The sequence below is a fragment of the Sphaerisporangium rufum genome (genome assembly GCF_016863395.1).
In the GTDB taxonomy this organism is placed as follows: Bacteria; Actinomycetota; Actinomycetes; order Streptosporangiales; family Streptosporangiaceae; genus Sphaerisporangium; species Sphaerisporangium rufum.
Window position 1 is genome coordinate 1 of the sequence record NZ_BOOU01000017.1, and the last position, 57671, is coordinate 57671.

Genomic DNA, 57671 nt, shown 5'->3' on the forward strand with positions numbered 1-57671 from the left:
CTCCTGCAGGTCGAGAAGCGCCATGGGTGTCACCTCCTTCCTTGGCTCGACGGGTCCGCCGGCCCGGCGGGAATGCCGGGCGGGGAGATCATGGGGAGCCGTACCGGCTCGTCGTGCAGCACGGTGCCGAGCGCGAGGAGCACGCCGGCGGTGCCGGTCGCCAGGTCCATCGAGAGCCGGAGCAGCTGGTTGCCGGGGAAGGCCAGCCCGCCGCCGTACGGCATGGCGTGCCAGGCCAGCCGGGACACCTGGGCGGTCACCTCGGGGGAGGAGCGGCCGATCCCGGGGCGCAGCCCGGCGGCCAGGGCGGCGATCATGCCGCTCCGCCCGGCGAACAGTCCCGACTGCACGTAGTAGTCCAGGGTGGCCACCGGGCCGATGCCGGCCAGCGCCTCGGCGAAGCCCTCGTCGTCGCGGTGCTCGATGTGCCGGCGCAGCGCCAGCCCGATGCCCGCCGAGCCCTCGTCCAAGTAGGGGTTGGTCCGCCAGCCCTGCTGAACCTGGAGCTGGCCGTCGCCGCGACGGGTGCAGCGGCGCAGGTCCTGCCGCAGCGCCACGCCCGCGTGGTCCAGCAGCGAGCGGTCGCCGGTGGCCTCGTAGGCCGACAGGAACAGCAGGGCGGGTCCGGACGACCCGCGCATCAGCCCGGCGTGCGGGTTCCGCCCGCCGCTGATCTCCGGGACGCTGTCGACGCTGCCGAGCCGGTCGGCGACGATGCCGCTCACCTCCAGCGCGGCGTCGCGCAGCGAGCCGTCGCCGGTCAGCCGCCAGAAGTGCAGCAGGTTCAGCCCGATGCCGGCCAGCCCGCCGTGCAGGCTCTGCCCGAGGTCCTGCCACTTCTCCCGCAGGCACAACGCGAGCAGGTCCAGGGCGTCCTCGTCGCGCCCGAGCGCCGCGAGGGCGTAGGCGACGCCGTGCAGGCCGTCGTACAGGCCGAGCCCGGTTCCGGGCTTGGGGGCGAAGGCCCGCTCGCGCAGCCATTCCTCGTGCTCGGGGAACCGCCCGGCACCGGTGGCGGCCAGCGTGTACAGCACCCCGGCGGCGCCGTTGGCCAGGTTGAGCCCGCCGCCCGGCTGGAACTGCTGGACGTCACCGGGGAAGAGCCGGTCGTCGCGTTCGAGGGTGGCCGAGGCCAGGATCGCCCGCCGTGCGGCGTCCCGGACCTCGGGCCACGATGCCCGGCCGGGCACCGGCAGCTCCCGCATCAGCCGCAGCCCGTCCGGCCCGTCGGTGCGCGGCCGGGCCGCTGCCGGGCCGCGCACCGACGGCCCGGTGCCGGCCGCGGGCGCCGCGGAACCGCCGTCCCCGGTCGCGGCGCCCGGACCGGTGCCCTCGCCAGTGCCGAGGATCGTGCGCACCGCGGCGTCGACGACCTCGCGCGGCACCGGGAAGGTCTCCCGGACCAGCTCGGCCAGGTGCGTCACCTTGGCCCGGTGCAGCGGGATCAGCACCGTCGACATGGGTGCGAACAGCGCCAGGTGCAGGCAGGCCAGGGCGTACCGGTCGGCCGCCACGCCGGTGCGGTCCGGCGGCGGGCCGAACCCCGGATGGGCCAGCGCCGGCCGGGCGTTGGCGTCGGCCAGGGTGGCCACCTCGAAGTCGATCAGCACCACCCGGTCCCCGTCCACCAGCACGTTGAACGGGTGCAGGTCGCCGAAGACCACCCCCCGCTCGTGCAGCGAGGTGACGGCCCGATCGACGCGCTCCAGCATGTCGAGCGCCCACTCGGTGTACTCGGCGGCGTCCTCGGGGGTGATGACCGCCCGGGTGAGCGGGTGGCGGTGGATGGACTCCGCGCTGAGCGTCCGCCCGTCGATGAACTCCTGCACCATGAAGTGGTGGTCGCCGAGCGTGAAGTAGTCGTGCAGCGCCGGCACCGCGGGCAGGCCGGACAGCCGGCGCAGGATGTCGGCCTCGTGCGCCAGCCGGGACACCGCGTCGCGGCCCACCGCGTCCAGCCCGGCGTGCGGGCGGGCTTCCTTCAGCACCACCGAGCGCCCGGTCCGGGTGTCGCGCGCCTGGTAGACGCCGCCGCCGTTGGAGAAGTGCAGCACCCGCTCGATCTCGTACGGCAGGCCGGCCATCGTCACCGCGTTGCGGGCCGCCAGGTGCGGCTCCAGGAACGCGGGCAGGGTGACCCACGGCGGAGGCGAGAAGGACGGGCCGCGCCGGTCGGGCACCAGGGTGCCGGCGGGGTCCTCGATGGCGAGCACCCGCTCGCGGCCGGTGGTCAGGCAGTAGCGCTCGGCGAACCCGCCGTACCGCACGAAGAGCGGGCCCTCGCCGATCCGCAGATCGCTGAGGATGTACGGACCGCGCACGCCGTGCAGCAGCGCGTCGAGCTCCTTGACCACCAGCTCGAACTGGTCCTCGTCGGCGGGGTAGACGGTGACGAGCTTGCCGCTGCTGCCCCGGTCGGCGTACTTGGAGTTGAGCATGGTGACCACGCGCGGCCCGCGCAGGAACTTGAAGCTGATCCGGTTGGCGGTGCAGTAGTCCCACACGATGCGCAGGGTGCGCTCGGCGTCGTCCAGGCAGGCCGAGATGTGGATCTTCCAGCCCTGGGTGGGCAGCGAGCGGTCCGCCGGCCCGTAGTGCAGCCAGGTGTCGGTGGCACGATGTTCCCACCCGGGGGGAACTTTCTGCTCCGCAGTAGCAAAATCCGGATGCTTGGCGCGCTGGTTGTCAAGGGAGTCGTAAAACGCCGGATCGGCTAGGCAGTAGATCTCGTACCTGTCGATCACTTGCGCTCCCCTCTCGGCCGCCGTCGCTATGAGGAGAATTGCGGATAACCCCCGGCATGCCTAGTGACCCCCTCCATTGGTGCGATATGCCGATGTCATTAATGCTTTCGTGATGACTGTCACAGTCGCCCTGCTTGACCAGTGATGTTGTTTTCATCGGACTATGTCGGACGCCATTAGGAATCTCCGACTTCGTCGGCATCTCCGAGGATCGCCCTGGTGGACGGGTCCAGATGGCTCCCACCTGCGCGGCCGTGGCCGGCCGGCCGGGCCCGGCCGGCGCGTGCCGTACAGGTGGCGACGGAGCGCGCGGCGCCGCAGCGCCGAATTTTATTCCAACGCCCCTGGTGTAGCCGGGATCATCAAGATCGTCACAAAAGGGCGTGCATGATCTCCGGGCGGCGGGGAATGGCTGGCTTTCATGCGCCGGCTCGCGGCATGCCGTCATTCTCCCTATAAGGCGCAACGAAGGTTCGGCATGCCTTCGGCAATGTCCGGCGCTATTTGTCAGGAATCGACTATCCTGTCGGAACGGACGTCCTGGAACCGCCCGCCGAGGAATCCGGCGCGAACGAGCCGGCGACGCCGGGTCCCGTGGGCTCTCCTGGGCACGACGGCCCACCGGGCGGAACGGGACGTCGCCGGGACCTGACGGCCGCGGCGTGGCCGGGCCCCATCGCCGGGCCGGGAAGGGCGCGGGGCGCCCGACATTCGGTAAAGATTCGGTCAACGGTGACGTAGATCACTCGCTGCGGGCATAGGTCCTCGATCGGCAGCACCTTCCCGGGCCCGCACCGCGGGTACGCGCCCGGGGCGGACCTGGAGGAACGAGTGACCATGCCCCCCAACCCGCCATCGTCCCCGTCCGATCCACCGGCACCGGACCGCGCGCCGGAGGCGTCCCCGGCCCCCCGGCATCGCGATCCCACCCGGTACCTCTACCTCGCGGTGATCGCCGCCGTGCTGGCCGGCATCGCGGTCGGGCTGATCGCGCCGGACGTGGGCGTGGCGCTCAAACCGCTCGGCACCGCGTTCATCGACCTGATCAAGATGATGATCAGCCCGATCATCTTCTGCACCATCGTGCTCGGCGTCGGCTCGGTCGCCCAGGCCGCCAAGGTCGGCAAGGTGGGCGGGCTGGCGATCGGCTACTTCCTGGCCATGTCGACCGTGGCGCTGGTCATCGGTCTGGTCGTCGGCAACGCCGTGCACCCGGGCGAAGGGCTGCAGCTCACCGAGGAACTGCGCAAGGCGGCCCAGGACGAGGCGGCCAAGGGCGGCGAGGGCGACACCACCTCGTTCCTGCTCGGCATCATCCCCACCACGTTCGTCTCGGCGTTCACCGAAGGGCAGGTGCTGCAGACGCTGCTGGTGGCGCTGCTCACCGGCTTCGCCCTCCAGGGGATGGGCGAGCGGGCCCGGCCGATCCTGAACGGCATCGGGCACATCCAGCGGCTCGTCTTCCGGGTACTCGCGATGATCATGTGGGCCGCGCCGGTGGGCGCCTTCGGCGCGATGGCCGCGGTGGTCGGTGCCGGCGGCTTCGAGGCCCTGCGCAGCCTGGCCGTCCTGATGATCGCCTTCTACCTCACCTGCGCGCTCTTCGTCGGCGTCGTGCTGGGGGCGCTGCTGTGGCTGATCGCCCGGATCAACCTGTGGTCGCTGCTGCGGTACCTCGGGCGGGAGTTCCTGCTCATCCTGTCCACCTCCTCCTCGGAGTCGGCGCTGCCGCGGCTGATCGCCAAGATGGAGCATCTCGGGGTGAGCCGCACGGTGACCGGCATCACCGTGCCGACCGGATACTCCTTCAACCTGGACGGCACGGCCATCTACCTCACGATGGGCACCCTGTTCGTGGCGACCGCGACCGGTGCCCCGCTGTCGATCGGCGAGCAGATCTCGCTGCTGGTCTTCATGATCATCGCATCCAAGGGGGCCGCCGGGGTGACCGGCGCCGGGCTCGCCACGCTGGCCGCCGGCCTGCAGTCCCACCGGCCCGCCCTGGTGGACGGGGTCGGCTTGATCGTCGGCATCGACCGGTTCATGTCCGAGGCCCGCGCGCTCACCAACTTCGCCGGCAACGCGGTGGCCACCGTGCTGATCGGCACCTGGGTGCGCGACTTCGACCGCGGGCGCGCCACGGAGGTCCTGGCCGGCCGGCTGCCGTTCGACGAGGCCACGTTCGTGGCCGACGCCCACGGCGGCACCCCGCCGGCCGACCGGCCCGACCGGCCCGATCGCGCCGAAGCCGCGGTGTCCTCCTGACGCCGCCCGCCTGGCCGGCCCCATCGGGTCGGCCCGGCGGCGGCCTCCCGTGACGAGCCCGCGCGCGACGCCATGATCACAAATCCGCCGTGGCGGTGAACCCGGCCCGCCCGCCGTACGTACCTCCGGGCGTCATCGCTCGACCACGCGGACGTCACCGTCATGGAGGAGGGCCCACCGTTGGCCGGTTCCGCCGATCTCAGCCTGCTTCGCGCAGAGGCGCACAGCCCGTCGTACTTCTCGCTGCTGCGGGGGGCGTCGGGCCTCCAGGGCGCTCCGGTGGACTTCTGCATCCCCTGCAACCCGTACTTCCCCACGCCGGAGATGTTCGACGTGCTGCAGCGGAACATCACCACGATCCTCAAGTACTACCCCAGCGACACCGGGCCGATCACCTCCCAGCTCTGCTCGATCCTCGGGCTGAAATCGCAGACCGTCGTCATGGGCAACGGATCCACCGAGCTGATCACCTGGATCGACCACCTGCTGGTCAAGGAGAGCCTCGCCATCCCCATCCCGACCTTCGGCCGCTGGACCGACCAGCCGCTGGAGACCGGCAAGCGGGTGGACATGTTCCGGTTGCCCGAGGCACAGGGCTTCGCGCTGGACGTGGAGTCGTACGTGCGGTTCGTCCGGGCCCGCGGCAGCCGGGTCGCGGTCATCTGCAACCCCAACAACCCCGACGGGGGCTACCTGCCCCGCCGGCAGGTGATCCAGCTGCTGGACGAGCTGGCCGGCCTGGACCTGGTGATCGTGGACGAGTCGTTCATCGACTTCGTGGACTGCGAGCCGGAGCCGAGCGTCGCCGACGAGGCCGCCATCCGGCACAACGTGATCGTGCTCAAGAGCCTCGGCAAGAACTTCGGCCTGCACGGCATCCGCTTCGGCTACCTGGTCGCCAATCCCGCACTGGCCGGCACCGTCCGCCGCATGTTGCCCAAGTGGAACCTCAACTCCTTCGCCGAGTCGGTGATCTTCATGCTGGGCGAGCACATGCACGACTACCAGCGCAGCCTGCGGCTGCTGGCCGCCGACCGCCGGTCGATGTTCCAGCAGCTGTCCGCGCTGCCGGGGCTCACCGTCTTCCCCTCCCAGGGCAACTTCATCATGGTCCGGCTGCCGGACGGCAAGGACGGCCGGGCGCTGCGCGACTACCTGTTCAGCGAGCACAACGTCTTCGTGCGCGAGTGCGGCAACAAGCTGGGGTCCACCAGCGCGTTCCTGCGGCTGGTGGTCCGCCCGCAGCAGGACGTGCAGCGGCTGGTCGACGGCATGCAGGCCTTCCTGCTCGCCGGCGGTCCGGACGCCGGCGTGCCCGCGCGCCGCGCGGTGAGCGCCTACCAGGCGCCCGCCGGCCCGGCCCCGGCCGCCTACTCGCCGCCGGCCGCCCCCTACCAGCCTGCCGCTCCGGCCGCGTATTCTCCGCCGCCTGCCGCTCCGGCCGCCTATCCGCCGCCCGCGGCGCCGGCCGCCTACTCGCCGCCGGCCGCCCCCGCCGCCTACCAGCCTGCCGCTCCGGCCGCCTACTCCCCGCCGCCGGCCGCGCCGGCCGGCTACGAGATGCCGGCGACCGTGGCGGCGCCGTCCTACCGGACATCCCCCTACCAGGAGGAGTCGTACATCATGCCGGCCACCCGCGACCGGGAGCCGGTCGACCACCTGGACGCCCCGCAAGCCCATCCCGCCGGGCAGCGGGTCGGCGCCTCGCCTCCGGCCCGCCGCGGCGAGCCCGCCGCGCACCGGACGGGGAGCGCCGGCTCCGCCGGTCACCGTGCCGCATCCGCAGCATCCGCAGCACCCGCGGCGTCCACGGCGTCCACGGCGAGCGCCCGCCCGGCGGAGAACCGGTCCGGCGCCGGCGGCCGGTCGGCGGGCCGGGCCCAGATCCGGTCCGATGGCCGGCGGGCGGAGGGCTCCGCGACGGTCGCCTCGGCGGCGTATCTCGGCGAGGCCTCCGGCCGGTCGAGCGGCCGGCGGCCGTCGTACGAGCGGGCCGAGGCGCCGCCGGCGGCCGACCGGCACGAGGACCCGTTCGTGGTCGGCGGCGACGACCCGCGGCACGGCCGGCTGGACCCGCTGGACACCTCGACGATCATCTTCGACAACAACACCGGCCCGTTCAGCGCGGTCTCCGACGCCATCCGCGGCTACCGCGCCGGCAGTTCCTGAACCGCCTTGCCAGGGCTGAATCCGGCGATCCGGGGAACGGGTAGTTCCTGGCGAGCGAAGGAGCACGAGGAGCGGCATGAACGTACTGGGCATCGACATCGGCGGATCCGGCATCAAGGGCGCTCCGGTGGACACCACCGCCGGGAAGCTGCTCGACGAGCGGCTGCGGGTGCCGACCCCCGACCCCTCCGCCCCCGAGGCGGTGGCCGGGGTGGTGGGCGAGATAGCGGCGCACTTCTCCTGGTCCGGGCCGGTCGGGGTCACCTTCCCCGGCGTGGTGGTGGACGGGGTGACGCGCACCGCGGCCAACGTCGACCGGCACTGGATCGGCACCGACGCCCGGGCGCTGTTCGCCGAGGCGACCGGCGGGCCGGTGACCGTGCTGAACGACGCCGACGCAGCCGGCCTGGCCGAGGCCGCCTTCGGCGCCGGGCGCGGCCACCGCGGGCTGGTGCTGATGCTCACCTTCGGCACCGGCATCGGCAGCGCGCTGATCATGGACGGCCTGCTCGTGCCGAACACCGAGTTCGGTCACCTGGAGATCGACGGCCACGAGGCCGAGCGGCGCGCCTCCGACCGCGCCCGGGAGAAGCACGACCTGGACTGGGAGAAGTGGGCCGGCCGCGTCCAGGAGTACCTGGAGCACGTCCAGATGCTGCTGTCCCCGTCGCTGATCATCATCGGCGGCGGCGTCAGCAAGAAGGCCGACAAGTTCCTGCACCACATCGAGCTGCCCGGCACCACCGTCGTCCCGGCGGCGCTGCGCAACGAGGCGGGCATCATCGGCGCCGCGCTGGCCGCCGCCCAGGCCGCCGGCGCGCCGGCCGGCTGAACCACCTCAGGGAGCCGCCTGGAGCGCCAGATGGCGATCACCGGACGTTGCGGGGTTTGTGAGCGCCACCGGGGGCAATTTGCAGGGACGGGCGGAAGGAGAACGACGTGAAGGTGACCATCGCACTGCGCCTGCCGCGCGATGCCGCGAGCGTGGCGATCACCCGGCAGATCCTCGGTGCCGAGCTGGAGGTGCTCGGCGTCGAGAAGTCGATCACCGAGGACATCCAGCTCATGCTCAGCGAGGCGTGTTCCAACGTCATCCGGCACGCGCAGGACGTGGATGAGTACACCGTGAGCGCGGAACTGGTGCGGGACAAGTTCGTGATCACCGTGGTCGACACCGGCAACGGGTTCGACCCGGAGACCGCCGGCGCCGGCGCCGACTCCCCGATGGCCGAGTCCGGCCGGGGGCTGCAGATCATGCGCGCGCTCGCCGACGACGTGCGGTTCATCAACCGCAAGCGCAAGGGCGCGATCGTCTGCCTGGAGAAGGCGCTCAAGTTCCAGCACGACTCCCCGGGAGAGCTGCTCATCGCGCCGTGACGCGCGTCCCGCGCTGCGCCGGCGTTAAACCGCTGGCGTAGGGCGGGGCCGGGTTGCTTATCCTTGCCGGTGGCGGCCGCCGGACGGGGCGGCCGGGAAAGCGACCATGGGAACCTCTTTCGTGAAATCGCCGCTGGCCGAGCTCCGCGACCGCCTGCCCGAGCTGATGCTCCGCGACCAGGTCCGGCTGCGCCGCCGCATCGACGGCGCCCGCCGGATCCGGGACGGGAAGGCGCTGCGGGGCATCGCCGAGCAGGTGGCCGCCGACATCGAGGCGGCCCGGGCCCGGGTCGAGGCCCGGCGCGCGATCGTCCCGCCCATCACCTACCCGGAGAACCTGCCGGTCAGCGGGCGCAAGGACGACATCCTCGCGGCGCTGCGCGACCACCAGGTCGTCATCGTCGCCGGGGAGACCGGTTCCGGCAAGACCACCCAGATCCCCAAGATCTGCCTGGAGCTCGGCCGGGGCGTCCTCGGGCAGATCGGGCACACCCAGCCGCGCCGGATCGCCGCCCGCACGGTGGCCGAGCGGGTCGCCGAGGAGCTCGGCACCCCGCTCGGCGCGGCCGTCGGCTACAAGGTGCGCTTCACCGACCACTCGGGCGACGACACGCTGGTCAAGCTGATGACCGACGGCATCCTGCTCGCCGAGATGCAGCGCGACCGGCTGCTCTCCCGGTACGACACCCTGATCATCGACGAGGCGCACGAACGCAGCCTCAACATCGACTTCATCCTCGGCTACCTCAAGCAGCTGCTGCCCAGGCGGCCCGACCTGAAGGTGATCATCACCTCGGCGACCATCGACCCCGAGCGGTTCTCCCGCCACTTCGGTGATGCGCCGATCGTCGAGGTGTCCGGCCGCACCTACCCGGTCGAGGTCCGCTACCGGCCGATCACCGACGAGCAGGAGGACCAGGCCCAGGCCATCGTGGAGGCGGTGGACGAGCTGTGCGCCGAAGGGCCGGGGGACATCCTGGTCTTCCTCAGCGGCGAGCGGGAGATCAGGGACACCGCCGAGGCGCTCAAGGGACGCGACGAGGAGGTGCTGCCGCTCTACGCGCGGCTGTCGTCGGGGGAGCAGCACCGGGTCTTCCAGGCCCACCGCGGGCGCCGCATCGTGCTCGCCACCAACGTCGCCGAGACCTCGCTCACCGTCCCGGGCATCAAGTACGTCGTCGACCCGGGCTTCGCCCGGATCTCCCGCTACAGCCATCGGCTGAAGGTGCAGCGCCTGCCCATCGAGCCGGTGTCCCGCGCCTCGGCCGACCAGCGGAAGGGCCGCTGCGGGCGCACCTCCGACGGCGTGTGCGTCCGGCTGTACTCCGAGGACGACTTCCTCACCCGGCCGGAGTTCACCGACCCGGAGATCCTGCGCACCAACCTGGCCTCGGTCATCCTGCAGATGACCACCCTCGGGCTCGGCGACATCGCCGCCTTCCCGTTCGTCGAGCCGCCCGACCAGCGGCAGGTGAAGGACGGCGTCAACCTGCTGCACGAGCTCGGCGCCTTCGACGAGGCCCGCAAGCTCACCCCGATCGGCACCCGGCTCGCCCAGCTGCCCGTCGACCCGCGGCTGGCCCGCATGGTGTTGGCCGCCGACGAGGGCGGCTGCGCCACCGAGGTCATGGTGATCGCCGCGGCGCTGTCCATCCAGGACCCGCGGGAGCGGCCGGCCGACAAGCAGGCGCAGGCCGACCAGAAGCACGCCCGGTTCACCGACAAGGAGTCGGACTTCCTGGCCTACCTCAACCTGTGGGACCACCTGCGCGAGCAGCAGCGGGAGCTGTCCTCCGGCCAGTTCCGCCGCATGTGCAAGGCCGACTTCCTCAACTACCTGCGGGTCCGCGAGTGGCAGGACGTGCACGGCCAGCTCCGCCAGGTGGCCAAGGGGATGGGCGTCACCTTCAACACCGTCCGCGCCGACCCGCAGAAGATCCATCTGGCGCTGCTGGCCGGCATGCTGTCGCACGTCGGCGTGCTGGACGTCGAGAAGGCGGACGCCGCCGCCGGCGGCGGCGGCGGGACGCAGCCCCGCCGGCGCGGCATGCGCGAGTACATCGGCGCGCGGAACGCCCGATTCGCGATCTTCCCCGGGTCGGCGCTGTTCCGCCGGCAGCCGCGGTGGGTCATGGCCGGGGAACTGGTGGAGACCTCCCGGCTGTGGGCCCGGGTGGTCGCCAAGATCGAGCCGGACTGGATCGAGCCGCTGGCCGGCCACCTGGTCAAGCGCACCTACAGCGAGCCGCACTGGGAGAAGAACCAGGGCGCGGTGGTGGCCTACGAGAAGGTCACCCTGTACGGGGTGCCGATCGTGGTGGACCGCAAGGTCAATTACGGCTCGGTGGATCCGGAGCTGTGCCGCGACCTGTTCATCAGGCACGCCCTGGTGGACGGCGACTGGGACACCCACCACGGCTTCCTGAAGGAGAACCGCAGGCTGCTGTCGGAGGTCGAGGAGCTGGAGAACCGCGCCCGGCGGCGCGACATCCTGGTGGACGACGAGACCCTGTTCGACTTCTACGACCGGCGGGTCCCCGAGACGGTGGTGTCCGCCCGGCACTTCGACAGCTGGTGGAAGCGCGCCCGGCAGGATCAGCCCGAGCTGCTCACCTTCTCCGCCGACATGCTCATCAACGAGGGCGCCGACGCCGGCGACCTGCAGCGCGCCTATCCGGACGCCTGGCGCACCGGCGGCCAGCGGATGCGGCTCACCTACCAGTTCGAGCCGGGCGCGGACGCCGACGGCGTCACCGTGCACGTCCCGCTGCAGGTGCTCAACCAGATGACCGGGGACGGCTTCGACTGGCAGGTGCCCGGCCTGCGCGAGGAGCTGGTCACCGAGCTGATCCGCTCGCTGCCCAAGCCGATCCGCCGCAACTTCGTCCCCGCGCCGGACTACGCCCGCAAGGTGCTGGCCCGGGTCGCGCCGGGCACCGGCTCGCTGACCGACGCGGTGGCCCGGGAACTGCTCGCCCTGACCGGAGTGGGCGTGCCCGCGGACGCGTTCGACCTCGACCGGCTGCCGGAGCACCTGAGGGTGACCTACCGGGTGGTGGACGAGCGGCGGCGCACGGTCGCCGAGGACAAGGACCTGGACGCGCTGAAACGGCGGCTGGCCCCGAAGATGCGCGCCACGCTGTCCCGCGCCGGCGAGCACCTGGAGCGCACCGGGCAGCGCACTTGGACCTTCGGCACCGTCCCCCAGGTGTTCGAGCAGGGCCGGATGCGCGGCTACCCGGCGCTGGTCGACGAGGGGGCCACGGTGGGCCTGCGGGTCTTCGAGACCGCCGCCGAGCAGCGCGCCGCCCTCGGACCCGGCCTGCGGCGCCTGGTCCTGCTGAACGTCAACTCGCCCGCCAAGGGCATCCTGCGGACGCTGAGCACCCGGCAGAAGCTCACGCTCAGCCACAGCCCGCACCGGGACGCCGCCGAGTTGTTCGAGGACTGCGTCGCCTGCGCGGCCGACAAGCTCATCGCGCAGGCCGGCGGCCCGGCGTGGACCGCCGAGCACTTCACCCGGATCCACGACCACGTCCGGGCCGAGCTGTACGACACCACGGCCGAGGTGGTGGGCCGGATCGAGCGCGTGCTCACCGTCTGGCAGGGCGTGCGGACCACCCTGGCCGCGATGAAGAGCCCCGCCGACGCGCTGGAGGAGATCGACGAGCACCTCGGCACCCTGGTGTATCCGGGGTTCGTCACCGACACCGGGTTCGACCGCCTCCCCGACCTGCAGCGGTATCTGCGGGCCGTCGAGCGGCGCCTGGAGAAGCTGCCCGACGACCCCTACCGCGACCACGAGCGGATGCTACGGCTGGACGAGATGCGCCTGGCCTACGAGGAGCTGCTGGACCGGCTGCCGCCGGAGCGGCACGCCGAGCCCGCCGTCGTCGCCATCCGCTGGATGCTGGAGGAACTGCGGGTCAGCTACTTCGCGCAGACCCTCGGCACGCCCTACCCGGTCTCCGACAAGCGCCTGCTCAAGGCCATCGCCGCCCTCACCGACCCCTGACCGCCGCGCGCGCCGCGGGCGGCTCCACCAGGAAGATCGCGGTGTCCAGGTCGAAGTTGATCGGTCCCGGGATGCGCAGCGGCTTGCCCATGACGACGCAGGTGGCCGTCTGGTAGCGGCCGTCCTTAGGGCTGCTGAGCACGGTGACCGAGGGCGGCGAGTCCAGCGGGTCGATCACCAGCAGCACCGGCACCCCGCCGCGGGCGTAGAGGTCCGGCTTGTCCTCGCGGTCCTCCCGCACGCTGCCCGGCGAGACCACCTCGGCGACCAGCAGCAGCCCGGTCGACAGCAGCTCCCGGGTGCCCCAGCGCGGGCAGTCGACAGGGGCGATCACGAAATCGGGTGTGGCGGCGTCACGAGGCCCGTCGATGCAGACGTCCACGTTGCCGGTGTAGGCCCGCCAGCCGTGGAGCTTGGCGACCGGCGCCAAGGCGTCGTAGAGGGCCATCGCGGCGTCGGCGTGTTCGGGGGTGCCCATTGGGCTCACGATCATTCTCCCGTTGATGAGCTCGATACGGAGGGACAGCTCCGGTAGCGCGTCGAGGAGCTCTCTCGGCGAGCCGGGGGGTGGCAGATGTGCCGTCTCGGCGGACGGCACCAGCCGCTGGCGCGTCGCGCGGGCCTCCGTGGCCGGAGCGGCCGCCGCCGGCCGGACCGCCGGGCCCGCGAGGTCCGACCCCGCGGTGTCCGGGCCGGGGTGGTCCGGGGCGGCCGGGACGGGGACGTCATGGCCGGCCGGGTGGGCCGGCCGCCGGGCCTCGGGGCCGGGGGCGGCCGGGGGCGAGGGGGGCGTTGCCGAGGTGGGATGCGGCTTCCGTGAGGTCATGACCATCATTCTGCTTCCTTGTGTCCGCGCGAACACGCACAGTATTCAAGATCCGGCAAAGACGTGAGTGAAATTCGCTCGCGTGGAGCCCCAGGTGTATGGACGCGGCCGGGCCTCCACCCCGTCTCCATCCCGATCTCCACCCGGCGGGGGTGCGCCGCGGCCCCGGCCGGTCCGTACGGTTCCGTGCATGAACGGACGGGACAAGGACCGGTTCGACCTCGGCAGGGCGGTCGCGGGCTGGGTTCTCAGTACGAATGGGGGAAGAATGAACGGAAAATCGATGGTCGCCGTGGTGATCGGCGGGCTGGTCATCCTGGGAGGCTTCATCGCCTACCGGCTGGTCGCCCTGGAACTCATCACCAACCTCCGGCACTGACGAGCATCCGGTCCGGGGAGGGCCACCACATGATCGACCGAGCGCGCCAGGTAGAACGGCGGTCCTGGCGGACCTACCTGTCACCTGGCTGGCGGGTCGAGCGGTCGATCGGCACGATCATGATGGTGGCCGCGCCGCTGACGGCGCCCCCGGGCATGCTCACCGCCCTCACCTGGACGCTGCTGGGCCTGAGCCTGGCCGGCTGGGCGGCCTTCGTCCTGCTGGAACGGCGGGCGCCGGCGGGGGCCCTCGTCGTGCTGGGCGCCTCGGCGCTGGCCGCGGCGGCGGCGGCCGGTCCGACCGCCGACGGCACGGCGATGATCATGTCATGTGTCGGGCTGGTGGCCTTCTCCATGCACACCCGGCCGAGCCCGCTGGTGATCATCGCGGTCACCGGCGCGGCGGTCACCGTGGTCGTCTCGTCGTGCGTGTGGTCGGCGCGACCGGCCGGGGACGCGTTCGGCAACGCCGCGGTGATGCTGGTCGTCGTCGTGCTGGGACTGAGCCGGCGGCAGTACCGCGTGCAGGCCGAGCACGCCCACCTGCTGCTGGAGCAGACCCGGCGTGCCCAGGCCGAGCACGCGCGGGCGGCCGCGCTGGACGAGCGGGCCAGGATCGCCCGCGAGATCCACGACGTCCTCGCCCAGTCCCTCGGCGCGCTGGGGGTTCAATTGGAACTGGCCGACGCGCTGCTGAGCGAGAAGCACGACCTGGACGGCGGGCTGGCCCAGGTGCGGCGGGCCCGCCGGCTGGCCGCCGAAGGACTGTCGGAGGCCCGGCAGGCGGTGACCGCGCTGCGCGAGGACACCCCGCCGCCGGCCGAAGCCCTGGCCCGGCTGGTGGAGGCCCACCGCGCCGACCATTCGGCGGTGGTCGACTTCGAGGTCCGCGGGACGCCGCGCTCGCCGGCGCCGGCCGTCACCGTGTGCCTGGTGCGCGCCGCGCGCGAAGCCCTCACCAACGCCGCCCGGCACGCCCCGAACGCCGCGATCACGGTCCGGCTGGAGTACCGCGCCGCTACCGTGAGCCTCGTGATCCGCAACGAATCGGTGACCCGCCCGGCCGGGGACGGCGCCGGCAAGCGCCCGGCCGGGCACGGGCTGACGGGCATGCGCGAGCGGCTCGCCCTGGTGGGTGGCGTGCTGACCGCGACGGAGGTCCAGGGCGGCTGGCAGGTGGTCGCGGAGGTGCCGGCGTGACCGGCGCCGCGGCGATCCGCGTGCTGGTCGTGGACGACCAGCAGATCGTCCGGGAGGGCCTGGTGGCCCTGCTCGGGCTGATGGACGGCGTCGAGGTCGCCGGCGCGGCCGGCGACGGCGAGGGGGCACTCCGGCTGCTGGCGGAGACCTCCGCCGACGTCGTGCTCATGGACCTGCGGATGCCGGTGATGGACGGGGTGGCGGCCACCCGGCACATCGCCCGGCGGCACCCGAAGGTGGCGGTGCTGGTCCTGACCACCTACGCCGACGACGACTCGATCGCGGACGCCCTGCGGTCCGGTGCCCGCGGCTATCTGACCAAGGACGCCGGCCGGGCCGAGATCGCGGCCGCGCTGCGCGCCACCGCCTCCGGCCAGTCCACCTTCTCCGGCGCCGTCTCCCGGCGCCTGGTGGCGGCCATGCTGAGGCCGGACCCGCGCCACCCGGTCCCGCCGGAGCGCTGGGGCAACCCCGACGGGCTCACCCCCCGGGAGGCCGAGATCCTGAAGCTCATCGCGGGCGGCATGAGCAACCAGCAGATCGCCGGGGCGCTGTTCATCGGCGAGTCGACGGTCAAGACGCACATCAACCACGCCTTCGCCAAGATCGGGGCGCGCGGCCGCAGCGACGCGACCCGCTACGTCTACCGGCACGGGCTGGCCGAGGCGTGAACCCGCCCGGGCCGGAACGGCGGGGGAGGGGTCGGGAGCGACGGCGGGCGATGGGTAGGGTCGGCGAGGGCGGACGCGGAGTCTTCTGGAGGGCGCGGTGGCGGTACGGGCGGTGGTGTTCGACGTCGGGGAGACGTTGATCGACGAGACGCGGATCTGGTCGCGGTGGGCGGACCGGCTGGGAGTGCCGCGCTTCACCCTGCTCGGCGTGCTCGGCGGGATGGCGGCGCTGGACCGCTCGCACCGGGAGGCGTTCCAGGTGGTGCGCCCAGGGCTGGACGTGGCCGCCGAGATCGAGGCATGGCGGCGGGACGACCCCGCCGGGCTGCGGGAGAACTTCGACGCCGCCGACCTCTACCCGGACGTGCGGGACGGGCTGGCCGCGCTGCGGGCGGCGGGGTACCAGATCGTGGTGGCCGGCAACCAGCCGCCGCAGGCGTACGACGCGCTGGTGGCGATGGACCTTCCGGTGGACGCGGTGCACACCTCGGCCGGGTGGGGGGTCAGCAAGCCGCGGGCCGAGTTCTTCGCCAAGGTGGCCGCGGTGACCGGCCGGCCGCCCGGCGAGATCCTCTACGTGGGCGACCGGCTGGACAACGACGTGCTGCCGGCCCGGGCCGCCGGGATGCGCACCGCGCTGATCCGGCGCGGCCCGTGGGGCCACCTGCACGCCGGGCGGCCCGAGGCGGCCCTGGCCGACATGGTCGTCAACGACCTCCCGGAGCTGGCCGCGCTGCTGTCGCGCTGACCGCGCTGACCGCAGGGTCCGGTGAAGGACACCGGCCGCCCGGCCGGGACGCCGGCCGTGCGGCCGGTCGCGGGGCGCGGGCGGGCGGCGTGCCGGGCGTGGTCAGGGACGCCGGGCGGGGTCGGCGGGCCGGGGATCGGAGCGGGCCGGGGACGGGGGCGCGGCGGGCTCGTCCGGGCCGGGCGCGACGAGGCCGTGCGGGAGCAGGACGACCGCGGTGATCCCGCCGTAGGGGGAGCGGCGCAGCGAGACGGAGATGCCGTGCCGGGTGGCCAGCCGGCTGACCACGAACAGGCCGAGCCGGTCGCTGTCGGTCAGGTCGAACTCCGGCGGGTTGGCCAGCCGGCGGTTGAGGTCCTCGCGGTCCTCGGCCGACATGCCGAGCCCGCGGTCCTCCACCTCGATGACGAAGCCGCGGCCGACCTGCTCGCCGCGGACGTTCACCCGGGTGCTCGGCGGGGAGAAGACGGTGGCGTTCTCGATCAGCTCGGCGAGCAGGTGGATCACGTCGGCGACCGCGGTGCCGAGCAGCGAGGCGCCCGTCATGGGGAGCACGGTCACCCGGGTGAAGTCCTCCACCTCGGCGACGGCGCCGCGCACCACGTCGTGCACCGGCACCGGCTTGCGCCAGGCGCGACCGGCGGGCGCGCCGGACAGGATGATCAGGCCTTCGGCCTGGCGGCGCATGCGGGTGGTCAGGTGGTCGAGCCGGAACAGGTCCTCCAGGGCGTCGGGCGCGCCGGTCTTGCGCTGCATCGCGTCCAGCTGGGTGAGCTGGCGGTGCAGCAGCGACTGGTTGCGGCGGGCCAGGTTGCGGAAGACCAGGTTGATGCCCTTACGCAGCTCGGCCTGGCCGACGGCGGCCTCGATCGCGGTGCGCCGGACGGTGGAGAAGGCCTGGGCGACGTCCTTGACCTCCAGGGTGGTGCTGGTCACCGGGATGGGCGGCGCCTCGCTCTCCACGTCCACGTCCTCGCTCGCGCGCAGCCGGGCCACCACCCGGGGCAGCCGGACGTCGGCGAGGTCCAGCGCCGCGCTGCGCAGCCCGGCCAGGTCCTCGGCCAGCCGGCGGCCGAGCCGCACCGACAGCACCACGGCGAGCAGGATGGCCACCAGGCCGAGCCCGCCGGCGATGACGATCTGCGCGATGATGGCGCCGGCCGCCCCCTCGGTGCGTTCACCGATCTCCGCGGCCCGGTCGGCGACGAGCCGGTCCACGCGGCCGCCCAGCGACCGGACGAGCGTCGGCCAGCCGCGCGCGTCCTCGACCGGGCCGCTGCCGGCGATGACCTGGTTCTCCATGGCGGTCAGCCGCTGGTAGTCGGTGGACTCCATCAGGTCGTCGAACGGCGCCCGCAGCTCGGCGTCCAGGGCCTGCAGGCCGCTGCCGAGCAGCAGCCGGCGGCCGGCCACCGTCTGGGCCATCAGGCGCTGCTCCTCGCTCGTCACCGCCCGCTGCCCGGCGGCCGCGGCCATCACCGCCTCCTCGCGGGACAGCAGCTCCCGGGCGCGGACCACCCGCTGCAGGCCGGCCGCCCGGCGGTACAGGTCGATGTCCGGCACGGTGACCAGGTCGTCGTACATCCGGAACAGCGCGTCCTGCACGGCGCTGTAGTCCTGGATCACCCGCATCCGGGTGGTGGCGCGGGCGTCCACCTCCTCGCGGACGGCGTCGAGCCGGCCGAGCGCGGTCTCCAGCGCCTCGCGGCTCGCCACGACCTCGGGTCCGGTGGCCGACAGCCCTTCCAGCGAGGTGGCCCGCTGGTGGAAGAGCCGGACGGCGGCGTCGGTGCGCTCGCGGGCGCCCGACAGGGTGGTCCCCTCGGCGGCGGAGCCGGTGGCGACCAGCACGGCCGACAGCCGGCGCTCCTCCTGGACGTGCCCGGCGAGGTCGGCGGCGGGCGCGGCCACCTGCTCGGCCAGGGTGGTGGCCCGGCGCAGCTCGAACAGCTCACCGACGATGTTCCCGGTCATGAAGGTCCACAGCGCGATCAGCGCCACGATCAGCAGGCCGAGCAGCGAGTAGAGCTTGAAGCGCAGCGTGCGGCCGGCCGGTGCCTGCCCGGCGCCCGGGCGGGCGGGCAGGCGGTTCCATAAGGCGCGGGCATCGCCGGCCGGGCCGGGCGCGGCGCCGGCGGGATCGGATGCCTGGTCAGTAGCCACGGTGCGCCTCCGGATCGGAAGTGGTCAGGTGCACGCGCCCGGAGTCGTGGGCGCCGGTGACCGTGGCGACGCACCGCCCCGGACCGTCCTCGATCAGCGTGCGGTAGGGATCGCGCTCGCCGGGGTCCACGGCGAAGACGGCGAAGTCGCACCGCGCGCCCGGCTCCAGGCTGCCGACCCGGCCGGGGCCGGTGGCCAGGCCCAGGGCGCGTGCCCCGCCGTCGGTCGCCGCCTCGAACAGCCGGCGGGCCAGGTCGGGGCGGCGGTAGCCCTGCTCGCGGGCCAGCGCGAGCAGCACCCGTACGTCCTCCAGCACGTCGAGGCTGGGGGAGGAGGCCAGCGAGTCGGTGCCGACCGCGATCGCGCTGCCCTCCTCCAGCAGGGCGGCGACCGGCGGGCCGTCCAGGCCCAGGGTGCGGTTGGAGCGCGGGCACAGCGCCACGCTCACCCCCCGCGCGCGCAGCAGCGCGCGCTCGTCGCCGTCCAGGTGGACGCCGTGCGCGACGTGCAGGTCAGGGCTGAGCAGCCCGAGGGTGTCCAGGAAGGCGACCGGGCCCTGCCCGGTGCCGCCGGCCCGCAGGATCTCGAAGTCGAAACCCAGCTCGCGGACCAGCCGGGCGATCGGGCCGGTGCCCGAGACGGTGTACTCGCGCTCGTGCACCGACTCCAGCAGGTGGATGTGCTGGCGCAGCCCGAAGCCGCGGGCCAGCACGGCGAGGTCGGCGAGCACGCCGGTGTCCAGCGTGTAGGGGGCGTGCGGCGAGATGCCGATGGCGCCGGTGCCGCCGGCGCGCACGCCGGCGAACTGGCGGACGGTGGAGGTCAGGTGGTCGCGCCCGGTCTTCGCCCAGCTGGCGTCGGTGTCGCCGAGCACCTCCAGGTAGGAGACCCCGGCCAGCCCCGCCTGCTGGCGTGCGGGCATGGCCTCGATGTCGGTGACCACGTCGGCGATCGCGGTGGTGCCGTGGCGTAGCGCCAGCAGCGCGCCCTCCCGGGCGCTGCCCGCCCAGTCGGCGCCGGCCGAGGAGAAGTACACCGAGTCGAAGGTCGTCGACCAGTCCTCGAAGGAGTCGTAGTACTGGCGGCCCACCTCGGCCATCCGGGTGAACTGCAGGTGGGTGTGCGCGTTGACCAGACCGGGCGTCATGACGCCGGGCCAGCGCAGTTCCTCGCCGCCCGGGAACCGGGCGAGCACCTCCCGCCGGGGCCCGGCCGCGACCACCCGGCCGTGGCGGACCGCGATCGCGCCGTCCGGTATCGGCGGGCGGGTGACCGGGAGGACCAGCGGCGCGGAGTGGATCACGGGACCCATACCGCCCCCGTGAGTCCGAGGAACTTCGCGACGACCATCGCTGCGGCCACTACGGCGAAACCTCCAAGTGTCAGAAGATCGGTGCGGTCGAAGGAGAGTTCTCGCATCCAGGTCCGGTGGCGGCCGCCGAACCCGCGCAGGTCCATCGCGTTGACGGTGTCCTCGGCGTCGATGAGCGCGTTCACCGTGAGCGGGACGACGACCGGTCGCAGGCGCAGCAGGCGCTTGACCGGGTTGCGGCTGCGGCCGTGCTCGTAGCCGCGCACCCGCTGGGCGTCCAGCGTCTCGTGCAGGCTCGCCCAGGTGGAGGGCAGGAACCGGAAGGTGAGGTCCACCCCGTAGGCGAGCCGCTGGGACAGTCCGAGCCGGGCGAACGCCACCCCGAGGTCGGAGGGCGCGATGTTGAAGGCCACCGGAAAGCCGATCATCGCCAGGGTGACGTACCGGACGAAGAGCGTCGCCGAGTAGGAGAGCGTGGCCCAGGTGATCGGCGAAGCGGTGACCGGGACGGTGAACAGCACCTCGGCGGACGGGTCGGAGCGGCTGTCCGCCGAGGTGATGATGCTGTTCACCACCACCAGGATCGTGGTGAAGGCGAGCATGAAGGCCCAGTTGGCCCGGACGTCGCGCCAGGGGATCCCCGCGGCGCGGTAGTAGGCGACGGCGAGGACGGCGCAGGCGAGCATCGCGCGCAGGTCCTCCACCCCCGCCACCGCCACGAGGTAGAGCACGGGAACGAGCAGGAGCACCCGCGGATCGCGGCGGCTCAGCGCGGACCCGGCCCCCAGGTAGCGCGGCGTGACGTCCACCTGGTTACCGCCCGGTCCGCTTGGCCAGGGGCTCCCAGATGGCCTCCAGGGCCGGGGTGAGGATGACGACCGCGATGCCGTTGGCGACCAGCGCGGGCAGGTAGTTGATGGTCAGGAAGGTGTTGAAGTCGATGCCCTGCACCCAGATGTCGGTGATGACGAACAGCATGCCGAGGGCGGTGGCGACCAGCGAGCCGATCGCGACGGCGACCAGGCGCACCGCCTCGTTGGCGATCGGCGGCAGGTAGGCGAAGATCAGTCCGGCCAGCGCGCCGACCAGCCCGTTGGCGACGCTCCAGTTCCAGTAGGTCAGGCCGCTGCCCTGCAGCAGGTCGATGACCATGTTGCCGACCAGGCCGGTGAAGAAGCCGGCGATCACGCCGAACTGCTTGCCGAAGAACGGCACCAGCGCGAACGCGGGCCGCACGGCCACACTCTGGGTGCCGGGGATGAGGAAGCTGAACAGGCCGAGCACGGCGTACAGCGCCGCGCCCACGGCGCCGAACACGACGGTGCGGGTGGAGATGGCGAAGACCGGCTCGCGGGAGACCGGAGCGTCTGCTGTCATTGCGAGGTGGTTCCTTCCTGGGGGGATGGGCTGGAACGTGCGCTGAGGGCGATCCGCCGGGCCAGCTCGAAGGCGTGCGGCACCGGCCCGGACGGCGGCAGGTGGTCGCGGGCCGCCCGCACCAGCCCGGTGGCGCGCATGCCGGGGCGCGACCACACCGCGGCGTCGCGGGCGAGCGCGGCGGGGGTGGCGTCGGCGACGACCCGCCCGCCGTCGATCACGATGACCCGGTCGGCGCGGGTCAGCGCGAGGTCGACGTCGTGGGTGATGAAGTAGACGCTCTCCACTCCGTCGGCGGCCAGGGCGTGCCCGATCAGCTCGGTGGTGGTGCCCAGGTCCTGCCCGGCGGTCGGTTCGTCGAGGATCAGGGTGCGCGGGCGCATGGCCAGCGCGAGGGCCACGGTCAGCCGCCGCTGCTGGCCGAACGACAGGGTGCGCGGCAGGCGGTCCATGATCTCCGGCTCCTGGTCCAGCAGCGTCGCGCGCAGCGCCGCCGCCGAGTCCTCGGCGATCTTGGCCGGCTCGCGGCCGAGGTTGTGCGGGCCGAAGGCCAGTTCCTGGCGGACGGTGGCGCTGAACAGCGCCTGGCCGGGGTTCTGGAAGACGTAGCCGAAGGTGGTGGCGAGCGCGGCCACCGTCTGGCCGGCGACCGGGACGCCGTCGGCGAGCACTTCGCCGCGGGTGGCGGTGACCAGTGCCATGGCGGCGCGCAGCAGGGTCGACTTGCCGGCGCCGTTCGGGCCGAGGACCGCGACCCGCTCGTGCGGGCCGAGCGCGAGGTCGACGCCGGCGAGCACGGTGCGGCCCGGATACCCCAGGGCGGCCTGCCGGTAGGCCAGCCGCGGGGCCGGGGCCGGTTCGGGCGGCACGCCGGACACCGGCGGAGCGGGCATGGCGGGCAGCTCGGCGGCCCGGTCCAGCAGCGCGGCGAACGGCAGCCTGACGTGGGCGACCGGCGCGGCGCGCAGGAACCCCGCCACCGGGCCGCGGTAGGCGGTGCGGCCGGCCTCCAGGTAGAGCACCTCGTCCGGGGCGAACTCCAGGATGTCGTCGACGCGGTGCTCGACCACCACGGCGGCGCCGCCCTCGTCGACGAACCGGCGCAGCTCGCCGAGCAGCCGCAGGCCGGCGGCCGGGTCGAGGTTGGCCAGCGGCTCGTCCACCACCACGACCCGCGGGCGCATCGCCAGTACCCCGGCGAAGGCGACCATCTGCAGCTCGCCGCCGCTGAGCCCGGCGGTGGCGCGGTCCAACAGGTGTGTCAGGCCGAGCCGCCCGGCGACCTCGGTGATGCGGCGGCGGATCTCCTCGCGCGGCAGCCCGAGGTTCTCCGGGCCGAAGGCGATCTCGGCGGCCACGGTGGTGCCGACGACCTGCCGGCGCGGGTCCTGGAGCATCGTGCCGACCACGGTGGACAGGTCGCGCAGCGTGCGCCCGGCGACCGGCCGGCCGTCGACGTTCACCTCGCCGGTGATCTCGGCGCGGTAGGCGTGCGGGACCAGGCCGTTCAGCAGGCGCAGCAGCGTGCTCTTGCCGCAGCCGGAGGGCCCGGCGACCAGCAGCAGGCGGCCGGGGTCGACGGTCAGGTCCACCGGGCCGAGGGCGGTCCGCCCGGTGGAGAGGTAGCGGACGCTCGCGTCACGGACCTCGATCAGCGCGGTCATGACGGAGTGCCTACCCTCTCTCGACTCTCGACGTGCCGCGAGCGTTGCGGCCCTTCACACCTGGTCTACGTCCAGAGGAGATTAAAGAGTAGATCGTGCACACAGCGCAATTCCTGATTAACGTTCAACTTTTTACCGGCCACCCGATAAGCAAATCTTTCGGGCATCAACCCACCCGGTGCTACGCGGCGATGAACTTTGTGTTACGCCGTTTTATTCGGACATCTTGCTGATTAAACCCCCAAAAGGTATGGCATAGTCGATTTCCGGCTAGCCGCTACCGGGGTAACGGCTGGCCGCACCCTCGGCGGGACTCGGCCGCCAAGGCCGCCGGGGCCGCCCGGGCCGGGCGGCCGGCGGGCCGGTGCCGCGCCGCGCGGGTGGCCGGACGGCCACATTTGCCGCGCCGGTCGTACCCCATTCTTCGATTGGACATTTGGCCCATATAGGCTGGGATGTGATGAACGAGCTGACGAGGTGGATAGCGCTGGACGGCGCCGTGAACGTGCGGGACCTCGGGGGCCTGCCCACGGCCGGCGGCGGGACGACGAGGTTCGGGCAGATCATGCGCTCGGACAACCTGCAGGGGCTGAGCGAGACCGACGTGCGGCGGCTGGTGGACGAGCTGAAGCTGCGCGACGTGGTGGACCTGCGCTCGAACGCCGAGGTGCACCTGGAGGGCCCCGGCCCGCTCACCCGGGTGCCGGAGGTGAGCGTCCATCACCTCACCCTGTTCGCCGAGGGCGGGCGGCACACCGACGTGGAGGCCGACACCGCCGGGGCCCGCGACGTGCGCATCGACGCCGCCCGGGTCCTGCCCTGGCAGGGACGGCGTGAGGAGGACGAGGCCGAGATCCGGGTGCTCGGCTTCTACTACGCCTACCTTCGCGACCGGCCCGACTCGGTGCTCGCCGCGCTGCGGGTGCTCGCGCACGGCGAGGGCGCCGCGCTGGTGCACTGCGCGGCCGGCAAGGACCGCACCGGCGTGGTCTGCGCGCTCGCCCTGTCGGTCGCCGGGGTGACCCGCGAGGCGATCGTGGCCGACTACACCGCCACCGGCGAGCGGATGGAGCCGCTGCTGAGCCGGCTGCGCGCGAGCGACACCTACCGCGACGACCTCGACTCGCGGCCCGCCGACAGCCACCTGCCCCGCGCGGAGTACATGGAGAACTTCCTGGGTGTGCTGGACGAGCGGCACCAGGGCCCGCTCGGCTGGCTCGGCGAGCACGGCTGGACCGGCGAGGACACCACCGCGCTGCGCTGCCGCCTGCTCGGCTGACCCGGCCGCGAGTGGCTCACGTCGCCGGCGGCTCCAGGGAGACCACCCGCCGCTCGGCGGCCGAGGTGCGGGCGGCGTGCAGCACGGCCGCCGTCTCGGCCGCCTCGGCCGGATCCACCGGCGGCGGCGCGCCCGTGGTGAGGCACGCCACCACGCCGGACCAGAACTCCGGGTAGGCGCCCGGCTCGGTCGGCACCGGACGGGTGCCGCCGTCCACACCGAGCGAGCCCCAGTGCTCCGGCGACTCGGCGCCCCAGCCGGGCCCGCCCGGCCGCTCACCGGCCCGCAGCCGCTCCTCCTGCGGGTCCAGGCCCCACTTGACGTACGCCGCCCGCGAGCCGAGCACCCGGAACCGCGGCCCGAGCCGGCCGGTGACCGCGCTCATCCACAGATGGGACCGGGCGCCGCCGGCGTGGGTGAGCGCCACGAAGGTGTCGTCGTCGGCGCCCACCCCGTCCCGGCGCACGTCGCATTCGGCGTAGACGCCGGTCACCGGGCCGAGATAGCGCAGCGCCTGGTCGACCAGATGGCTGCCCAGGTCGTACAGCAGCCCGCCCATCTCCTCCGGCCCGCCGTTCTCCCGCCAGCCGCCCTTGGGCACCGGGCGATACCGCTCGAAGCGCGACTCGAAGCGGTGCACCTCGCCGAGATCCAGCCCGCGCAGCGTGCGGAAGTCGCCGTCCCAGCGGCGGTTCTGGTAGACGGTGAACATCACGCCGCGCTCGCCGGCCAGCCGGGCGAGCTCCAGCACCTCCGCGGCGGTGGCGGCGGCCGGCTTGTCCACCACCACCGGAAGCCCGGCCGCGAGCGCCTCGGTGGCCAGCGGCACGTGGGTGCGGTTGGGCGTGGCCACCACCACCAGGTCCGGCCGGCGGGCGAGCAGCTCGGCCGCCGACGCCACCACCTCGGCGCCGGGGTGGTCCCGCCTGATCCGCGCGGCGCGCCCGGCGTCCCGGGTCACCACCGCGGCCAGCCGCAGCCCGGGCGTGGCGGCGATCAGCGGCGCGTGGAAGAACTCGCCCGCCGTGCCGTACCCGACCAGGCCGACGCCGATCACGACTCGCGCTCGTCCCGCTCGGCCAGGAACCGCTCGAACTGCGCGGCCAGCTCGTCGCCGGTCGGCATCGGCGCGTTCTCGGCCATCAGGTTCTCCCGCTCGGCTCCCGCGGTGAACGCGTCGTACTGCTGCTCCAGGCCCTTGATCGCGGTGGACAGCTCGGCCGAGGCGACGATCTGCTCCTCGATCTCGGCCGTGGTCTTCTCCGCGGCCTCGCGCAGCCCGTCCAGCGGGAACAGCAGGCCGGTGCTGAGCGCGATCGCCTCCAGCGCGGTCACCGCGGCCCGCGGGTACTCCGCCTGCGCCAGGTAGTGCGGCACGTGCACCGCGTAGCCGCGCGCGTCGTGCCCGCGCGCGCCGAGCCGCAGCTCGACCAGCGCGGCGGCGCTGCCGGGCACCTGGATCCGGCCGAACGGGCCGCGGTCGCCGGGCAGCAGCTCCGGGCGGGTGCCGTGCGCCGTCACGCCGAGCGGCCGGGTGTGCGGCGCCGCCATGGGGATGCCGTGCGTGGTGACCAGCCGGGTCACCCCCAGCCGGGTGACCAGCGAGCCGACGGCCTCGGTGAACAACTCCCACTCCCGGTCCGGTTCCGGCCCGCTCATCAGCAGGAACGGGGTTCCGGCCAGGTCGTGGACCAGATGCACGGCCAGCTCGGGTGCCGCGCACTCGACCCAGTGGTCGGTGTCGAAGGTCATCACGGGGCGCCGCGAGCGGTAGTCCAGCAGGCGGTCCACGTCGAACGTCGCCACGACCCGGTGCTCCAGCTCCGCGAGGAGGTGGGCCAGGGCGAGCCTGCCCGCGCCACCGGCGTCCACGAAGCCGTCGAAATGGTAGAGCAGCACCGGATCGGACAGCTCGGGCACATCGCCGCCGAGCCGGTAGAGATCCGTCGGGTCGAACACCTCGAGTCCGCCTTTCTAGTCGTCTCTCATGAGTGAACCTACGGGATGCGCCGGGGATTCCGCTGGGCGGGTCGTCTACCCGCGGCCGGCCGCGGTGCACCTCACCGGGCACATCGGACGGGCGTGAACATCACGCGGGAAGCGACCGGGCGGCCGCCGGCGGTCGCGGTAGTTGTTATGGACGTTTGTTGCAATGATGGGCAGATGGCTGATTTAGCGGCGCCGAAATTACTCCTCCCGCCCCTGTCGTCTCCGTTTCCCTCCTTGATCAGCCCGTACGCCGACCAGATCGACACGGAGACCTTCGCCTGGCTGTCCGCCACCGGAATGATCACGGAAGCGGCCGAGCTGGAGCGCTACCGCGAGGCCCACTACGGCATGCTGGGCGCGCGCACCTACCCCTACGCCGGGCCCGGCCCGCTGCGGCTGGTGACCGACTGGTGCGTCTGGCTCTTCGCCTTCGACGACGCCTTCTGCGAATCCGACCGCCGGGCCGCCGAGATCGCCCGCGCCCTCCCGCAGCTGCTCACCGTGCTGGACGACCTGGAACCCGGCGCCGCGGCCGGGGACCCGTTCGCCGTCGCCCTGCTCGACATCAAGGGGCGGGTGGCCGCCGCCGGTGACGCCGACCAGCTCGACCGCTGGCGCGCCGTCACCAAGGACTACCTGTTCGCCCAGGTCTGGGAGGCGGCCAACCGGGAGGACGCGGTGGTGCCCACCTACGGCGACTACATCTTCATGCGCCGCCGGACCGGCGCGATGCTGACGGTGTTCGCCCTCATCGATGTGGCCACCGGCCGGCCGCTGACCGGTGACCAGTGGCGCGATCCGGCGGTGCGGGCGATCACCGAGCACGCCAACGACGTGGTCGTCTGGGACAACGACCTGCTGTCCTACGCCAAGGAACGCGGCGGGGTGAACCACCGCAACAACCTGGTCAGCGTGCTGGCCCGGCACCGGCACCGGTCCATCCAGCACGCGATGAACCAGATCGGCCGGATGCGCGACGAGGCCATCGCCCGGATGGTGGAACTGGGCGCCGGGCTGAAGGAGCTGGGCTCGCCGGCGGTCGACGCCTACGTGCGGGGGCTGGAGCACTGGGTCAGCGGCAGCGTCGCCTACTCGCTGACCAGCAGCCGCTACACCCAGGCCTGGCACGAGGTGCGGGTGCCGGTCGCCGGGCGCTGACCGGCCGCCGGGACACCGTTCACGGCAGCGGGCACGGCAGCGGGCACGGCAGCGGGCACGGCAGCTGGCACGGCGGCGGGCACGACACCGTTCACGACACCGGCAGCGGCTAGGACACCGGCTCGGTCCCCTCGGGGGGATCGCCGCCGGTGTCCAGCTCGCCCATGGCGTAGCTGACCGCCTCCTCGAAGTCCATCATCGAGCCCTGCTGGTAGGCGGACAGGTACGCCTCTTCGCCGAGCAGCCGCTTGCACTCCTTGACGCAGTTCTCGTGCTCGGTGCCGAAGAACGGCGAGCCGAGCTGCGGCAGGCCGAACAGCTGCCAGTTGGCCTGCGCCCCGCCGAGGATGCGCGCGGCGCGCCCGGGGTCGCCGAGGTCCAGCGCCAGGTTCGACAGCGTCTCCATCGCCAGCACCGCGCCGAGCACGTCGTGGAAGTGCCGCTTGATCCGCAGCGACTCCTGCGCGCTGAGCACCGCGGCGTCCGTGCGGCCGGTCATCCGCTCGATGACCGAGGTGGCCCACACCGCGTACGAGCGCAGCCACAGCTCGCCGCGCTCGGTGCACAGCTGCCGGCAGTCGCGCAGCAGCGACTCGGCCTCGGTGAGCTCGTTCTGCTGGGTGAGCGCCACCGCCAGCTCGACGATCGCCGGCAGCAGCCCCGGGTTGAGCTCGCGCCCGCTGCGGTGGAACTCGATGGCCACGCCGAGCAGCGCGACCGCCTTCTGCAGGTCGCCCTGCAGGAACGCGGCGGTGCCCTGCATCTTGGTGGCCAGGATGACCGCGATGGAGTCGCCGACCCGCACCGCGTCGGTGGCGCACTGCTCGGCCGCGTCCAGCGCGCCGGCGGTGTCGCCCTGCGCGCTGCGCACGTAGGACAGCACCCACAGCGCCTTGCAGCGTTCCTTGCTGGGCTGCGGCGAGGCGTGCAGGGTGCGCTCCAGGTAGAGCCGGCCCTCGCGGGCGAAGCCGCAGGCCACCCACATGTACCAGAGCGAGGAGAGCAGTTCCAGGCCGGTGCGCGCCTCGGCCGGGTCGTGCAGGCAGTAGTCGAGCGCGGCCCGGATGTTGTCGTGCTCCTGGCGCATCCGCCCGAACCAGTACACCTGGCGCGGCCCGGACCACGAGTGCTCGCCGCGCTCGGCCAGCTGGAGGTAGTAGTCGCGGTGCCGCCGGCGCACCCAGTCGGTCTCGCCCAGCTTGTCCAGCCATTCCTTGCCGTAGTGGCGCAGCGTGTCGATGAGCCGGTAGCGGACGCCGGAGCGGTCGTCACCGCGCAGCAGGATCGACTTCTCCACCAGGCCGGCCACCAGGTCCATGACGCTCTCGGCGGGCAGGTTCTCCCCGGCGCACACGTACCGGGCGGCCTCCAGCTCGAAGTCGCCGGAGAAGATCGACAGCCGGGCCCACAGCAGCCGCTCGGCCGGCTCGCACAGCTCGTGGCTCCAGCCGATCGCCGCGCGCAGCGTCTGGTGGCGTGGCAGCGCGGTGCGGCTGGCCCCGGCCAGCAGGCTGAACCGGTCGGTGAGCAGCGCGAGGATCTGCTCCACCGACAGGGCGCGCAGCCGGACCGAGGCGAGCTCGATGGCCAGCGGGATGCCGTCGAGCCGCCGGCACAGCTCCGAGACGGCCGTGATGTTGTCCTCGTCCACCACGAAGCCGGGCACGACGGCCGAGGCGCGCTCGGCGAACAGCTGCACCGACTCGTTGAGGAACGGGCTGCCCGCGTCGTCCTCGCCGGGCAGCAGCAGCGGCGGCACCGGTACGGTGCGCTCGCCGGGCACCGACAGCGACTGCCTGCTGGTGGCCAGCACGCGCACCTGCGGCGCGTTGCTCAGCAGCCGCTCGGCCAGCTCCGCCGCGGCGGCCAGCACATGCTCGCAGGAGTCGAGGACCAGCAGGATGCGGCGCGGGGCGAGCCAGTCGGTGAGCGTCTCGATCTCCGAGCGCGCCGACTGGTCGGCGATGCCGAGCGCCCCGTTGACGGTGTGCGCCACCATGGTGGGGTCCTGCAACCGGGACAGGTCGGCGTACCAGACGCCGTCGGGGAACTGGCCGGCGATCTGGTGCGCGATGCGCAGCGCGGTGCGCGACTTGCCGACGCCGCCGATGCCGGTCAGCGTGACGTGCCGGGCCTCTTTGAGCCGCTGCCCGATCGCGGCCAGCAGCCGCGTGCGCCCGACGAAGCTGGTCAGCTCCGCGGGCAGGTTTCCCTCGCGCCGCCATTTCGCCGGCGTTGCCATAAGCCGCCTCACGGGGGGTCGGTCCGGCGTGCTGCCTGCTCCCGCATCGTACCCATCTCACCGATGCCTGTCCGGCCGCTTGTCCGCTCTGCGTCATATGCGGAATATGTGGGGAATGCGGAATGTGTCGAAGATGATGGTAGACCGCAGCCTGCATTACATCTGGGAGGAAAACGGGAGAGTCTTGGCCGGGCCGGCGGCCGGGCCTCCGGCGGACCGCGTAACATTGAGCCGTGACTGTGCACGAGCCGGATGACCTGCGTCCGGTGGACCTCTTCGACGAGGGACTGCCGGTGCTGCCCGATCAGACCAGCGACGACACCGACTCCGGTTGGGGCGAGTGGCGCGCGCCCGACGACGTGTCGCACCTGCTGGAGGAACGCCCCCCGCACTGGGACTGACCGGCGCCGGCCGGGGCGGGCGCCCCGGCCGCCGGCACGGCCCGGAGGATCGCCTCCGGGCCGTCCGCGCGCCGGGCCGGCCCCCCGGTCCGGCCGCCGCGCCTCAGACGCCCGCCGGCGTGCCCGGCCGGACGCCGTTCACGCTCAGCGCCGGCTCCGCCCGCCCGGCCCGCGGCGCCTTCTCCTGTTCCGGCTCCGGCTCGGCGCCGTCCGGCACGACGATCGCCGGGAAGGTGCCGGTGTCCACGATGCCGTGCTCGTTGTAGGCGGCCTCGATCAGGGCGTGCGCCCGGGGCTCCAGCTTCCACAGCGCGCGGTACTCCCGAGCCGCGGCCAGCGAGACGCCGGTCTCCCGGGCGATGTCGGCCGCGCGCGGCACGAACCGGCGCTCGATCTGCTTGTCCCAGTACTGCCGGGCGGCGCGCATCAGCGCGGCGCGCTGGGCGGTGTCGACGACCGGCGGCACCGGTTCCACCATCTCCGCCTCCTCGTCCTCGTCGTCGTCCAGGTGGGCGGCGGCGCGGCCCTTGGCGTCGGCGACCGGCAGGGCCTGCGGGGCGGGCGGCTCCTCCGGCTCCCAGGGCACCGGCGGCCGCAGGTCGATCAGCGCGCTGGTGTTGTACAGCGCGCCGATCTGCGACAGCAGGGCCTCCTGCCGGGCCTGGTCGACGGCCAGGCCGGTGTGCTCCACCGCCTGGTCCATCACCCGGTCCAGCCTGGCGAGCGCGGCCCGCATCTTGCGGTCGGAGGCGCCGGCCTCGCGCAGCGCGCGGGCCCGCTTGGCGGCCAGCGCCACCCGGGTGAGCCGGCGGTGCGCGTCCACCTCGCTCGCCGTGCGGTCGCTGACCTCGGCCAGACCGAGCCGGACCATCGCCCGCTCGGGGGTGAACCGCCACTTGATGCGGGAGCGGCCGGTGATGCGGTGCCGCTCGATCGCCATGCCGCGCTCCCACAGCCAGGCCGCCACCAGCGGGGCGGCCAGCCGGAAGATCGCCTCGGCCATGCTGCGGGCGTCCAGGCTGGACAGCACCGCCGACAGGCCGGTCAGCACCCACACGGCGATGCCGTCGATGCCGGCCGAGAAGTTCTCCCGCATGTTGCGGCGGGCGCGCACCGCGCTGGTGATCACCGCGACCTCGATGAACGCGAACAGCAGCAGCCGCAGCGGGCCGTCGAAGCCGAGGACGTCACCGGAGAAGCGCCACATGCCCTGGGCGGACACCCCGGTGGCGATGCAGGCGGCGACGATGGTGAGCAGATCCTCCGCCGGGCGGTTCTCGGCGAACCGGCGGAAGCCGCGGGCGGCGGCCCGCTGGACGGCGCGCAGCAGGAAGAAGGCGAGGACCAGGACGACCAGGGCGGACACGCAGATGATGGCTGCTCCGCCCGGATTCTCCGCGGCGAACGTGGTCAAGTTGTCGATGGGGGGCATCAGTCACTGTCCGTCATTCTCGATGTCCGACAGGTATTACCGAGAGGATCATTCCAGAATATGAGCGAACATGTTCGGGGAAACGGACATTCATCTCCCGGAACGTCACCTTGCTCGCTGATCCCAGCAGTAAATCAACTGATGCGTTATTTATGGCATTTGTCGGCATTTCAGAGGGTGGGCGCCGTTCAGGACACGACGTCCTTGCCGCGGAAGCGGCGGAACGCCACCGCCACCAGGATCACCGCGTAGGTCACCGACAGCGACGCCCCCTTGATCATGCCGCTCCAGTCGAGCTCCGGGGCCAGTGCGTCCAGCCAGGCGGTGCTCCAGAACGTCGGCAGGAACTCGCGCGCCGCGCCGAGCGCCTCCACCGCCTGCACGATGTTGCTCACGATGACCAGCCCGACGGCGCCGCCGACCGCGCCGAGCGGCGAATCGGTGCTCACCGACAGCAGGAAGGCCAGCGCCGCCACCACCAGCTGGCTGATCATCACGTATCCGATCACGATGGCGAACCGGGGCAGCACGGTGGCCGCGTCCACGCCCTCGCCGGTGCCCGGCAGCCGGATGTCGTTCCACCCGAACGCCAGGGTGCCGGCCAGCAACGCCATCACCGGCACCATGATCACCGAGGCCGCCGAGCAGGCCAGCGCCACGATCAGCTTCTGCCGCAGCAGCCGGGCGCGCGGCACCGGCGCGGCCAGCAGGTAGCGCAGCGACGACCAGTTCGCCTCGCCGGCGACGGTGTCCCCGCAGAACAACGCCACGGCCACCACCATGAGCAGCGTCGCCGACACCGACAGCGTGAACGCCGCGAAGTTCAGCCCGCCCTGGGTCGCCAGGTCGGAGATGCGCAGCGAGCCGGCCTGCGAGGGCGACCGGCCGACCAGGAAGGCCACCACCAGCACCCACGGCAGCGCCAGCAGCACGCCGAACATCACCATGGTGCGGCGCCGGCGGAGCTGGCGCGCGAACTCCACCCGCAGCGGCAGCGTGCGCCCGGGGGAGTAGGACTGGGTCGCGGCCGTCACGCCTTGTCTCCGATCAGTTCCAGGAAGACGTCCTCCAGACGCCCCGACGATCCGTTGCCCCGCGTCGCCCGGCCGAGCAGGTCGCCGACCGGGCCGGCCGCCACCAGGCGCCCCCGGTTCATCACGACGACGTGGCCGCAGGTCTGCTCGACCTCGGCGAGCAGGTGGCTGGACACGATCACCGTGCGCCCGCGGGCGGCGTACCGGATCAGCACCCGGCGCATCTCGGCGATCTGCGGCGGATCCAGGCCGTTGGTGGGCTCGTCCAGCACCAGCAGGTCGGGCAGCCCCAGCATGGCCTGCGCGATGGCCAGCCGCTGGCGCATGCCCTGCGAATAGGTGCGCACCGCGCGCTCCAGCGCCGCACCGAGCCCGGCGATCTCCAGCGCCTCGGCCAGGTGCGACTCCTCCGCCGGGCGGCCGGTGGCCCGCCAGTACAGCTCCAGGTTCTCCCGGCCGGACAGGTGCGGCAGGAAGCCGGGCCCCTCGACGAACGAGCCGAGCCGCGCCAGCACCGGCGCCCCCGGCGTCACCCGGTGGCCGAAGATCCGGATCTCCCCGGCGTCCGGGTGGATCAGGCCCATCATCATGCGCATCGTGGTGGTCTTGCCCGCGCCGTTCGGCCCGAGCAGGCCCAGCACCTGGCCCTGCTCGACCCGGAACGACAGGTCGTCCACCGCCTTCTCCCCGTCGCGGTAGCGCTTGGTCAGCCCGGTGATCTGCAATGGCACTTCGGCCAGCTCCGGATCCGGCTCCTCCTCCCGGCGGGTGCGCCCGGCCAGCAGCAGCCCGGCGGCCACCGCCAGCGCCGCCAGCGGCAGCGCCCACGTCCACCAGGCCGGCCCGGCCGCGGCGGCCCGCAGCGACGGCACGACCGGCACCGAAAGCGCCGGCGCCGCCAGCCCGATCCGGTGCACCGCGCCCGCCACCGGCAGGGCGTACCCGAGGTCGGAGGTGGTGAGCACCACGCGCAGCCGGTGTCCCGCCTCGAACCGGTGGTCGATCGCGGGCAGCGCCACCGTGACCGGGGTGCCGGCCGCGGTGGCGGTGACCCGCAGCGGGGCCACCAGCCCCTGCGGCAGCGCCGGCCGGGCGCCGGCCACGTCGTACAGCTTGGCGAACAGCGTGACCTCGCCCTCGCCGTACACCTTCACCTGCACCGACGAGGCACCGGTCACCTCCAGCGGCGCGCCGAGCGGCGGCGACTGGAAGGCCGCGCTCTGGCCTGGCATGTCCAGCGCCAGGCCGGCGTCGCCGAGGTTGCCGAGCAGGCTCCCCACCCCCGGTACCGAGGAGATCCCCGCGGGCGCGCCGCCCGGCGGGGTGGCCACCTGCTGCTCGGGGCCGGCCAGCGGCACCGTACGTCGCTCGGTCCCGGCGAGCCCGGCGTAGCGCGCGGTGGTCGCGTGCAGCTGGATCGGCCGCCGGGTGCCCGGATCGCGGCCGCCGTCCCGGGTGACGGTGAAGGCGTCCCCGGCCGGTGAGCCGTCCTTCTTCAGCCACCGGTCGAACCAGCGGGTGGTGCGCTCGGCGACCCAGTCCGGCTCGCCGCCGCCGTCATGGCCGCCGGCGAACCAGGCCACCTCCACCGGCGCGCCGGTGGCCGCGATGGCCCGGGCGTTGGCGTCGGCGTGCCCGAGCGGGAACAGCGAGTCGCGCTGGCCCTGGATCAGCAGGGTCGGCACCCGGATCCGGCCGGGAACCGAGACCGGGCTGGATCGGCGCAGCGTCTCCACCGCGCCCGCGCTCGCCCGGCCGCTCTCGGCGACCTCCTCGTACATCCGGCAGATCTCCGGCAGGAACCGGCCGCACCGCACGTCACCGGCCGCCGCGCCGGCACCGGCCCCGGGTGCCCCGGCTCCGGCTTCTCCTTCTTCCCCGCCGGCTCCCGCGGCGTCGTCGCCGCCCGGCGCGCCGAGACCGGCACCGGCCAGCGGCGACCCCGACCCCATGCCGAAGAACAGCCCGGCCCACATGCGCTTGAACACGCCCTGCTCCGGCCCCCGGCCGGTGGCGTCAGGGAACAGCGCGTCCGCCAGGTCATGCCAGGTGATCTGCGGCACGATCGCGTCGATCCGGCGGTCGTAGGCCGCCGCCATCAGGCTGATCGCGCCGCCGTAGGACCCGCCGGCCATGCCCAGCCGCGGGTCGCCGGGGCCGTCCAGCAACACCTCCGGCCGGCCGGCCACCCAGTCGATCAGCTGCCGGACGTCCTTGACCTCGTAGTCGGGGGAGTTCAGCGCGATCTGCCCGGTGGAGGCGCCGAAGCCGCGGGCCGACCAGGTCAGCACCGCGTACCCCTGGCCGGCCAGCCGTTCGGCCTCGGCGCGCACGCTGCGCTTGCTGCCGCCGAACCCGTGGGCCAGCAGCACCACCGGGGCCCGGCCGCCGCCCTCCGGCGGGAAGAAGGTGGCGTCCAGGGTGACCCGCTGGTCGTCGCGCGGCCCGTCCACCACGGTGATCTTCCGGTCCAGCGCCCGGACGGGGGCCGAGGGCCACAGCACCCACGCCGCGACCCCGGCGACCAGCAACGCCACCATGGCGAACGCGACCGGCCGCCTCCCCGCGAATCTCATGACGTGAGCCTACTTGCGTGACCCTGTGAGTTGGCTGAGGCGAACTCGCCCTGATGGGTGACCGAATATCAGGGATGACCCCGATTGCAGAGCATCTCGGGGGCGGGCATCATTCTTCGGGTGAATCCCGCCACCGTGCTCCGCGGCAAGGCCGCCCGTGCCGCCGCGTGGGCCCTGCCCTACTGGACGAGAGGGCCCGCCGGCCGGGCCACGCCGCCGGACCTGGTCCGCGTGCTCTACCTGGGATGGATCTCGGCCTTCGCGCTGAAGGTGCTCGGCGCGTCGTGGGACGTCTCCTGGCATTTCAAGTGGCTGCGCGACGACCTGGCGCCCCCGCACCTGCTCAACAGCGCGGGCACCGCGATCGTCGTCGCCCTCACCATCGTGCACGCCTACACCGGGTACGGCGTGGACCGCACCGCGCAGCGCCTCATCCAGTGGGGCACCGGAGTCTTCCTGATCGCCGTGCCGATCGACCTGGTCAACCACCGGGTCAACGGCCTGGACATCACCTCCTGGAGCCCGTCGCACGCGCTGCTGTACATCGGCACCGCGTTCATGCTCGCCGGGGTGATCCGCGGCTGGCTGGGCTGCGCCCCGCCCGGACGGCTGCGCACGCTCGGCCTCGGCGCGCTGTTCGCCTTCTTCCTGGAGAACCTGCTGTTCCCGAGCGAGCACCAGGAGTACGGCGTGGTGTCGCTGACCGCCTGGGACCACGGCGTCCGCTACGCCGAGCCGAGCCTGCTGCAGTTCGCCGCCGACCAGATGGGCCGGCCGGTCGACCGGACCATGGTGGCCAAGTTCACCCTGCCGGTGTCGGACTGGGTGTACCCGCTGTGGTTCGGCATCGCCGCGGTCCTCGTGCTCGTCGTCGCCCGGCTGGTCGTCGGCCGCCGGTGGACGGCCACCGCGGTCGCCGGGGCGTACGTCGGGTTCCGCGCGGTGATCTGGCCGCTGCTGGTCGCCGGCGGGTTCCCGCCCTCGGCGGTGCCGTTCTTCCTGCTCGCCGCGGCCGTCTGCGTGGACCTGGCCTTCCTGGTCAAGATGCCCGCCGTCCGCGCGGTGGCCGGCGCGGTGCTGGCCACCGCGGGCGGATTCCTGGCGCTGGCCGCCCAGCAGCAGGTGCTCGCCGCGCCGCCGTTCCCGGTCGCCGCCGCGCCGGTCGCCGCGGCGGGGCTCGCCGTGGCCTGGCTGGCCGTCGAGTGGTACGCCCGCCGCCGGGCACGCGCCGCCGCCGCGCCGCCGGTGCCCGCTCCGGCGCCACCCCTGCCCGCTCCGACCGGCTGACCGCCGGCACCCCCCGCGCGGCCGGCGGACCCGCCGGCCGCGCCCCGCGTTCCCGGGTGGCCGCGCCGCGGTCTCCGCCGCCGTGCCGTGGTGCCGTCGCCTTCCGGCCCCGGTCGTGCCGCGTTCCCCGATGTCCCCGATGTCCCCGATTCGCGCCGGGATCCGTCGCGATCCGGGCCGCCGCCGGACCCGGGCCGGGGCGTCCCTCAGGCGACCGGGGCGCGGGTGAGGACCACCGCGACGCCGTAGGCCAGCCCCATCACGCCGGCCTCCAGCGCGGCCCACCCGGCGAACGCCGTCGCCCGGCCGCGGACCACCCCGGGCAGCAGGCGCCAGCGGATGTTCGCGCCCAGCACCGCCACCACGCCGGCGAACACCGTCTTGGCCACCACCAGCTGTCCGTACCGGGTGGTGAGCAGCGACCCCGGCAGCGAGGTGCCCGGGGACAGCGCCAGCTCCACCAGCCCGTTGAACAGGCCCGAGGCGGCGACCACCAGCAGCGCGACCGTGGCCAGCCGGGAGAACCGGGGCAGTGCCCTGGCCAGCAGCGTTCGGTCGCGGGCGAGCAGCAGCCCGAGCGCCACCAGCCCGCCGGTCCACACCGCCGCGCCGATCACGTGCAGCTCCATGGTGACCATGCTCATGTCGTGCCAGTACCAGTTGGCGGCGTGCCCGCTGACCGGCAGCGGGAGCAGGCCGAACAGGGCGACCACGACGCGCAGCTCGGCCGGGACCTTCTCGCCGAACCGCACGGCCAGCGAGCCGAAGAAGGTGAAGACCAGCGCGCAGGAGGCGCTGACGACCAGCCCCTGGCCGCCGCCGATCGCCGCGACGTAGGCCGCCGGGTCGGGTGAGCGGCCCGGCGCCACCTCGGCCGCGCCGAGCACCATGGTCACCAGGGCGGCGGTCGCCCAGCCGAACCCGGCGACCACCGCCCAGGCGCGGGCCCGGGCCAGCACCGGTTCGGTGCGCCCGGGGTCGTCGAAGCCGACCAGGCGGGGCAGCAGGCACAGCCCGGCGGCCAGCACCGCGCACACGTTCAGCGCCAGCCGCGCGACCGGCAGGCCGTAGTCGACGAGCGGGGCCACCGGCACGATGCCCGGCACCGCCGGCGGCGACGTCCACCAGGTGGCGACCCCCGCGGCCAGCACCGCGGACCCGGCCAGCCCCGCGACCCCCGACCACCGCCCGCGCACCACGCCCGCCGCGCCGCCGGTCAGGTGCGCGCCGGCCGCCAGGTGCGTGCCGCCGCCCGTGGCTCTGTCGCCGTCCAGGCCATCCGGCGTGCGCCGGGCGCGCTCGGGGCCGGCGCCGGGGACGCCGGCGTCCTCCTCGCGGGCGGTCACGCGCCGGCCCTCCCGCCCGCGCGGTCGTGCCGGACGACGGCGCGGACGCCGAGCCCGGACAGCAGCAGCGAGGCGACCAGCAGCCCCCACACCCAGCCGCCGCCCCCGCCCTGCGGCGGTACCTGGGCGACCAGGGTGTCCCGTGCCGGTCCGGCCGTCGTGGCCGGGCCGGACGCCGGCGCCCCGGCGGACGCGCCGGGAGACGGGACGGCGGAGGCGGCCGGGGAGGGGACCGCGGCCGTCGTGCCGGCAGGGGAGGGGGACGCGCCGGCGGCCGGGGCGGCGGCCGAGAAGCCGATCCGGCCGGTGACCGGGTGGCCGTCGTTGGAGACGATCCGGTAGCCCACGGCGTAGCCGCCGGCGGGCAGGGCGCCGGGCAGCGCCGCCCGCACCTTGGCCCCGGTGACCCGTACCCGCAGCGGCCGGGCCACCCCGTCCGGGCCGGTCAGCGCCAGCTGGGTGAACTCGGCGCGCACCGGCTGGTCGAAGGTGAGCGTCACCTCGGCGGGCGGGGACGCCAGCCGGGCGCCGTCCGCCGGATCGCTGCCGGTCAGTACGTTGTGCGCCCGCGCGGGCCCGGCCAGCACCACCAGCGCCGCGCAGACCGGCAGGAGCACCGTGAAGAGTCGCCACACCGGAGGATGACCTTTCCTTCGCCTCGACCTGACCATCCCATCGTCCCACCCCGCCGCGCGCGATGGCTCCGGTCGGCGGACCCGTTCCGGCGGGACACGAAGCGATCACAGGGGATGTGCGGCGGGAGGCCGGGCGCGTACGATTCCGGCACGCCACGTCACCAAGGAGTCACGCCGTGAGCACCCTCCCCCCGGGCCCGCCGCCGCACGACCTCCCGCCGGGGCCGACCGGCCGGCCGGGGGCCGATCCGGCCGGGTCCGGGTGGCCGGCGGCCGAGTCCGGCGGGTCCGCCCGGCCGGGGAGCGAGCCGGACGGGACCGAGGGCCGGGCGGCGGACCGGGGCGCGGCGGCCCCGCCGGATGGGCCCGGCGGGGTGCCGGCGGCGCTCGCCGAGCCGGTGGCTCGCGTCCGGCCGCGCTGGATCGCGCTCATCTCGCTGGCGAACCTCGCCCTGTGGATGGGCTACTTCGGCCCGCTGCAGGTGCTGCTGCCGCAGCAGGTCGCCGCGATCGACCCGGCGGGCAAGTCGGCGGCGCTGGCCTGGGTGACCGGGGCCGGCGCCGCGGTGGCCCTGGTGTTCAACCCGATCGCGGGCGCGCTGTCGGACCGGACGGCCGGGCGCTTCGGCCGGCGGCACCCCTGGACGCTGGGCGGTGCCGTCGCGGGCGGTCTCGGCCTGGCCGTGCTGGCCACGCAGAGCTCGATCATCGGGGTGCTGGCCGGCTGGTGCCTGGCCCAGGCCGGCCTCAACGCGATGCAGGCCGCGCTGACCGCCGGGGTGCCCGACCACGTGCCGGTGCGCCAGCGGGGCGAGGTCTCCGGCTGGATCGGCGTGCCGCAGTCGCTCGGCGTGGTGGCCGCGGTGGTGCTGGTGACGGCGGTGGTCACCGGGAACGCGGCCGGCTACCTGCTGATCGGCGCGCTGGTGCCGCTGCTGGCGCTGCCCTTCGTGCTGGCCACCGCCGACCCGCCGCTGCCCGCCGCGCACCGCCCGCCGTTCGCCCGCCGGGCGTTCCTGCGCGGCTTCTGGATCAGCCCGCGTGCCCACCCCGACTTCGCCTGGGCCTGGCTGACCCGCTTCCTCATGCAGCTCGGCAACGCCATCGCGCTGCTGTACCTGCTGTACTTCCTCACCGACGCGGTGCGCTACGAGCAGGTGTTCCCCGGGGAGAAGGCCGAGGCCGGCCTGCTCACGCTGATCCTCATCTACACGGCCACGGTGGTGGTCACCGCGGTGGTGGCGGGCGTGGTGTCCGACCGGCTCGGCCGGCGCCGCGCGCTGGTCACCTTCTCCGGAGTGGTCGCCGCGGTGCCCGCCGTCATGCTCGCCTTCTGGCCGAGCTGGCCGGTGGTGGTGGCCGCCGCGGTGATCATGGGGCTCGGCTTCGGGGTGTACCTGGCGGTGGACAACGCCCTGGTGACCCAGGTGCTGCCCGCGGCGGCCGGCCGGGCCAAGGACCTGGGCGTGATCAACATCGCCAACTCCGGGCCCCAGGTGCTCGGCCCGGTGATCGCCGGGCCGATCGTGACCGGGCTCGGCGGCTACCCGGTGCTGTATCTGACCGCCGCCGCGCTGTCCGTGCTGGGCGCCGTGCTGGTGCGCCGGATCCGCTCGGTGCCCTGACCCGCCCCGCCCTGCCGGCCCCGCCCTCGCCTGCTGACCCCGCCCCGGCCTGCCGCCCCGCGCGGGCGGGCGCGAACGCGGGCCGGCCGGCCCGGAAGGCGCGAAGAAGGCCGGCGGATAGCCTCCGCCGGCTACTCCGCCGGGCCGGGCCGGAAGAGCGGATAGGTGTCCAACCGGCCGCACATGCCAAGGCGCGGGCCCGGCTCGGCCGACCGCACCCGCGCCTGGCGCAGGTGGCCGAGTTCGCCCGCCCGCAGCGCGCCCAGCTGCTCGCCGGTCGCCTCGGCGGCGCGCAGCGCGCCGGCGCGCCAGCGGTCCTCGAAGGCGCCGAGCCGCGGGGCGACGATCGCCGCGGCCCGCCGGTGGAAGTCCGCCAGCGCCTCCCGGCCCTGCTCGCGCAGCGCGAGGAATCCGGCGAGGGCGAGGTCGCGGCGGCGGCGGGCCCCCTCCTCGTCCGCCGCCGCCGCGGCCGCCCGGTAGCCGGCCGGGTCGTCGAGCACGTCCGGCGGGAAGGTGAAGACCGCGTCGCCCGCCTCGGGCAGGCCGCTGTTCTGCATCACCACCACGATCCGCAGCCGGCCGTCCTCGTTGACCAGCCGGTGGATGGTGCCCGGGGTGAACCACACCACCGCGCCGGGCGTGAGCGGCGTCTCGGCGAAGCCCTCCCAGGTGAGCGTCTGCACCGCGCCGGCGCCCGCCACCACCACGTACGCCTCGGCGCACAGCAGGTGCATGTGCGGGGACCCGCCGCACCGCCCGTCGGCCGACTCCCAGTCGTACACGCTCAGCCCGGACACGCCGACCCCGCCGGGGAAGCCGGCGCCGTCGGGTTCCAGTTCGGTCTCGGTGCCGGTCTCGGTGCCGGCCTTGGCTCCAGTCGCCGGTCCGGTGGCACCCGGCGCCGCGGTCACGCGCGCACCTGGCCGGGTTCGGCCTGCCAGGGGTGGTCGCGGACGTAGGCTTCCAGCCGGTCGCGGTCCCACGCGCCGTCGGCGACCACGACCCGGTAGGCCAGCCGCCAGGTGTCGCCGGGCGCCAGCTCTACCTCGGAGAAGAAGGCCAGCGACGGGTTCACCGCGGGGAACGGGGTGGTCCGCACGAACCAGGTGGTGCCCGGCGCGGCGAGGAACAGCAGCGTCGAGGCGCGGTCCACCTCGTCGTGGGTGCCGGTGTAGGCGAGCCAGCCGGCGGTGCGTCCCATCATCTCCGGGCCGCCCTGCCCGCCCTCGGCGGTCACCACGCCGTCGGTGAACGCGCGGGGGCCGCGCCAGAACAGCCCGGTGTACCCGGCCATCGGTCGGCCGGCGGTGGTCGGGCTGCCGAAGCGCAGCGGCTCCCCGCGCACGTTGGTCAGCGCGGTGGAGAAGTCCAGCACCCAGGAGTCGTCCTCGACGTCGCGGACGGCGAGCCCGCGCTCCTCGTCCACCCAGTGCTCCCCGGCCTGGGTGTGCCAGGTCAGCCGCTCGCGCCCGGGGGCGGTGAACTCCTCGTGCCGCATGGTGCCGAGGTTCGGCAGGTCGACGTAGCCCTGCTCGGGGTCCACGAAGCTGCCGCCGCCCCAGAAGTTCTGCCCCGAGACGTGCGAGGCGGTCATCTGCAGGCCCTTGTGCCAGCGGTGGTCGTTCGGGCGGTACCCGGTGACCACGTCGCCCGCCGTGCTGCGCAGCGGATGGAAGTACGGCTTGCGCCCCTCGAACTCCGCCATGTCCGGCTGGTAGACGTAGCGCAGCAGCTCCACACCGCCGGCCTCGGCGACCAGCTCGGTGCCGGTGTCGCGCAACTTGGCCGTCCGGTCCGCGGTCATGACGCCACCTCTCCGTTGAGCCGATGGTAGAAGGGGTTGTCGGGGGTCAGCTCGGCGCGGCGCACCGGCCGGCCGGTGAACGCCGAGGCGTACAGCCCGGTGGCCAGCTCCAGCGCCTGCCGGCCGTCGGCGCCGCTCATCGGCGGCCGCTCGCCGCGCTCGAAGGAGTCCAGCAGCGCGGCGAGCTGGGGGGCGTGGCCGCTCGGCACGGCGTCCGGCGGCCGCCACAGCTCCTCCGGCGCGCAGGTCCAGTTCTCGTTGTCGTATCCGTACAGGTGGCGCAGCTCGACGGTGGCCCGTTCGAAGTCGAACCGCAGGTAGCTCTCCTCGCGGGGGGAGAGCACGCTGTTGAGCACGGTGGCGACCGCGCCGTTCTCGAACAGCACCGAGGCGGCCGACACGTCCTCGGTCTCCACCGGCCGGTCCACCCGCCGGGCCATCGCGCGGATCTCGGTCCAGTCGCCGAGCACCGACAGCATGAGGTCCATCTGGTGGATGCCGTGCCCCATGGTGGGCCCGCCGCCCTCGGTCTCCCAGGTGCCGCGCCAGGGCACCGCGTAGTACTCGTGGTCGCGGTGCCAGGCGGTCACGCACAGCGCCACCATCGCCCGGCCGAGCGCGCCCTCGGCGGCCAGCCGGCGCAGGTGCCGGGCGCCGGAGCCGAAGCGCTGCTGGAAGACCACGGCGGCGAAGGTGCCGCGCTCCGCCGCCGTGATCCGATCATGTTCCGCCAGTGACAGGCACGGCGGCTTCTCCACCCACACCCACGCGCCGGCCGACAGGCAGGCGACGGCCTGGTCGGCGTGCGCGTGCGGCGGGGTGCAGATGTGCACCAGGTCCGGCCGTTCGGCCGCGAGCATCTCCTCGAGGTCGGTGTAGGCGGCCGGGACGCCGTACTCCGCGCAGAACGCCTTCACCCGGGCCGCGTCCACGTCCACCGCGGCCACCACCTTGGCCCGGTGCGCCTCGCCGGCCAGCGAGGGCATGTGCGAGTAGCGGGCGATGCCCCCGGTGCCGACGACGGCGACCCGGATCATCGACCCCCTCCCGGCTGGCGCCGGGCGCCGGCATCGACCAGAATGGCCCGGTAAGCGCTTTCCCAACGCTCGTGAGACATCGGGAACGGTACGGGGAAGGCGGGGCGGGCGGCGGGGGGTCCGGGCACCGGAGGTCCTTTCGAAATTTTCGGAATTGATCCGAGAACTTTCGTCACCCAACCTAAGTGGGCCACCGGCACCCGTCAAGACCGCCCGTGCCGCGCCGGCCGGTGTCCCCGCGGCTCAGCGCGGCCGCGGCGCGGCGGTGCTGTCGCGCACCCGCAGCTCGGTGGCGAGTTCGACCCGGCGTGGTTCGGAGGCGTCGCCGCGCGAGATGTCGAGGATCATGCGGGTGGCCAGCGCCGCCATCTCCTCCAGCGGCTGGCGGACCGTGGTGAGCGGCGGCCAGGCCGAGCGCGCCAGCGGCAGGTCGTCGAAGCCCACGATGCTCAGGTCCTCCGGCACGCGCAGCCCGGCCCGGCGGGCCGCCTCCAGCACGCCGAAGGCCTGCATGTCGCTGCCGGCGAAGATCGCGGTCGGCCGGTCGGCCAGCTCCAGCAGCGCGGCGCCCTGCCGGTGGCCGGAGTCGACCAGGAAGTCGCCGTAGCGGATGTAACTCGGGTCGACCGGCACGCCGGCGGTCTCCAGCGCCGCGCGGTAACCGTCTATCCGCGCCCGGCTGCACAGCATCTCCGGCGGGCCGCCGATCATGCCGATCCGGTGGTGGCCGAGCTCCAGCAGGTGCCGGGTCGCCGCCAGGCCGCCGTGCCAGTTGGTGGCGCCGACCGAGGAGACCTCGGGGGCCGGCTCGCCCTCGGGGTCCACGATGACGAAGGGGATCGACCGCGCCACCAGCTGGCCGTGCTGCCGCCGGGTCAGCTTGGAGGCGACCAGCACCACCCCGTCGGTGCGGCGGGCCGCGATGCGGTCCAGCCAGTCGCGCCCCGGACCGGAGTGGGTGTGCAGCACCGAGACCACCACCCCGGCCTCGGCCTCGCGGGCGGCGGTCTCCACCCCGCGGATGATCTCGATGGCCCAGGGGCTCTCGATCTCGGCGAAGACCAGGTCGACCAGCCCCACCGGGCCGTCACCGTGGCCGGTGCGCCGGCGGTATCCGTGCTCGTGCAGCAGCCGCTCGACCCGGCGCCGCGTCTCGGGGGCGACCTCCGGGCGGCCGTTGACGACCTTGGACACCGTCGGGACCGACACCCCGGCCTGCTCGGCGATGAGGGCGATGGTGACCCGTCTCTTGCCTGACATGTGCAGGAGTGTAGCCGAAAGCTTTCGGGGGAGCGCCCCCCGGTCGCCGATACCGCATCGAACGGGTACCGAGCGGAGTCATCGGCGTGCTTTCCCGGACGGCTATTGACGCGATACACGCCCGAAACGTACTCTCCGGGTCACGAAATATTCGGGGGTGTAAAAGAAACTTTCAGGCTCACTTGCGTGGGTCGCGGGTCCTTCGCCGGCGGCCTCGTAGATCAGGAAGGAACAACTGCGATGTCGTTGAGCCGGCGAAGTGCGATGATACTGGCCGCCGCCACGCTGGCCCTGGCGGGCTGCAGCGGAGGCCAGGGAGACAAGGGTGAGGCGGCGGGAGGCGCGTCGTCGGGCGGGGGCAAGGTGACGGTCGAGTGGTGGAACATCTCCACCGCCGAGCCGCTCAAGTCCTTCTGGGCGAAGAAGGTCAAGGAGTACCAGGCCGCGCACCCGAACGTCACAATCAAAAACGTACCCATCGAGAACGAGGCGTTCAAGGCCAAGCTCACCACGGTCACCCAGTCCGGCAAGACCCCCGACATCTTCACCACCTGGGGTGGCGGCGTGCTGAAGCAGCAGGTCGACGCGGGTCTGGTCAAGGACCTGTCCTCCGAGGCGGCCACCTGGCTGGCCGACTTCACCCCCGCCGCGCTGTCGGCCTACCAGTTCTCCGGCAAGACCTACGGCATCCCGCACGACATCGGCATGGTCGGCTTCTGGTACAACAAGGCCCACTTCGCCAAGGCGGGCATCACCGACACGCCGAAGACCTGGACCGAGTTCCTCGACGCGGTGAAGAAGCTGAAGGCGGCCGGCATCACCCCGATCGCCCTGGGCGGCAAGGAGAAGTGGCCCGGCCACTACTACTGGGCCTACCTCGCCATGCGCATCGCCGGCCTGGACGCCCTCAAGCAGGCCGCGGTCGACGACGACTTCACCAAGCCCGACTTCGTCACGGCCGGCGCCAAGCTCAAGGAGCTCGTCGACCTCCAGCCGTTCCAGAAGGGCTTCCTCGGCGCCGCGTACGGCACCAACAACGGCCAGGGCGCCATCATGGGCAACGGCAAGGCCGCCATGGAGCTGATGGGCCAGTGGGCACCGATCACCCAGAAGGACAACGGCAAGGGCCTCGGCGACGACCTCGGCTTCTTCCCGTTCCCGAGCGTCGAGGGCGGCAAGGGACAGCCCAATGACGCGTTCGGCGGCGGCGGCGGCTACGCCGTGGGCGCGAACGCGCCGGCCGAGGCCGTGGACTTCCTGCGCTTCATCTCCAACAAGGACTCGCTCAGCGAGGCGGTGAAGATGGGCGCCGTGCTGCCGGTGCTCAAGGGCGGCGAGAGCGACGTCAAGGACCCGAACCTCTCGGTCGTCGCCCAGACGCTCGCGAGCGCCTCGGGCTTCCAGCTCTACCTCGACCAGGCCTACCCGCCCGCGGTGGGCCAGGAGGTCAACGACAGCGTGGCCGCGCTGATCGCGGGGTCCAAGACCCCCGAGCAGGTGGCCCAGGCCATCACCGAGACCGCCAAGTCGGAGTGACCCGGACCGGGCGGGCCGGACCTTCAGGTCCGGCCCGCCCGGGCGTGGATGGAGCGACATGACTTCTCAGCTCGCGGCCGCGCGTCCCGGAGTGGACGCGGACCCGCCGCTACGGGCCGGGCCGGGCGGCGATCCCCGAAGGGCGCGACGCCGGCTCAAGGCCTTCGCCGTCATCGCCGGGTACCTGACCCCCGCCCTGGTGCTGTTCGGCCTGCTGGTGCTGGCCCCGATCGGGGTGGCCATCTACCTCAGCACCTACAAGTGGAACGGCCTCGGCCCGCCCACCAACTTCATCGGGCTGGACAACTACACCCGGATGCTCGGCGACGAGGTCTTCCTCGGCGACCTGCGCCGCGGCGGGCTGCTCATCCTGCTGTCGCTGGTGATCCAGCTGCCGCTGTCGCTGTTCATCGCGGTGCTGCTCAACCGCCGGATGCGCGGCCGGGCGTTCTACCGGTTGCTGTTCTTCGCCCCGTACATGCTGTCGGAGGTCATCACCGGCGTGCTGTTCAGCCTGATCCTCGCGCCGGAGGACGGGCTGGCCAACCAGATCCTCGCCGCGGTCGGGCTGGAGGCGCTGCAGTCCAGCTGGCTGTCGGAGCCCTCGACGGTCATGATGTCGCTGTTCATGGTCATGTGCTGGAAGTACTTCGGCTTCCACATGATCATCTACTTGGCCGGCCTGCAGGGCATCCCCAAGGAACTGCACGAGGCGGCCGAGATCGACGGCGCCACCCGGTGGCGCGCCTTCTGGCACATCACGCTGCCGCTGCTCGGGCCGACGATCCGGATCAGCGTCTTCCTGTCGGTCATCGGGGCGATCCAGCTGTTCGACCTGGTCTGGGTGCTCACCTCCGGCGGGCCGATCCACTCCTCCGAGACCATGGCCGTCACCATGTTCCAGTTCGGCTTCAAGCGCGCCAACATCGGCTACGGCGCCGCCATCAGCGTCGTCATGTTCCTGCTCAGCCTGATCTTCGCGCTGGCCTACCAGCGGTTCGTGCTGCGGCGCGACACCGAAGGAGCGATCACCACCATGCGAGACCAGCGATGACCGTCACCTCCGAAGCGGCGCTGCGCCGCAGCCGGACCCGCTCGGTCCTGCTCCAGCTCCTGGTGGCGGTACTCGCCGCGATCGTCGTGGTCCCGCTGCTGTTCGCGGCCATCGGCGGCTTCAAGAACACCAGCCAGCTGTCGTACAACGCCTTCGGCCTGCCCGACCCGTGGGTGCCGTCGAACTACATCGACATCATCCTCTCCTTCTCGTTCTGGCGGCAGCTGGCCAACAGCGTCGTCATCGCGCTGGCGACCACGGTGATCGTCGTCGGGCTGGCCGCCATGGCCGCCTTCGTCTTCGCCCGCTTCGCCTTCCGCGGCCGGGAGGTGATCTTTACGCTGTTCGCCGTCGGGCTGATGTTCCCGTTCGCGGTGGCGATCCTGCCGCTGTTCGTGCTGCTGCGCAGCCTCGGGCTGCTGGACAACCCGCTCGGGGTGATCCTGCCCCAGGCCGCGTTCGGCCTGCCGGTGACGATCATCATCCTCCGGCAGTTCTTCCGGACCATTCCCCGGGAGATCGAGGAGGCGGCGACCATCGACGGCTGCGGCACCTTCGGCTTCTTCTGGCGCATCCTGCTGCCGATGGCCCGGCCGGCCCTGGCCACCGTCTCGGTGCTCGCCATCGTGGCCAGCTGGAACAATTTCTTCCTGCCGCTGGTCATCCTGAACGACCCCGGCTGGTGGACCATCCCGCTCGGCGTCCAGCAGTTCTACGGCGAGTACTCCTCCGACACCGGGCGCATCCTCGCCTACATCATGCTCGCGATGGTGCCCGCCCTGGCGTTCTACGGTGTCGCCGAGCGGCAGCTCATCGGCGGGCTCACCGCGGGGGCGTCCAAGGGATGACCCGCCGCCGCACCCCGGGCACCCGCCCCGCACTCCTGTCCAACGGCTTTCACGGCCGGCCGGGCCCCCGGTCCGGCCGGCTTCCCACCAAGGAGATTCGATGACCCTTCGTGTGTCCGGATCCCGCCTCGTCGCGGCCGACGGCACCCATGTGCGTCTGCGCGGGGTGGGCCTCGGGGGCTGGATGAACATGGAGAACTTCATCACCGGCTATCCGGCCAACGAGTCGGCCATGCGCGACGCCGTGCGCCGGGTGCTGGGCGACGACCGGCAGGAGATGTTCTTCGACCGGTTGCTCACCTCCTTCTTCGGCCCCGCCGACGCCGAACTGCTCGCCGGGATGGGCGTCAACTGCGTGCGCATCCCGGTGAACTACCGGCACTTCGAGTCCGACGACCGGCCGATGGAGCTGATCGAGGACGGCTTCCGCCACCTGGACCGGGTGGTGCGTCTGCTCGGCGAGCACCGCATCTACAGCGTGATCGACCTGCACGCGCTGCCCGGCGCGCAGAACCAGCACTGGCACTCCGACAACCCCACCCACATCGCCTCGTTCTGGCGGCACCGCCACTTCCAGGACCGGGTGGTCCACCTGTGGGAGGCGATGGCCGACCGGTACAAGGACGACCCGTGGGTGGCCGGCTACAACCCGATCAACGAGCCGGGCGACGTGGACGGCCGGGTCGTCGGCCCGTTCTACGACCGGCTGGTCAAGGCGCTGCGCGCGGTCGACCCCGGGCACGTGCTCTTCCTGGACGGCAACACCTACTCCACCGACTTCTCGATCTTCCGGGAGGTCTACGAGAACACGGTGTTCGTCTGCCACGACTACGCCCTGGCCGGCTTCGCGCACGGCGGCCCCTACCCCGGGTACACCCGCGGGGAATGGGTGGACCGCGGCCACCTGGAGCGGGCCTTCGAGAAGCGCACCGCCTTCCAGCGCGAGACCGGCACCCCGCTGTGGGTCGGCGAGTTCGGCCCGGTGTACACCGGCGACCCGGCGGTGGACGACCAGCGCTACCAGATCCTGGCCGACCAGCTGGAGATCTACGACCAGCACGAGGCCGGCTGGTCGCTGTGGACCTACAAGGACGTCGGCCTGCAGGGCCTGGTGTACGCCGACCCCGATGGCCCGTACATGCGCCGCTTCGGCGACTTCATCGCCAAGAAGAAGCGGCTCGGCGCGGACCGCTGGGGCTCCACCATGGAGGAGACCCAGGAGGAGCTGGCGCCGCTGCACCGGCTCATGGAGACCGAGGCCCCCGAGTGGGACCCCTACCCGTGGGGCGCCCGCTACCAGACCGACGACCTCATCCGGCACATCCTCATCGCCCAGGCACTGCTGCCCGAGTACGCCGCGGGGTTCGCCGGCCGGTCCGACGAGGAACTGCTCGCGCTGGCCGACTCCTTCGCCCTCGGCGCCTGCACCCGGCGCGACCGGCTGATCGAACTGCTGGCCGGCAACCTCACCTGACCGGCCGCGCAGCGCCGGAGCCGCCGGCGGGCCGCGCCGTCCCCGACCTGACCTCGAGGAGACCACCATGCGGTTCGCCCGACTGCGGGCGGCGGCCGCGCTGCTCTGCCTGGCGCTGCCCGCCGTCCACCTCCCCGCCGCCGCCGCCGCCCGCGCGGCGGCGGTGACGGTGGCCGAGTACGACTTCGAGGACGGCGCCGGGCAGGGCTGGCAGCCGCGCGGATCCGGGGTGGCGGTCACCGCGACCACCGACGCCGCGCACGGTGGCACCGGCGCGCTGCGCGTCGCCGGCCGCACCGAGACCTGGCACGGCGCCGCCGTCCGCCCGCCGCTGGAAAAGGGCGTCACCTACCAGATCACCGCGTACGCGCGGCTCGCTCCCGGCACGCCGGCCGGCACGATCGCCCTCACCGTCGAGCGCACCCCGGCCGGCGGCGACACCACCTGGGAGCGGGTCGGCGCCGGCACCGCCACCGACGACGGCTGGGTGGAGATCTCCGGTGGCTACACCTACACCGCCGACTCCGAGCTGCTGCTGTACGCCGAAAGCTCCGACGCGACCGCCGGGTACTACCTGGACGACGTCACCATCACCGCCGACACCGACCCCGGCACCACCGGCCTGTCCACCGACTTCGAGAGCGGCACCGCCCAGGGCTGGTCGCCGCGCGCCTCGGCCACCCTCACCGTCGACACCGCCCAGGCGCACGGCGGGTCGGCGAGCCTGCTGGCCACCGGCCGGGCGGCGTCCTGGGACGGCCCCGCGCTCAGCCTGCTCGGCAAGATGACCAAGGGGTCGAAGTACACGCTGTCGGTCTGGGTGCGGCTCGGCCCGGACGTCACCGCGGGCGAGCTCGGCCTGTCGGTGGAGCGCCGCAGCGGCGGCACGCCGAGCTACGACCGGGTGGTCGCCCCCACCGCCGTCCCCGCCGGGCAGTGGACACGGCTGTCGGGTTCCTACACCCTCGCCCACGACGCCGACTTCCTCAGCGTCTACCTGGAGTCCGCGAGCGGCGACTTCCCGTTCGCCATCGACGACTTCGTCCTCGCCTACCTGCCGGCCAAACCCATCCAGACCGACATCCCGCCGCTCAAGGACACCGTGCCGTTCACCCTGGGCGCCGCCGTCGAGCGCGCGCAGACCCTCGGCGAGCACGCACGGCTGCTCACCCGGCACTACGGGAGCATCACCACCGGCAACTCCCTCAAGTGGGACGCCACCGAACCCCGGGAAGGCGAGTTCACCTTCACCGAGGCCGACCATCTGGTCGGCTACGCCACCGAGCACGGACTCAAGGTCCGCGGCCACACGCTGGCCTGGCACAGCCAGACCCCGGACTGGGTGTTCAAGGACGGCGACCGCGACCTGAGCGCGTCCGCCGCCGACAAGGCGCTGCTGCTGCGCCGGCTGGAGGACCACGTCCGCACCCTGGTCACCCGCTACCGCGGGAAGATCGACAGCTGGGACGTGGTCAACGAGGTCGTCGACGAGAACCGGCCGGACGGCATGCGGCGCAGTCCGTGGTTCCTCATCACCGGCCACGACTTCATCCGCACCGCCTTCCGCGCCGCCCGGGCCGCCGACCCCGGAGCCACCCTGGTGCTCAACGACTACAACACCGAGTTCCCGCGCAAGCGCAAGGCCGTGTACGACCTGGTGAAGAAGCTGCGCGCCGAAGGCGTGCCGGTGGACGCGGTCGGCCACCAGCTGCACGTGAACATCGAGCAGCCGCCCGCCGCGGAGATCGAGAAGACCATCGAGACCTTCGCCCGGCTCGGGGTGCGCCAGCAGGTCACCGAGCTGGACGTCAGCGTCTACCCCGACTTCGTGTCCTCCTATGACACCGTGCCGGCCGAGGTGCTGCTGCGGCAGGGGTACCGGTACAAGGAGATCTTCGACGTGTTCCGCCGGCAGGCCGCCGGCCTGTCGTCGGTCACCCTGTGGGGGCTGGCCGACGACGACACCTGGCTGTCGTCCTTCCCGATCACCCGGCTCAACCCGCCGCTGCCGTTCGACGACGAGCTGCAGGCCAAACCCGCGTACTGGGGGATCGCCGACCCGGCGAGGCTGGCCCCGCTGACCCGCCGGCTGGACGCGCCGCGCGGCGAGGTACGGATCGACGCGGCCCGCGAGCGGCAGTGGGACCTGCTGCCCGACACGCCGATCGCCCGGGTGGACGACCTGGCCGCCGGCTTCCAGGCCCGCTGGACGCCCGGCGGGATCGCCGTGCTCGCCGAGGTCCAAGACCCCACCGCGCGGCCCGCCGACACCCTCACCCTGCGGCTGGCCGGCACCGCGCGCACCGCCGGCCGCACCGGGCACGCCGGCTGGTACCGCACCCGCCCGCTGCCCGGCGGATACCGCGTCGAGGCGCTGCTGCCCGCCGCCGCCGCGCTCGGCGACCGGGTACCGCTGGAGCTGTCCGCCCGGGACACGACGCGCGGTAGCACCGTCACCTGGACCGGCGAGCTGACCCTGACCGCGCCGGTGAAGCTCGCCACCGCCGTCCGCGGCACCCCGGTGGTCGACGGGACCGCGGAGGCCGCCTGGGCGCGGGCCCCGCGAATCCGCACCGCCACCTGGATCCAGGGCACCGCCGGCGCCACCGCCACCGTGCGGGCCATGTGGGACGCCGGCCACCTGTACGTGCTGGCCGAGGTGGCCGACCCCGAGCTCAGCGAGCAGTCGCCGGACGCCTGGCAGCAGGACTCGGTGGAGATCTTCGTCGACCCGGGGAACGGCAAGACCAGCGGCTACGAGGACGACGACGGCCAGTACCGGGTCTCCTTCTCCGGCCGGCAGACCGTCGGCGGCCCGTTCGACGCCGCCGGGGTGAAGGACAACCTGGCGAGCGCGGTGAGCCTCGTGCCCGGCGGCTACCAGGTGGAGGCGGCCATCGCGCTGCCGACGATCACTCCGGAGCCGGGCCGGCTGCTCGGCTTCGACGTGCAGGTCAACGACGCGACCGGCGCCGCCCGCACCACCGCGGTGACCTGGCACGACCCCACCGGCCGCTCGTACGTGAGCACCGCCGGGTGGGGCGTGCTGGAATTGGCCCGATAGCATCGGCCACCGCGACCGGCGAAAGGCGCCTCCGTTCGTCCATGAGCACCGCCGGACGGGGTGTGCTGGAACCGGCGCGATGACATCGGCGATCGTCACCGACGAAAGGCATCATGCGCTTCCGTAACCCGATCCTGCCTGGGTTCCACCCCGACCCGTCGATCTGCCGGGTCGGCGACGACTACTACCTGGTCACCTCGACGTTCGAGTGGTTCCCCGGCGTGCCGATCTTCCACAGCCGCGATCTGGTGCACTGGCGGCCGATCGGGCACGTGCTGGACCGGCCAGGCCAGCTGAACCTGGACGGCATCCGGCCGAGCGGCGGCATCTACGCGCCCACCCTGCGCCACCACGACGGCGTCTTCTACCTGATCACCACGCTGGTGAACGGCCCGGCCCAGGACGGCAACTTCATCGTCACCGCCACCGACCCGGCCGGGCCGTGGAGCGACCCGCACTGGCTGCCGGAGACCGACGGGTTCGACCCCTCGCTGCTGTTCGACGCCGGCGGCCGGGCCTGGCTGCACGGCGCCCGCTCGGCCCGCCCGTCCCGCTACGACGGGCACCTGGAGGTGTGGCTGCGGGAGCTGGACCTCGCCACCATGCAGCCCACCGGCCCGGAACACGCCCTGTGGGAAGGCGCGCTGCGCGACAACGTCTGGACCGAAGGCCCGCACCTGTACCAGGTGGACGGGAAGTTCTACCTGCTGGTCTCCGAGGGCGGCACCGGGCACGACCACGCGCTCAGCGTCGCCCGCGCCGACACCGTCACCGGCCCGTACACCGGCAACCCGCGCAACCCCGTCCTCACCCACCGCAACCTCGGCCTGGACCACCCGATCGTCGGCACCGGGCACGGCGACCTGGTGCAGACCCCCGGCGGCGACTGGTGGATGGTGCTGCTCGCCATGCGCCCGTACGGCGGCTACCACTACAACCTGGGCCGGGAGACCTTCCTGACCCCGGTGCGCTGGGAGGACGGCTGGCCGGTGCCCGCCCAGGTGGAGTCCTCCATGCCCGCCCCGGCGCCGGCGCCGCACCCGTGGCCGCCCGTCCCGGCCTGCGACCAGTTCGACGCGCCCGAGCTGGACCCGGCGTGGAACCACCTGCGCACGCCGCGCGAGCGGTACTGGGACCTGGCCGCCCGGCCCGGCCACCTGCGACTGCGCTGCCGGCCGGAGTCCCTCACCGAGCGGGCCAACCCCAGCATGGTGGCCCGGCGGCAGCAGCACCGGAACTTCGCCGCCTACACCGTCATGGAGTTCGCGCCGCGCGGCGGCGAGCGCGCCGGGCTGGCCCTGGTACAGAACGACGACTTCCACATCCTGCTGGTTCGCACCGCCGGCCGGCTGGCCGTGGTCCGCCGCGAGGCCGGCCGGGACCGCGTCCTGGCCCGCGCCGAGGTGCCGGCCGGCGGCCGGCTGTGGCTCGGCGTCGCCGCCCGCGGGCAGGACTACCAGATGTCGTACGCCACCGAGCCGGGGGAGTGGCGCCCGCTCGGCGACCCGGTGGACGGCCGCGTCCTCAGCACCCCGGTGGCGGGCGGCTTCATCGGCGCCTACATCGGCCTGTACGCCTCGTCCGAAGGCGGCCCGGCCGGCAACACCGCCGACTTCGACTGGTTCGAATACCAACCCCTTCCCGACTGACCGCCTCCGGCCCACGGCCCGTGCGGAAGAAACCGGGGTCCAGTGCTGTTGAGCGCGCCGGAAGGTTGTGCGGAACTCGGGAGGAGGCGATGGGGATGTACGGGGAGTACCGGCGCGGGGTGATGTTCTTCGAGGCCAGGGACTATCCGGAGGCGGCGCGGATCCTCGCCCCCGTGGTGGCCGCCGAGCCGGGCAACCGGGCGGCCGTCGAGCTGCTTGGCCGGGCGTACTTCCACAGCGCCCAGCTCGGCCGGGCCGAGGAGACCTTCCGGCGGCTGGTCGAGCTGGACCCGGCCAACGGCTGGGCCTACGAGGCGCTGGCCCGCACCCTGGAGCGCCGCAGCCGGGCCGGCGAGGCCGAGCGGTACCGGCGGATCGCCCAGGCGATGGGCGCCGAGCAGGTCACCCAGGTCGACCTGTCCGTGCACGCCGCCGACCTGGCCTGACCGGACCGGCCGGCCGCCGGACCTGCGACGGGCCGTTCGTCCTGACGCGACGGTCCCCGGGTACGGCGGCCCACCGGGGACGGAGGGTCGGCGCCGGGACGAGCGCGGCTGACGCCGTCCCCGGTCAGTGCGGCGCGGTGACCGGCAGGCGTGGCCAGACCCGCCGATCGGTTCGCGGTGGGGTGGCCGTCCGGTCTCCGGCCGGTGCTGCCCGTCGCAAGCGCTCGGCCAGTTCATCCGGGTCCGCCGCCTCGATCAGACCCGGAGGCCCGCCGTGGCCGGCGGGCGGCATCGCCCACCATCGCCCGGTGGCGGCGCCGTACCAGCACCGCCAGCCGTGGAGCCTGCCGGCCAGCGCCGCCACGACCCGCCGCCGGGCGAAGTCGGCGTCGGCGTCCGATCTCATTCGTGATCGGGGGTGAGTTCGGCCCAGGTGGTGGTCTCCCGTCGGCCGGCGGTGAACCCCCAGCAGGCCGCCACCGCGGTCACCAGTCGCAGGCCGCGGCCGCCGACGTCCAGCTCATCCAGGCTGCCGGCCGGCTCGGGTACCGCCGGCCATCCGGCCGGTCGTACCGAGGGGACGCCGTCCGCGCCGTCGTCCCGTACCTCGACGCGCACCCGGGTGCCCACGTGCAGCAGGTAGAGGGTGATCGTGCCGCCCGGCCGGCCGGAGCCGGAGTGCTCGACGCTGTTGGTGACCAGCTCGGAGACCACCAGTAGCACCGGCTCCAGCAGCGGATTCCCGTCGAGCAGCCGGCGGGCGAACGCCCTGGCCGCCCCGACCTCCTCCACCCGACCGGCGAGCGTGAGGCACCCGGCCACGGTCCACGCTTTCTCGCTTGCAGTCTCCCCGATCAGCCCGTGGACATGTGCTACCTGCCGATCAAGCACCTGCAGCACTTGTCCTCCGACTGCCAGCAACGCTGATCGCCCACCGTCAGTCCTCACAAACCCTCCCAGGCCCACTCGTTGTGGTCGCTTCTTCGACGGGACGCCCCAGTTGTGTCGTAACCAAATGATCACATTCAGTCACGGACTCAATTTGCACCTGCAGTGGGCGAATGTGCAACCGGTTCCCCGAAACTCTTCACATTGGGTAGTGTCTTGAGTGCTCAGAGGTAGGAGGAGTGGTGAATGTCTAGGTTCTCCCCGACTGTCCGTCATAGGCGTCTGCTCCAGGAACTTCGGCGTCTCCGGTCCAACGCAGAGCTCAAACAAGAGGACGTCGCTGAGCATCTCGGCTGGTCTCCTTCCAGAATGACCAAGGTCGAAGGAGGTTCGCTCCGGATCTCGGTCAGTGATGTCCGCGCCATGTTGCAGCTCTACGGGGTGGAGCAAGCGACGGAGGAACACGATGTGCTGGTGCAATTGGCCCGCCAGTCCCGGGAGAAGGGCTGGTGGCACACATACAGCGACGTCATCCCGCACTGGTTCCAGGTGTATGTCGGCTTGGAGGCCGAAGCGCTGTCGCTTCGCAATTACGAGTCGGAGCTGATACACGGCCTTTTGCAGACGGAGGACTACGCGCGGACCGTGTATCGGGCGGCGCAAGTGACCGACAGCCCTGACGAGATCGAACGCTATGTGGCGCTTCGCATGGCTCGTCAGGAGATCGTGACGAAGAACGAGGATCCTCTACGCTTCTGGACCGTTCTCAATGAGGCGGCTCTGCGCCGGCCGGTCGGTGGTGAGGATGTCATGCGAGCGCAGCTTCACCGACTTGCTGATATGGCCTCTCTCGCGAATGTGACGTTGCAGGTCCTGCCCTACTCCGCCGGTGCCCATGCCGCGATGCTGGGTCCGTTTGCGCTTCTGGCATTTAGCGATCAGGGCGGCGATGACGTGGCCTACCTGGAGCACGCGACAGGGAGCTTTTATCTAGAGAAGCCCGAAGACGTGCGGCGCTATAAGTCGATCTTTGATCATCTGAGTAGATCGGCACTCGATCCGGATGATTCGCTTGTGTTGATAAACCGCATGGTTCACGCGATCCTGTAAGCAACCTGAAGAAGGTAGGTGATATGCCCAGTACAGCACCGCTGCCGGCACGGTGGCGTAAGAGCAGCTACAGCGGAGGTAACGGTGGCAGCTGTGTCGAGGTCGCTCGACTCGGTGACGGCCGCATCGCGATACGCGACAGTAAGAACATTGGTCCGCTGTTGATCCTGAACCGGATCGATTGGTGCACCTTCCTCGATGGCCTGGGTGCCTCGGGCTCGGCGTAGCCGATCGACAGAGTTGCGCAGGGATGATCGTGGACGTTCCCGACCGTGAACTGGTCTGGCGCAAATCCACCTACAGCGGGAGCGGTGACCAATGTGTGGAAGTCGCTGTGGTGGGAGATGCCGCAGGTGCAGAGTCACCACTTTGGAGGATCATGCTATGCGACAGTAACTACCCATCAGGGTCAGCCATCGGATGTACGTCGACCCAGTGGCAAACTTTCGTTCGGGAACTCAAGCACGGCGCGGGCGGACTGACCGGTGTATGGCGCAAGAGCAGCCGGAGTGCCAACTCTGAGTGTGTCGAAGTGGCGGAGTTCGGCGGTGCGCGGGTCGCGGTGCGGGACAGCAAGACGTCCGGGCCGATGCTGGTGGTGCCGGATGCGGGCTGGCGGTCGTTCCTGGCCGGGGTGAAGGCCGGCGGGTTCGGTGGCTGACGGCCGGGCCGGACGGGGGAGCCCTTCCGCCGGGGACGGGCGGAAGGGCTCCAGTAGGGCGGCAGGGTGATCAGTCGGGCGGCTGGTTGCCGTTCTTGGCGACCGGCAGGGCCAGCTGGGCGGCGCCGGAGAGCACGGCCTGCTCGACCGGGAGACCGGCCAGCACCGGGTTGATGTGCCGCAGGGTCAGCGAGACCGAGGGCAGCACCGGGGTGGCGATGTCGTACTTCACAACGTCGATCCACCGGATGAGGTTCAGTGCCGCGGCGGGGACGGCGTCACCGGCCTTCTGCACCGGGACGCACAGCTGGCGGGGGTAGAGGATCTGCGCGCTGTGGGTGGGGATCACCGGAGTCAGCACCGGGTTGAGCTGGCGCAGGGACACCTGCAGGTTGAGCGGGTTGTTGGGGGTGATCGCGTAGCACTTGAGGTCGATGTGCCGGACCAGGGCCAGCACGTCGGCCGGCGGCACCGCGTTGTTCTTGACGACCGGTACGCACAGTTGCTGCGGGGCGGCCATGAGGATCTGCGTGCGCGGCAAGGTCTGGAACAGCGGATTGAGGTGGTTGAGGACCAGTTGGGCGTTGACCGCGATGCCGGAGATCCGGTAGCAGGACAGATCGACGTACCGGAGGAAGTCGAGCGCGGGCGATGGCGGCGCCTGGTTGTTCTTGGCGACCGGGACGCACAGCTGTTCCCGCGGGCCGAGGGTGACGGTCTCGATCGGCAGGTTGGCGAGCACCGGGTTGAGGTGCCGCACGGTGAGCGCGACGGCCGGTGGCTGGTACGGGCTGGTCCGGAAGCATTCGAGGTCGAAGAAGGCGGTCAGCCCTTTCGGGGTCGGCAGCGCGACGGCGGCGGCGGGCGGCACGCAGAAGAACGCGAAGGTGAGTACCCCGACGGTGGCCGCGGACAGCCGCCGGAAGA

Annotated in this window: 45 protein-coding genes (1 of these 45 running past the window's edge); 24 read left to right on the forward strand and 21 right to left on the reverse strand. The window is 72.9% G+C overall.

The genetic code is table 11. From position 1 onward, the window contains the following. Positions 1 to 29: 29 nt before the first annotated feature. The gene (gene lanKC, locus Sru01_RS06465) at positions 30 to 2744 is read right to left on the reverse strand and encodes a class III lanthionine synthetase LanKC (protein WP_239137016.1); all 2715 of its coding nucleotides are present in this window, start codon (positions 2742 to 2744) and stop codon (positions 30 to 32) included. A gap of 837 nt (positions 2745 to 3581) precedes the next feature. Between lanKC and Sru01_RS06470 the strand changes: the two genes are divergently transcribed. The 5 genes from Sru01_RS06470 (at position 3582) to hrpA (ending at position 12570) form a co-directional block, all read left to right on the forward strand. Then, positions 3582 to 5009 (forward strand): cation:dicarboxylate symporter family transporter, encoded by a 1428-nt coding sequence (locus Sru01_RS06470; protein WP_203983028.1) that lies wholly within the window; start codon positions 3582 to 3584, stop codon positions 5007 to 5009. 180 nt (positions 5010 to 5189) lie between these two features. Continuing rightward, complete coding sequence (locus Sru01_RS06475) at positions 5190 to 7178, forward strand: pyridoxal phosphate-dependent aminotransferase (RefSeq protein WP_203982953.1); 1989 nt, start codon at positions 5190 to 5192, stop codon at positions 7176 to 7178. Between the two features lie 76 nt (positions 7179 to 7254). Beyond that, on the forward strand, positions 7255 to 8010 hold the full coding sequence (gene ppgK / locus Sru01_RS06480) for a polyphosphate--glucose phosphotransferase (RefSeq protein WP_203982954.1): 756 nt from the start codon (positions 7255 to 7257) through the stop codon (positions 8008 to 8010). Between the two features lie 107 nt (positions 8011 to 8117). Beyond that, the gene (locus Sru01_RS06485) at positions 8118 to 8555 is read left to right on the forward strand and encodes an ATP-binding protein (RefSeq protein WP_203982955.1); all 438 of its coding nucleotides are present in this window, start codon (positions 8118 to 8120) and stop codon (positions 8553 to 8555) included. Positions 8556 to 8661: 106 nt separating this feature from the next. Next, positions 8662 to 12570, forward strand: coding sequence for an ATP-dependent RNA helicase HrpA (hrpA, locus tag Sru01_RS06490; protein WP_203982956.1), 3909 nt, complete (start codon positions 8662 to 8664; stop codon positions 12568 to 12570). On the opposite strand, the gene Sru01_RS06495 is transcribed toward hrpA, so the two are convergent. After that, on the reverse strand, positions 12557 to 13396 hold the full coding sequence (locus tag Sru01_RS06495; RefSeq protein ID WP_239137018.1) for a Uma2 family endonuclease: 840 nt from the start codon (positions 13394 to 13396) through the stop codon (positions 12557 to 12559). The genes hrpA and Sru01_RS06495 overlap by 14 nt on opposite strands. 190 nt (positions 13397 to 13586) lie before the next feature. Between Sru01_RS06495 and Sru01_RS06500 the strand changes: the two genes are divergently transcribed. The 4 genes from Sru01_RS06500 to Sru01_RS06515 all read left to right on the forward strand — a co-directional run bounded on the left by Sru01_RS06500 (position 13587) and on the right by Sru01_RS06515 (position 16393). Further along, complete coding sequence (locus Sru01_RS06500; RefSeq protein WP_203982957.1) at positions 13587 to 13775, forward strand: hypothetical protein; 189 nt, start codon at positions 13587 to 13589, stop codon at positions 13773 to 13775. Between the two features lie 29 nt (positions 13776 to 13804). Next, on the forward strand, positions 13805 to 14974 hold the full coding sequence (locus Sru01_RS06505; protein ID WP_203982958.1) for a sensor histidine kinase: 1170 nt from the start codon (positions 13805 to 13807) through the stop codon (positions 14972 to 14974). Beyond that, the gene (locus tag Sru01_RS06510; protein WP_239137020.1) at positions 14971 to 15645 is read left to right on the forward strand and encodes a response regulator; all 675 of its coding nucleotides are present in this window, start codon (positions 14971 to 14973) and stop codon (positions 15643 to 15645) included. Before Sru01_RS06505 ends, Sru01_RS06510 begins: the two co-directional genes overlap by 4 nt. Positions 15646 to 15742: 97 nt before the next feature. Further along, positions 15743 to 16393: an HAD family hydrolase gene (locus tag Sru01_RS06515; protein WP_239137023.1), complete on the forward strand. Its 651-nt coding sequence runs from the start codon at positions 15743 to 15745 to the stop codon at positions 16391 to 16393. Between the two features lie 102 nt (positions 16394 to 16495). Here Sru01_RS06515 and Sru01_RS06520 read toward each other — a convergent pair whose 3' ends face one another. The 5 genes from Sru01_RS06520 to Sru01_RS06540 are packed head-to-tail and all read right to left on the reverse strand — an operon-like array spanning position 16496 to position 22909. After that, complete coding sequence (locus tag Sru01_RS06520) at positions 16496 to 18556, reverse strand: sensor histidine kinase (RefSeq protein WP_203982959.1); 2061 nt, start codon at positions 18554 to 18556, stop codon at positions 16496 to 16498. Beyond that, a complete protein-coding gene (locus Sru01_RS06525) occupies positions 18546 to 19868 on the reverse strand; it encodes an amidohydrolase family protein (RefSeq protein WP_203982960.1) in 1323 nt (440 codons plus the stop codon). The genes Sru01_RS06520 and Sru01_RS06525 overlap by 11 nt, the downstream gene beginning before the upstream one ends. Beyond that, positions 19856 to 20677, reverse strand: coding sequence for an energy-coupling factor transporter transmembrane component T family protein (locus Sru01_RS06530; protein ID WP_203982961.1), 822 nt, complete (start codon positions 20675 to 20677; stop codon positions 19856 to 19858). Before Sru01_RS06530 ends, Sru01_RS06525 begins: the two co-directional genes overlap by 13 nt. A gap of 4 nt (positions 20678 to 20681) precedes the next feature. Beyond that, the gene (locus tag Sru01_RS06535; protein WP_203982962.1) at positions 20682 to 21245 is read right to left on the reverse strand and encodes an ECF transporter S component; all 564 of its coding nucleotides are present in this window, start codon (positions 21243 to 21245) and stop codon (positions 20682 to 20684) included. Next, on the reverse strand, positions 21242 to 22909 hold the full coding sequence (locus Sru01_RS06540) for an ABC transporter ATP-binding protein (RefSeq protein WP_203982963.1): 1668 nt from the start codon (positions 22907 to 22909) through the stop codon (positions 21242 to 21244). The genes Sru01_RS06535 and Sru01_RS06540 overlap by 4 nt, the downstream gene beginning before the upstream one ends. A gap of 460 nt (positions 22910 to 23369) precedes the next feature. Here Sru01_RS06540 and Sru01_RS06545 point away from each other — a divergent pair, with 460 nt between their 5' ends. After that, positions 23370 to 24188, forward strand: a complete 819-nt coding sequence (locus Sru01_RS06545; protein ID WP_203982964.1) for a tyrosine-protein phosphatase — start codon at positions 23370 to 23372, stop codon at positions 24186 to 24188. Positions 24189 to 24204: 16 nt separating this feature from the next. Here Sru01_RS06545 and Sru01_RS06550 read toward each other — a convergent pair whose 3' ends face one another. Both Sru01_RS06550 and Sru01_RS06555 read right to left on the reverse strand, forming a co-directional pair. Beyond that, the gene (locus Sru01_RS06550) at positions 24205 to 25245 is read right to left on the reverse strand and encodes a Gfo/Idh/MocA family oxidoreductase (RefSeq protein WP_203982965.1); all 1041 of its coding nucleotides are present in this window, start codon (positions 25243 to 25245) and stop codon (positions 24205 to 24207) included. Then, on the reverse strand, positions 25242 to 26147 hold the full coding sequence (locus tag Sru01_RS06555; protein WP_203982966.1) for a proteasome assembly chaperone family protein: 906 nt from the start codon (positions 26145 to 26147) through the stop codon (positions 25242 to 25244). The genes Sru01_RS06550 and Sru01_RS06555 overlap by 4 nt, the downstream gene beginning before the upstream one ends. 264 nt (positions 26148 to 26411) lie before the next feature. Here Sru01_RS06555 and Sru01_RS06560 point away from each other — a divergent pair, with 264 nt between their 5' ends. Beyond that, positions 26412 to 27335 (forward strand): 4-epi-cubebol synthase, encoded by a 924-nt coding sequence (locus Sru01_RS06560; RefSeq protein ID WP_203982967.1) that lies wholly within the window; start codon positions 26412 to 26414, stop codon positions 27333 to 27335. Between the two features lie 109 nt (positions 27336 to 27444). Here the strand turns inward: Sru01_RS06560 and Sru01_RS06565 are convergent, their stop codons facing one another. Continuing rightward, positions 27445 to 29577: an ATP-binding protein gene (locus tag Sru01_RS06565; RefSeq protein WP_203982968.1), complete on the reverse strand. Its 2133-nt coding sequence runs from the start codon at positions 29575 to 29577 to the stop codon at positions 27445 to 27447. A gap of 233 nt (positions 29578 to 29810) precedes the next feature. Here Sru01_RS06565 and Sru01_RS06570 point away from each other — a divergent pair, with 233 nt between their 5' ends. Further along, a complete protein-coding gene (locus tag Sru01_RS06570; protein WP_203983045.1) occupies positions 29811 to 29978 on the forward strand; it encodes a hypothetical protein in 168 nt (55 codons plus the stop codon). A gap of 103 nt (positions 29979 to 30081) precedes the next feature. On the opposite strand, the gene Sru01_RS06575 is transcribed toward Sru01_RS06570, so the two are convergent. From Sru01_RS06575 to Sru01_RS06585, 3 genes are all read right to left on the reverse strand, one after another. Continuing rightward, the gene (locus tag Sru01_RS06575; RefSeq protein WP_203982969.1) at positions 30082 to 31410 is read right to left on the reverse strand and encodes a hypothetical protein; all 1329 of its coding nucleotides are present in this window, start codon (positions 31408 to 31410) and stop codon (positions 30082 to 30084) included. Positions 31411 to 31598: 188 nt separating this feature from the next. Further along, positions 31599 to 32444 (reverse strand): ABC transporter permease, encoded by an 846-nt coding sequence (locus Sru01_RS06580; RefSeq protein ID WP_203982970.1) that lies wholly within the window; start codon positions 32442 to 32444, stop codon positions 31599 to 31601. Further along, entirely contained in the window at positions 32441 to 35020 is a 2580-nt protein-coding gene (locus Sru01_RS06585) for an alpha/beta fold hydrolase (protein WP_203982971.1), read from the reverse strand. Before Sru01_RS06585 ends, Sru01_RS06580 begins: the two co-directional genes overlap by 4 nt. A gap of 120 nt (positions 35021 to 35140) precedes the next feature. Here Sru01_RS06585 and Sru01_RS06590 point away from each other — a divergent pair, with 120 nt between their 5' ends. Beyond that, positions 35141 to 36307 carry a hypothetical protein gene (locus Sru01_RS06590; protein WP_203982972.1) on the forward strand — a complete coding sequence of 389 codons (1167 nt, stop codon included), beginning with the start codon at positions 35141 to 35143 and terminating at the stop codon, positions 36305 to 36307. 206 nt (positions 36308 to 36513) lie between these two features. On the opposite strand, the gene Sru01_RS36135 is transcribed toward Sru01_RS06590, so the two are convergent. Both Sru01_RS36135 and Sru01_RS06600 read right to left on the reverse strand, forming a co-directional pair. Next, on the reverse strand, positions 36514 to 37653 hold the full coding sequence (locus Sru01_RS36135) for a CopD family protein (RefSeq protein WP_275412139.1): 1140 nt from the start codon (positions 37651 to 37653) through the stop codon (positions 36514 to 36516). Beyond that, on the reverse strand, positions 37650 to 38288 hold the full coding sequence (locus Sru01_RS06600; protein WP_203982973.1) for a copper resistance CopC family protein: 639 nt from the start codon (positions 38286 to 38288) through the stop codon (positions 37650 to 37652). Before Sru01_RS06600 ends, Sru01_RS36135 begins: the two co-directional genes overlap by 4 nt. 374 nt (positions 38289 to 38662) lie before the next feature. Here Sru01_RS06600 and Sru01_RS06605 point away from each other — a divergent pair, with 374 nt between their 5' ends. Next, positions 38663 to 39913, forward strand: a complete 1251-nt coding sequence (locus tag Sru01_RS06605) for an MFS transporter (RefSeq protein WP_239137044.1) — start codon at positions 38663 to 38665, stop codon at positions 39911 to 39913. 131 nt (positions 39914 to 40044) lie between these two features. Here Sru01_RS06605 and Sru01_RS06610 read toward each other — a convergent pair whose 3' ends face one another. The 4 genes from Sru01_RS06610 to Sru01_RS06625 form a co-directional block, all read right to left on the reverse strand. Beyond that, entirely contained in the window at positions 40045 to 40824 is a 780-nt protein-coding gene (locus Sru01_RS06610; protein WP_307811967.1) for a cupin domain-containing protein, read from the reverse strand. Beyond that, positions 40821 to 41717, reverse strand: a complete 897-nt coding sequence (locus tag Sru01_RS06615; protein ID WP_203982974.1) for a DUF6807 domain-containing protein — start codon at positions 41715 to 41717, stop codon at positions 40821 to 40823. Before Sru01_RS06615 ends, Sru01_RS06610 begins: the two co-directional genes overlap by 4 nt. Next, on the reverse strand, positions 41714 to 42754 hold the full coding sequence (locus tag Sru01_RS06620; protein WP_203982975.1) for a Gfo/Idh/MocA family protein: 1041 nt from the start codon (positions 42752 to 42754) through the stop codon (positions 41714 to 41716). Before Sru01_RS06620 ends, Sru01_RS06615 begins: the two co-directional genes overlap by 4 nt. A 243-nt stretch (positions 42755 to 42997) precedes the next feature. Continuing rightward, the gene (locus Sru01_RS06625; RefSeq protein ID WP_203982976.1) at positions 42998 to 44014 is read right to left on the reverse strand and encodes a LacI family DNA-binding transcriptional regulator; all 1017 of its coding nucleotides are present in this window, start codon (positions 44012 to 44014) and stop codon (positions 42998 to 43000) included. A 240-nt stretch (positions 44015 to 44254) separates the two neighbouring features. Here Sru01_RS06625 and Sru01_RS06630 point away from each other — a divergent pair, with 240 nt between their 5' ends. The 7 genes from Sru01_RS06630 (at position 44255) to Sru01_RS06660 (ending at position 54085) form a co-directional block, all read left to right on the forward strand. Beyond that, positions 44255 to 45550 (forward strand): extracellular solute-binding protein, encoded by a 1296-nt coding sequence (locus Sru01_RS06630; protein ID WP_239137025.1) that lies wholly within the window; start codon positions 44255 to 44257, stop codon positions 45548 to 45550. A 58-nt stretch (positions 45551 to 45608) separates the two neighbouring features. Further along, on the forward strand, positions 45609 to 46604 hold the full coding sequence (locus Sru01_RS06635; protein ID WP_203982977.1) for a carbohydrate ABC transporter permease: 996 nt from the start codon (positions 45609 to 45611) through the stop codon (positions 46602 to 46604). After that, positions 46601 to 47452, forward strand: a complete 852-nt coding sequence (locus tag Sru01_RS06640; RefSeq protein ID WP_203982978.1) for a carbohydrate ABC transporter permease — start codon at positions 46601 to 46603, stop codon at positions 47450 to 47452. Before Sru01_RS06635 ends, Sru01_RS06640 begins: the two co-directional genes overlap by 4 nt. A gap of 100 nt (positions 47453 to 47552) precedes the next feature. Continuing rightward, positions 47553 to 48926: a glycoside hydrolase family 5 protein gene (locus tag Sru01_RS06645; RefSeq protein WP_203982979.1), complete on the forward strand. Its 1374-nt coding sequence runs from the start codon at positions 47553 to 47555 to the stop codon at positions 48924 to 48926. A gap of 67 nt (positions 48927 to 48993) precedes the next feature. Continuing rightward, a complete protein-coding gene (locus Sru01_RS06650; protein WP_203982980.1) occupies positions 48994 to 51990 on the forward strand; it encodes an endo-1,4-beta-xylanase in 2997 nt (998 codons plus the stop codon). Positions 51991 to 52103: 113 nt separating this feature from the next. Further along, a complete protein-coding gene (locus tag Sru01_RS06655; protein WP_203982981.1) occupies positions 52104 to 53639 on the forward strand; it encodes a glycoside hydrolase family 43 protein in 1536 nt (511 codons plus the stop codon). A gap of 89 nt (positions 53640 to 53728) precedes the next feature. Next, positions 53729 to 54085 (forward strand): tetratricopeptide repeat protein, encoded by a 357-nt coding sequence (locus Sru01_RS06660; RefSeq protein ID WP_203982982.1) that lies wholly within the window; start codon positions 53729 to 53731, stop codon positions 54083 to 54085. 402 nt (positions 54086 to 54487) lie between these two features. On the opposite strand, the gene Sru01_RS06665 is transcribed toward Sru01_RS06660, so the two are convergent. Beyond that, on the reverse strand, positions 54488 to 54907 hold the full coding sequence (locus tag Sru01_RS06665) for an ATP-binding protein (RefSeq protein WP_203982983.1): 420 nt from the start codon (positions 54905 to 54907) through the stop codon (positions 54488 to 54490). A 312-nt stretch (positions 54908 to 55219) separates the two neighbouring features. On the opposite strand from Sru01_RS06665, the gene Sru01_RS06670 reads away from it, so the two are divergent. From Sru01_RS06670 to Sru01_RS36440, 3 genes are read left to right on the forward strand one after another with little or no spacing between them, the layout of a single operon-like run. Then, on the forward strand, positions 55220 to 56083 hold the full coding sequence (locus Sru01_RS06670; protein WP_203982984.1) for a helix-turn-helix domain-containing protein: 864 nt from the start codon (positions 55220 to 55222) through the stop codon (positions 56081 to 56083). 23 nt (positions 56084 to 56106) lie between these two features. Beyond that, entirely contained in the window at positions 56107 to 56310 is a 204-nt protein-coding gene (locus Sru01_RS06675) for a DUF397 domain-containing protein (RefSeq protein WP_203982985.1), read from the forward strand. 23 nt (positions 56311 to 56333) lie between these two features. After that, entirely contained in the window at positions 56334 to 56744 is a 411-nt protein-coding gene (locus tag Sru01_RS36440) for a DUF397 domain-containing protein (protein WP_307811968.1), read from the forward strand. 70 nt (positions 56745 to 56814) lie between these two features. Here Sru01_RS36440 and Sru01_RS06690 read toward each other — a convergent pair whose 3' ends face one another. Then, positions 56815 to 57671: the 3' portion of a hypothetical protein gene (locus Sru01_RS06690; RefSeq protein ID WP_239137027.1), read on the reverse strand. 43 nt of this gene lie beyond the right edge of the window; the window shows 857 of its 900 coding nt (coding positions 44-900); its start codon lies beyond the right edge, outside the window; its stop codon occupies positions 56815 to 56817.

What these genes read in the sequence shown, in the direction of transcription:
- Sru01_RS06650 (WP_203982980.1), top strand. Translation starts at nt 48,994, where the DNA reads ATGCGGTTCGCCCGACTGCGGGCGGCGGCCGCGCTGCTCTGCCTGGCG.
- Sru01_RS06615 (WP_203982974.1), bottom strand. Translation starts at nt 41,717, where the DNA reads ATGACCGCGGACCGGACGGCCAAGTTGCGCGACACCGGCACCGAGCTG.
- Sru01_RS06535 (WP_203982962.1), bottom strand. Translation starts at nt 21,245, where the DNA reads ATGACAGCAGACGCTCCGGTCTCCCGCGAGCCGGTCTTCGCCATCTCC.
- Sru01_RS06525 (WP_203982960.1), bottom strand. Translation starts at nt 19,868, where the DNA reads ATGGGTCCCGTGATCCACTCCGCGCCGCTGGTCCTCCCGGTCACCCGC.
- Sru01_RS06540 (WP_203982963.1), bottom strand. Translation starts at nt 22,909, where the DNA reads ATGACCGCGCTGATCGAGGTCCGTGACGCGAGCGTCCGCTACCTCTCC.
- Sru01_RS06565 (WP_203982968.1), bottom strand. Translation starts at nt 29,577, where the DNA reads ATGGCAACGCCGGCGAAATGGCGGCGCGAGGGAAACCTGCCCGCGGAG.
- Sru01_RS06640 (WP_203982978.1), top strand. Translation starts at nt 46,601, where the DNA reads ATGACCGTCACCTCCGAAGCGGCGCTGCGCCGCAGCCGGACCCGCTCG.
- Sru01_RS36440 (WP_307811968.1), top strand. Translation starts at nt 56,334, where the DNA reads ATGATCGTGGACGTTCCCGACCGTGAACTGGTCTGGCGCAAATCCACC.
- hrpA (WP_203982956.1), top strand. Translation starts at nt 8,662, where the DNA reads ATGGGAACCTCTTTCGTGAAATCGCCGCTGGCCGAGCTCCGCGACCGC.
- ppgK (WP_203982954.1), top strand. Translation starts at nt 7,255, where the DNA reads ATGAACGTACTGGGCATCGACATCGGCGGATCCGGCATCAAGGGCGCT.
- Sru01_RS06625 (WP_203982976.1), bottom strand. Translation starts at nt 44,014, where the DNA reads ATGTCAGGCAAGAGACGGGTCACCATCGCCCTCATCGCCGAGCAGGCC.
- Sru01_RS06655 (WP_203982981.1), top strand. Translation starts at nt 52,104, where the DNA reads ATGCGCTTCCGTAACCCGATCCTGCCTGGGTTCCACCCCGACCCGTCG.
- Sru01_RS06670 (WP_203982984.1), top strand. Translation starts at nt 55,220, where the DNA reads ATGTCTAGGTTCTCCCCGACTGTCCGTCATAGGCGTCTGCTCCAGGAA.
- Sru01_RS06630 (WP_239137025.1), top strand. Translation starts at nt 44,255, where the DNA reads ATGTCGTTGAGCCGGCGAAGTGCGATGATACTGGCCGCCGCCACGCTG.
- Sru01_RS06675 (WP_203982985.1), top strand. Translation starts at nt 56,107, where the DNA reads ATGCCCAGTACAGCACCGCTGCCGGCACGGTGGCGTAAGAGCAGCTAC.
- Sru01_RS06470 (WP_203983028.1), top strand. Translation starts at nt 3,582, where the DNA reads ATGCCCCCCAACCCGCCATCGTCCCCGTCCGATCCACCGGCACCGGAC.
- Sru01_RS06500 (WP_203982957.1), top strand. Translation starts at nt 13,587, where the DNA reads ATGAACGGACGGGACAAGGACCGGTTCGACCTCGGCAGGGCGGTCGCG.
- Sru01_RS06545 (WP_203982964.1), top strand. Translation starts at nt 23,370, where the DNA reads ATGAACGAGCTGACGAGGTGGATAGCGCTGGACGGCGCCGTGAACGTG.
- Sru01_RS06585 (WP_203982971.1), bottom strand. Translation starts at nt 35,020, where the DNA reads ATGAGATTCGCGGGGAGGCGGCCGGTCGCGTTCGCCATGGTGGCGTTG.
- Sru01_RS06495 (WP_239137018.1), bottom strand. Translation starts at nt 13,396, where the DNA reads ATGACCTCACGGAAGCCGCATCCCACCTCGGCAACGCCCCCCTCGCCC.
- Sru01_RS06505 (WP_203982958.1), top strand. Translation starts at nt 13,805, where the DNA reads ATGATCGACCGAGCGCGCCAGGTAGAACGGCGGTCCTGGCGGACCTAC.
- Sru01_RS06645 (WP_203982979.1), top strand. Translation starts at nt 47,553, where the DNA reads ATGACCCTTCGTGTGTCCGGATCCCGCCTCGTCGCGGCCGACGGCACC.
- Sru01_RS06660 (WP_203982982.1), top strand. Translation starts at nt 53,729, where the DNA reads ATGGGGATGTACGGGGAGTACCGGCGCGGGGTGATGTTCTTCGAGGCC.
- Sru01_RS06635 (WP_203982977.1), top strand. Translation starts at nt 45,609, where the DNA reads ATGACTTCTCAGCTCGCGGCCGCGCGTCCCGGAGTGGACGCGGACCCG.
- Sru01_RS06620 (WP_203982975.1), bottom strand. Translation starts at nt 42,754, where the DNA reads ATGATCCGGGTCGCCGTCGTCGGCACCGGGGGCATCGCCCGCTACTCG.
- Sru01_RS06575 (WP_203982969.1), bottom strand. Translation starts at nt 31,410, where the DNA reads ATGCCCCCCATCGACAACTTGACCACGTTCGCCGCGGAGAATCCGGGC.